The organism is Alphaproteobacteria bacterium (assembly GCA_033344895.1).
Classification (GTDB): domain Bacteria; phylum Pseudomonadota; class Alphaproteobacteria; order UBA8366; family Aestuariispiraceae; genus Pacificispira.
In genome coordinates this window covers 1,531,615-1,589,285 of record JAWPMN010000001.1, presented here as the reverse complement: position 1 = coordinate 1,589,285, position 57,671 = coordinate 1,531,615, and the positions used below count along the sequence as shown (strand labels likewise).

The window sequence follows — 57,671 nt, the reverse complement described above, 5'->3', positions numbered from 1 at the left end:
AAAACAACCTGTCCTCGACCACGGCTCTGCTGGGCCTGGGCTACGAGTTTCGGAATGACAGCCGCTGGACGCCTTTCCTGGCCGCGTATGGCGGGCTGGCCCGCAACACCTCCAGCGTCGACCGCACCAATCTGAACAACGGCACGGTCACGACGACGGAAAATGACGACGACAATCTGGCCCTGGCCGCGGCGGCGGGATTCGATTATCGCCTGACGCAGGTGCTGGATCTGGGCGCGTCCTACCGTTTCTCGTATCTGGGCGGGTTCGATACCGGCACCATGTCCGGCGGGGAGAGCATTGACGGCTCGCCCTTCACCTCCCACGATCTGGTCCTGTCGATCCAGTTCAACTTCTGATCCGTCGCGGCGGCAACGGCCCCGGGGCGGGACGCAGGTTTCATGTCCGAAGGTCCGCTTATCCGCTATCGCGCCATGGTGCGTGACGGAGCCCTCAACGCCGATTCGATGCAGGCCCTGGCAGCCGAGAAGCTGCAGGGGCTCCATGCCGCCCTGACCAAGTACCAGCCGCAGGACGGTGCCGGCGGCTGGAAGGCGAAACTGGGCCTGGCCCGGCGCCGTGAAGACCCGCCGCAGGGCCTCTACCTTTATGGCGGGGTCGGGCGCGGCAAATCCATGCTGATGGATCTGTTCTTCGAGAACGCGCCGGTCGAACGCAAGCGCCGGGTCCATTTCCACGAATTCATGATCGAGGTCCATGGCGACATCCATGCCTGGCGTCAGGCGCAGAAAACGCGCAAGACCAAGGAAACCGACCCTCTGCCCAAGATCGCGGAGCGGATCGCCGATGAGACCTGGCTTCTGTGCTTCGATGAATTTCACGTCACCGACATCGCCGATGCGATGATCCTGGGCCGCCTGTTCGCCGCCCTGTTCGATCATGGGGTCGTGGTTGTCGCGACCTCCAACTGGCCGCCGGACGACCTCTACAAGGACGGTCTGCAGCGCGAACAGTTTGTGCCCTTCATCGCGCTGATGAAAAAGAAGTTGGACATCCTGCATCTGGATTCGCCGACCGATTACCGGCTGATCAGGCTGAAATCGATCAAGACCTACCATGCCCCGCTGGGCCCCGCTGCCAGCCGCCAGCTGGCCAGGGCCTTCGACGATCTGACCGAGGGCGCGGTGGCCGAAGCCGACAGTTTGACTGTGAAAGGCCGGACCGTGCCCGTTCCGAAGGCGGCGCGCGGCGTCTGCCAGGTCATGTTCGACGATCTGTGCGGCAAGCCGCTGGGCGCGGAGGATTATCTGACCCTCGCCAGGCGCTATCACACGGTGATCCTGGACGGCGTCCCGCGCCTCAGCGAGGACCGGCGCAACGAGGCGAAACGCTTCATGACCCTGATCGACGCGCTCTACGAACGCCATTGCAACCTGATCATGGCCGCCGATGCCGCCCCGAACGACCTCTATCGCGAAGGCACCCACGCCTTCGAATTCGAACGCGCCGTCAGCCGCCTGATGGAGATGCAGTCCGCGGAATACCGCGAGAAGCCGCACCGGGATTAGGGCACCTTGCCGCTGCATAGATGTCCAAAAGGCAAATGGTCATCCATATCCACGGCCAGGCAATCGTGCCGTAAAGCGCGAACTGCCCGGCAGGGAACATCGGATCGAATACTTTGAAGGCGAGCAAGGCAAAAGCCACGCTCGATAGCATCATGAGCCACCACAGGCCCCGTCGCCGAACAGAATTCAGGTAAGTCAGAAATTGCGCAGACCGTCGGGAAAATTGTCGGATGGCGGCAAAATGGACAGGCATTAATATTAGAAAACCCGAAATTACGAAAAAGAACATCCAGCTGGGTAAACTGGCGTATGTGTCCCAAAGCACTTGGTTGAGGTCGAACAGGGCAGCTTCCTCGGCCAGCATGGCTATCGATAAAGGCACTAAACTAACATTGAACCCAGCATGTAAAGATGCGGCGATGATCAAGGTGTGTTTGGACGTAAGTTGCATAAATCAACCTATCACAAGTCGAGCGAGCCGATTCAGATTTACCAGAATTAGGTGGCAAGACTGAATCACATTGCGCCAGTACCCCTGCCTTTGCGAAGTGGCGGCGAAGATGGAAAGCAAAAAACTCGAAGGCGACTCTGGATGTCTCCGCGAACTCTGCGAGCCTCTGCGTTCAAGTTCTTTAGGCACCATTCAAGTCATTCCGGCGGAAGCCGGAATCCAGAGGTGCATGCAGGATCGTGCCCAATTCCCTGGACCCCGGCTTTCGCCGGGGTGACGAGAGTTAAGGCGGTGAGAGGAGCCTTCTCAGCCCCCGCAGACCGAACAGTTGGGGTCCTTCGGCACCGCGATCTTGCGGAAAGTCTGGTCCAGCGCGTCGAACAGCAGCAGGTGACCGGCCATGGAACTGCCGAGACCGAGCAGTTCCTTCAGCACTTCCGTCGCCTGCAGGCTGCCCATCACGCCGGCGACGGCGCCAAAGATGCCGACCGTGTCGCAGCGCGGCACCAGATCCGGGTCCGGCGGTTCGGGAAAGAGGCAGCGATAGCACGGGCCGGTCTCATAGGCCTTGAACGTCGTCAACTGGCCCTCGAACCGAACCAGGGCGGCGCTGACCAGGGGCTTCTTCAGCTTGAAGGCGGTGTCGCTGGATAGATAGCGCGCGGCGAAATTGTCGCTGCCGTCGACGATCAGATCGTAATCCGCGAACAGTTCTTCGGCATTGTTCGGACCCAGGCGCATGCGGTGCTCGATGACCTCGACATCGGGGTTCAGCAGATCGATCCGTTCGGCCGCGCTGCGCACCTTGGGCTGACCGATTTCCTCGGTGGAGTGGATGATCTGCCGCTGCAGATTGGACAGGTCGACCACATCATGATCGACGATACCCAGGGTGCCGATCCCGGCGGCGGCCAGATACATCAGCACGGGCGCACCCAACCCGCCGGCGCCGACCACGAGAACGCGCGACGACAGCAGCTTAAGCTGACCCTCCTCCCCGACCTCGTCGAGGATGACATGGCGGGCGTAGCGTTCCAGGCGTTCGTCGTCGAGTTCGTCCATGGTCGATCCTGTAAGCCGTGTTCCGATGCAAACGGGGCCTTCTGTCATCCCGGCACCATGCCGGGCCTATAGAGGTACCTGCGGTCGCGGCCGCTCGATTGCCGCCAGTTCAGAGCCCGTCGAACAGGCTGGTCGACAGGTAGCGTTCGGCGAAGCTGGCCAGGACGGTGACAATGGTTTTGCCCTGCATGTCCTTGCGCTCCGCGATTTCCAGGGAAGCCGCCAGGGCCGCGCCGGACGAAATCCCGCAGGCGACCCCTTCCAGCTTCGCTGCTTCCCGCGCCGTCGCGAAAGCCGTTTCGTTTGCGATACGAAGCACCTCGTCGATCACCTCGGTGTTCAGATTGTCCGGGATGAAGCCCGCGCCGATGCCCTGAATCTTGTGCGGGCCGGGCTTGCCCCCGGAAATCACGGGGCTGTCTTCCGGCTCGACCGCGACGATGCGGATATCCGGGTTGCGCTGCTTCAGGATTTCGCCGACGCCGGTGACCGTGCCGCCCGTGCCGACGCCCGCGACCAGCACGTCGATCTTTCCGCCGGTATCCCGCCAGATTTCCTCCGCCGTGGTGGTGCGGTGGATCTGCGGATTGGCCGGATGCGCGAATTGCTGCGGAATGACCGCATCGGGCAGGGTTTCGATCAGTTCCTCCGCCCGGGCGATCGCGCCCTTCATGCCCAGTTCGGCCGGGGTCAGGTCGATCTCCGCCCCCAGCAGCTTCAACATGCGGCGCCGTTCCAGCGACATGCTTTCCGGCATCGTCAGGATCAGGCGGTAGCCCTTGGCTGCGGCGACAAAGGCCAAGGCGATCCCGGTATTGCCGGAGGTCGGTTCGACCAGCACGGTTTTGCCCGGCGTCGCGACGCCCTGCTCTTCCAGCGACTGGATCATGGCATAGCCGATACGGTCCTTCACGCTGGACAGCGGGTTGAAGTATTCTAGCTTGCCCAGGATTTCCGCCTCGACCCCGTGCGCGGCGGTCAGGCGCGACAGCCGGACCAGCGGCGTCGCGCCGATCGTGTCGAGAATGCTGTCATAGACTTTGCCGCGGAACTCACCGGTCGTCATGTCGTATTCCACCCTTGATCCATCCTGGGGACGATTGTCGTTTTGCGGGCCCGACTTTAGCGTAGGAAACGCATGCGGCAAGCCATGCTCCGCGTCCTACCGGGGAAACTGTGATGCTCAAACTGCCGGATACCGATCCACATGCCCTGCTGGCCGACCCGGCCGCAATCGACGAGGCGGCGATCCGTGCCTATCGCCTGAACCGCGTGCGGGCGGCGCTGGCCGCGCGCGACCTGGCCGGCATCGTCCTGTGGGATCCAATCAACATCCGGTACGCAACCGGTGCCCGGAACATGCAGGTCTGGACCATGCACGCGCTGTGTCGCTATGCCTTCATCCCGGCATCCGGCCCGGTGGTGCTGTTCGAACTGGGGTCTTCGCGACATCTGAATGCCGGGCTCGAGACGATCGACGAGATCCGCCCGGCCCTGTCGTTCGATTACATGATCGTCGGTCCGCGCGGCGCGGAGTTTGCCAACCGCTGGGCGCGGGAGATCGCCGATCTGCTGCACCAGACCGGGACCGGCCGGCTGGCCCTGGATCGGGCGGACCTGCCCCTGGTTCGCGCACTGGACGCGGCGGGTGTTGACTGCGCCGACGGCAAGGGCGCGATGGAACATGCCAGATCCATCAAGTCGCGGGAGGAAATCCGCGCCTTCAAGCGGTCACTGGAAGCCTGCGAGGCTGCCGTCGGCGATATGCGCGCTGCCCTTGAGCCCGGCATGACGGAGCAGCAGGCGCTGGGACACCTGTTGCGCGGCATCGTCGATCGCGGCGGCGAATATCCGGAAACGCGTCTGCTGACCTCCGGGCCGCGCACCAATCCTTGGTTCCAGGAGACCGCGGACAGGGTCATGCGGGAGGGCGATCTGCTCAGCTTCGACACCGATCTGATCGGCCCGCACGGCTTTTACACCGACATCTCACGCAGCTGGACCGTGGGTGAGACACGCCCCAGCGACGATCAGCGGCGGCTCTACGATCTGTCCCGCCGTCAGATCGAACACAACACCGCCCTGCTCCGCCCCGGGCTGGCCTTTCTTGAGTATTCCGACATGGCCTTTCAGCTGCCGGAACCCTACCTTGCCAACCGGTATGCCGATGTCGCCCATGGCTGCGGCCTGGCGGTCGAGTATCCCCTGATCTGGTACAAGGAGGATGCCGATTGGGGTGCCTATGACGGCAGGTTCGAGGAAGACATGATCGTTTGTCTGGAAAGTTATGTCGGAGAGGTCGGTGGGGCCGAAGGTGTGAAGCTGGAGCAGCCGGTCTGGATCACCGCTGACGGGCCGATCCTGCTGTCCGATTATCCGCTGGAGGACACCTATGCCTGAGATGCGGTATGCGGGTAAAGGCATGCGCGCGAACGCATAACTGAGTCGCCAAGCGCCCGGAATTGCGCTATTTTTTGAATTGGAGAGAGAAGCTCCGCGCGGGCGCTCGACCCGGTGCCTTTGGAGAGAGGGGTGCCGGGTCTTCTGTGAGCGGACCCGACGCACACCGCGACAGAATGTCGGCTCCCGACCGGTAGAATCGCCGGTCGCCATTAGGGGCGGCGGTAAACCGTGGCTGTAACCGTTTTCGATCCGGGCAGTGTGTTCACGACACTGGCCTTCACGCCGTTTCAGCGGTCGGACCCGCTCGTGCGGGCCATCCAGTCCACGGTTGTGGAACCGGCGGGTTTCAACGTCCTCAATCAGATCGGCGACAGGACCTTCAGCGGCTTCACGTCGGACACCGCGGGCATTCAGTCGCGCCCGCTGCAGCTTGCGCTGGACAATTTCCTGATCCTGGCATCGCTGACAGCCAGCTTCGAAAGCCGCCTGCAGGACACCCGCGCCGGATTTCTGCGGGTCCAGGAAACGCTGTCCGAGGCGATCCGCAACGACAATCCCGACATTCGCAACCCGGCGGAAACGACGCTGCAGAATTCCCTGCTGGCACAGCTCATATCGGCAGCGGAACAGGCGGGGCTGCTGGAAGACACCGCGGCGGAACCGGTGGCCGTTCCCAAATTCCTCGATTTCACGAGACGGCCGTCGGAAGGCGTCGTTTTCGGCGACACGCTGTCCGGTGTGGCGCGCGAGGGCGCGCTGTCCAGCGCCTTTGTGAAGGGCGTATCCGTCGCCGCAGGGGATGAGGTGCGGCTGTCCGACCTGCTGATCGGCAACCAGAGCGCCACCGCAACCCATTACACCGTGTCGATCCGCAGCGAACTGGGCGGCACGGCCGAGGCCGGGCTGTTCGACGGCGTCGGAACCCCCATTGCCAACGGGTCGGTCTTCACGGCGGCGCAGCTGTCGGACATCCGCATATCGGCCGCGACCGGCGGCATCGGGTCGCTGGACTATCTGTCCATCGTGGAACTGCGCGATCCGGAGGGTGATCTGACCTTCGAGGGGCGCGGCGCCTATCGCACCATCGCCGTCAATTCCACCGCGGCCGTCGAGGAACGATCCGAAGGCGTCGGTGGTGCCGAGGCCATCCGGGATTACCGGTTCTATACAGAATCCGGCACCGCCTTCTCCCAGATCCGTCTGCATGTCGAGGGCGTGAACTCGCTTGGCTTCACCGATGCGCTGTCGGCCATCGAGGGCGGGGCCTTGCGCGTGAAGGTCGGCGAGGAACTGATCGACGGTTCCACCAACCGGGGCCAGATCGATCGAAGCCAATCCAGCGGCAATACGCTGGTCGTCGTCTTCCCCTTCCAGTCGGCGGAGGAAGGCCTGGCGCAGAACGGGCTGGATGTGGAGTTGCGGGCGCTGGATTCCGGCTTCGATCTGTCGACCGTCACCGCCCGGGCCGATTTTCCGTAATCAGGGCGGAACCCGCCGCCGCGACGCAGCCATATGGACACACCCCGGACGCTGGTCTAGAACCCCGCTTTGAAGTCTGAAGAATCTCCGCGGCGGGGCTGCGGAATCCGTGGGGGGATCACGGATAGCCGAGGTTTTCATCAATGAAACAGCTCAATTCCTATCGCACCGGGCCGGACGAAGCCGGACGTTTCGGCATCTATGGCGGCCGATTTGTCGCGGAAACGCTGATGCCGCTGATCCTGGACGTGCAGCAGGCCTATGAGGACGCCAAGGCCGACCCGTCCTATCAGGCGGAAATCGACTATTATGCGAAGCACTATGTCGGCCGGCCCAGCCCGCTGTATTTCGCCAAGCGCCTGACCGAGCGTCTGGGCGGCGCGAAAATCTATTTCAAGCGCGATGAGCTGAACCACACCGGCAGCCACAAGATCAACAATGTGATGGGCCAGATCCTGCTGGCGCGCCGCATGGGCAAGACGCGGATCATCGCCGAGACCGGTGCCGGTCAGCACGGCGTTGCGACCGCCACGGCCTGTGCGTTGTTCGACATGCCGTGCAAGGTCTATATGGGCTCGGTCGATGTCGCGCGTCAGGCGCCGAACGTCTTTCGCATGAAGCTTCTGGGCGCCGAGGTCGAGGCGGTGGAAAGCGGCTCCAAGACGTTGAAGGACGCGCTGAACGAGGCGATGCGCGACTGGGTCGCCAATGTCGAGAACACTTTCTACATCATCGGGACCGTCGCCGGGCCGCATCCCTATCCGGCCATGGTACGCGACTTCCAGTCGGTGATCGGCAACGAGACGAAGGAACAGATGCTGGAGGCCGAAGGGCGCCTGCCGGACACGCTGGTCGCCTGCATCGGCGGTGGGTCCAACGCGATGGGCCTGTTCCATCCCTTCCTGGATGACGAGGGCGTGAACATCGTCGGCGTCGAGGCGGCGGGCCACGGGATCGAGACGGGCGAACATGCTGCGTCGCTGACCGGCGGCCGGCCGGGTGTCCTGCACGGCAACCGCATGTATCTGATCCAGGACGAGGATGGCCAGGTCGTGGAGCCGTATTCGATCTCGGCCGGGCTGGACTATCCGGGCATCGGTCCTGAACATTCCTGGCTGAAGGATACCGGCCGCGTGAATTACGTATCCGCGACCGATGCGGACGCCGTCGAGGCGTTCCAGCTGCTGTGCCGGACCGAGGGCATCATTCCGGCGCTCGAGCCGTCGCACGCCCTGGCGCATGTCACCAAGATCGCGCCGACGCTGCCCAAGGACCATATCATCGTGATGAATCTGTGCGGTCGGGGCGACAAGGACGTCGCCACCGTGGCCAATATACTGGGGGTTGAACTGTGAGCGAGGCGGCGGTGTCGATTACGCCGGATTCCGGCCGGATTGCCGCAAAGTTTGCGGCGCTGAAACAGGAAGGCCGGGGCGGTCTTGTAACCTATGTCACGGCCGGCGATCCGAACTACGAGGTCGGGCGGGAAATTCTGCTGGGTCTGCCGGCGGCGGGCGCCGATATCGTCGAGATCGGGATGCCCTTCACGGATCCGATGGCCGACGGTCCGGCGATCCAGGCGGCCGGCCTGCGGGCGCTGAAGGCGGGCCAGACCATGGTGAAGACCCTGGCGATGGCGCGCGAATTCCGCGCCGCCCATCCGGACACGCCGCTGGTGCTGATGGGGTATTACAACCCGATCTATTCCTACGGTGTCGACCGCTTCCTTGCCGATGTGAAGGATGCGGGCGTCGACGGCCTGATCGTGGTCGATCTGCCGCCGGAGGAAGACGCGGAACTGTGCATTCCGGCAGTGAAGGCCGGGGTGAATTTCATTCGCCTGGCGACGCCGACCACCGATGACAAACGCCTGCCGACGGTGCTGCAGAACACGTCCGGCTTTGTCTATTACATCTCCATTCTGGGCATCACCGGCACGAAGGAAATCCAGGCCGACCCGGTGCGCGGCGCGGTGACGCGAATTCGTCGTCATACCGATCTGCCGATCGTCGTCGGTTTCGGCATCAAGACGCCGCAACAGGCGGGTGAGATCGCGCAGGCCGCCGATGCGGCGGTTGTCGGTTCCGCCATCGTCGACAAGGTGCGCACCAATCTGGATGCGGAAGGCGCGCCGTTGCCGGGATGTGCCAAGGCGGTGCTGGACTATGTCGCCGCCCTGGCCCAGGGTGTACGCGGTTAAGGGGAAATTTGCATGAACTGGCTGACGAACTGGGTCAAACCCAAGATCAAGGCGCTGGTCGGCGAGACCGATGTTCCGGACAATCTTTGGCACAAGTGCCAGAGTTGCGGGCAGATGATCTTTCACCGCGACCTGGAAACCCATGTCCATGTCTGTCAGCACTGCGGCCATCATCTGCGGCTGCCGCTGGAAAAGCGGCTGCAGCATCTTTTCGATGACGGCGCCTATACCAAGGTCGAGCTGCCCCGGGTCAAGATCGATCCGCTGAAGTTCCGGGACAAGAAGCGCTACACCGACCGCCTGAAAGAGGCCCAGGCCAAATCCGAAACCGGCGAGGCGATCACCGTCGCGCACGGCAAGGTCGAGGGTCGTCCGGTCGTCGTCGCGGCGTTCAACTTTGATTTCATGGGCGGGTCCATGGGCATGGCGGTCGGTGAAGGCTTCCTGACCGCCGCGCGCCTCGCCGTCATGCAGCAGGCCCCGCTGATCGCCATTCCGTCCTCCGGCGGCGCGCGCATGCAGGAAGGCTTCCTGTCGCTGATGCAGCTGCCGCGCACGACGATTGCCGTCGAGGAGGTCAAGGAAGCCGGTCTGCCCTATATCGTGCTGCTGACCGACCCGACCACGGGCGGTGTTTCCGCCAGCTTCGCGATGCTGGGCGATATCCATATTGCCGAACCGGGCACACGGATCGGTTTTGCCGGACGCGATGTCATCGAACAGACGGTGCGCGAAACCCTGCCCGAAGGCTTCCAGACCGCGGAATACCTGTTGGACCACGGCATGATCGATCTGATCGTTCCGCGTGCGAAACAACGTGAGACGCTGGCCAATCTGATCGGCCTGCTGATGGATGGCCGGAACCGCGCCGATACCAGGTCGTCCGTTGAGGACACCGACGGCGACGACGGTGATCTGGCCATTCCGAAGCCGGCGGCCGGCGCCGAAAGCAGCGACGGAAAGTCCGCCTGACCTCATCCTCCTGACGGAGTTGGCCGCCGCGCCGGACACCCCATGACCGCCGCCCCCTTCACCCTCGACGCGCCGGAGCTGGCGAGCGATGAAGTGCTCGCCCGCCTGATGCGCCTGCACCCCAAGGTCATCGACCTGTCCCTGGGCAGAACCCGGGACCTGCTGGAGCGGCTCGGCCGGCCGCAGGACAGGCTGCCGCCGGTGGTCCATGTCGCCGGGACCAATGGCAAAGGATCCACCATAGCCGCGCTGCGCGCCATTGCGGAGGCCGCCGGCTACCGCGTGCATGTCTATACCTCGCCGCATCTGGCCCGTTTCCATGAGCGCATCCGGCTGGCCGGGGACCTGATCGACGAGGCCGCGCTCACGGAGCTGCTCGAATACTGCGAGACCGTGAACGAGAACCGCCCGATCACCTTTTTCGAGATCACGACCTGCGCGGCCTTCAAGGCCTTCGCCGACAACCCGGCCGATCTGCTGCTGCTGGAGACCGGTCTCGGTGGGCGACTGGATTCGACCAATATGGTCGACCGGCCGGCGGCGACGGTCATCACGCCGATATCCATCGATCATGTACAGTTTCTGGGCGACACCCTGCGGCAGATTGCCACGGAGAAGGCGCATATCCAGAAGGCAGGCACCCCATCCGTCATCGGACCGCAGACCGATGAGGCGCTGTCCGTGGTCACCGATTATGCCCAATCGGTCGGGGCACCGCTGGCCCGGTTCGGTCTGGAATGGACGGCACAGCCGGATGCGGAGGGCGGAATCTGGTTCGACAGTGCCGCCTGGAGCGGTTCCCTGCCCGCGCCGAACCTGAAAGGTCGCCATCAACTGCTCAACACGGCGACGTCGGTTGCGGCGGCGCTGGTGCTGCGGGATCAGGGTTTCGATCTGCCGGAATCGGCATTGCGCGACGGGCTCGGCCGCATTGAATGGCAGGCGCGGCTGCAGACCCTGAGCCGCGGGCCGATTGCCGAAGCACTGCCGGGCTGGTCGATAACGCTGGATGGCGGACATAATGCCGCGGCGGGAACGATTCTGGCCGATGAGCTGGCCCGCTGGGCGTCGGAGGATCGTCGCGATTTCGGCGCGCCGCGTCCGGTCCACGCGATTTGCGGGATGATGAACAGCAAGGCCGCGACGGACTTCCTGCGACCGCTCGCCCCGTATCTTGCCGCATTCCAGTCAGTGGCGATTCCCGGGGAGGAAAATGCCTTCCCGGCGCCGGTGCTGGCCGAAATGGCGCAGGCGGCGGGCATTCAGAATGTTCACGCCGCGGCCGACATCCCTGCCGCGGTAGAGCGGCTGGCCGGCGACTCCGATCCGGCGCGCCTGCTGATTTGTGGATCGCTCTATCTCGCGGGCCGAATTCTGCGCCGCAACAGCTGATCCTTCCGTCTAGGCCAATGCTGCCGCGAAATCGCTTACATCCGGCCGGGCGGGAATGATAGACTGCCCGGCCATAACGATAACGCGCACAGGGGATCAAATGACGACAAGCGCGGAGGACGAGAGTAGACAACGCGTCTTTCTGGTCGTCGTGGACGACAGCGAGGAAATGGAGGTCGCCCTCCGTTTCGCCTGCCTCAGGGCCAAGAACACCGGGGGGCGTGTCGCCCTTCTCTATGTTCAGGAGCCGGCCGAGTTCCACCATTGGCTGGGCGTGGGCGAGCTGATCCAGCAGGAACGCCGAGAGGAAGCGGAGGCGCGGCTGAGCGACCTGTCCACGCGGGCGCAGGAGATTTCGGGTTCGATCCCGATCCTGCTGGTTCGGGAGGGCAAGCGCGGCGAGGAGCTGCTGGCCCTGCTCGACGAAGATCCGTCGATCTCGATCGTGGTTCTGGCCGCGAGCACGGACAGCGAAGGTCCGGGCCCGATCATCAGCTACATGATGAAACAGGGCGGATCGCGCATGCGGGTGCCGCTGACCATCGTGCCGGGATCGCTGTCCGTGGAACAGGTGGAACAACTTACTTGAGGATGGGTTCCAGGCTTTGGGGTTGACCTGACGGCTTCAAAGGCCATTTATCCCCCGTCGGGCGCGCGCCGCGCGCGTTGCCGGCCCCTATGGATTTGGTGAGGACGCGATGTTTATTCAGACCGAACAGACGCCGAACCCGGCCACCCTGAAGTTTCTGCCGGGGCGCGCGGTTCTGGACGGGGCGGACCCGATCGATTTTCCGGACGCCGCTTCCGCGGAAGGCGTGTCGCCTCTGGCGGACGCCCTGTTCGAGATCGAGGGCGTGACCGCGGTCTTTCTGGGTCAGGATTTCATTTCCGTCAGCAAGGCCGACGACCGCGAATGGTACGTGCTGAAACCGTCCATTCTGGGCGTCATCATGCAACACTTCACGGCGGGCCGTCCGGTACTGGCCGGGTCCGGCGAGGGGGTCGCGCAGGCGTCCGCCGAGGCCGGCACCCAGTACGATCCGGAAGACGAGGCCGTCGTGGGCCAGATTCGTGAGTTGCTGGAAACCCGTGTGCGCCCGGCGGTGGCGCAGGACGGGGGCGACATTGTTTTCCACGGCTTCAAGCAAGGCGTGGTGTTTTTGACCATGCGGGGGGCCTGTGCAGGCTGCCCCAGCTCTACCGCCACGTTGAAGATGGGGATCGAAAACATGCTGCGGCATTACATCCCCGAAGTGACGGAGGTCCGCGCCACCGCCTAAAGGCGGCGGAAAGCGGATCCGATCAGGAGCACAGACCGGACCGGGATGCCCGAAGAAACGGGACGACCCGGTCCAACTCGGTACCACATACCCTGGCACCCGACCTCGGCGGCTTTTGCCCCGGGGGGACGTTTGTGTTTGCTGCAGGGGTCTGCAGCGTGGAAAGAGGATCGGGTAGATAGATGACTGACGCTACAATGATGGGCGGCATGACGCCTCAACTTGGGCGCAATGAGCGATGGCTGCCGCTGTTCGGCCTCGGTTTCGCCGCCGGGGTTGGCGCCGTGCTGGCCGTCTCCATACTGCAGACGCCGCAATCCCTGACTGACACGCTGCGCCAGGACCGCGCCTCCATCGAGGTGCCGGCCGCGCCGCGCATTCCGGTTTCGCTGTTGCCGACGGATCTGAGTCCGCCCCCCTCGCCGGTCAACGCGTCGACTCCGGCCGAAATCAGCGTGCCGGTACCGGAACTGCCCGCCCGGGACGTCTCCGCAGCGCCGGTGCCGTCCTTCAGTGTGGCATCGCTGGAGGAAGAATTCGACGCGCTGGATTATCGGCTGTCGGACATCCGGGCGCGGGTCAGCGACGTGCCGCGCCTCGTCGCGGAATCCGTGCCGGCCGACCTTGAGGAAATCCAGGACATTCCGCGCCGCAAGGCCGTCTTCTTCAAGATGGTGCTGCCGCTGGTGCTGATTGCCAATGAGCGGCTTGAGGCCGACCGGTCGCGGATCGCGGAACTGCGCGAACTGGAGGAATCGGGCGCGACCCTGAGCGCCGAGGACAGCGACTGGCTGGCCGAGCAGTTCGAGATGTATCGCGTCGAGGAAGGCGATTGGGACATCCTGATGCGCCGGGTCGATGTGGTCCCGCCGTCGCTCGCCCTGGCCCAGGCGGCCATCGAGAGTGGCTGGGGCACGTCGCGCTTCGCCCGCGAGGGCAATGCGCTGTTCGGCCAATGGGTCTGGGGGGACGATGCCGACGGGATCGTCCCGGAACAGCGCGTCGAAGGCATGACGCACAAGATTCGCGCCTTCGACACGCCGCTTCAGGCGGTGATGGCCTATATCAAGAATCTGAACACGCATCGCGCCTATCGCGATTTCCGGGATATCCGCGCCAATCTGCGGCGCCAGGGGGCCGGTATCAACGGCATGACCCTGGCCGACGGGCTGGAATCCTATTCGGAGAAAGGGCGCGAATATATCGACTTCGTGCGCAGCATGATTTCCACAAACAAGCTGCGTCCGTTCGACCGGGCCAGGCTGCGCGACGCGCGCGCCTGACGGCCGGTCCTTTCCTGCCGTTGCGGGCTCGGATTCGCCGATACGTCAGTTGGGCGGGGCGACGTAATACTGCATGCCGAACCAGCGCCACCGCCCGTCCCGGGTCGGCATGGTGCAGTTGATCCGCGTGCGGCCCGCCGCGAAGGGGGCGTCGAAACGCACTTCGATCCGGTTGCCCAGCCGTTCGAACTGAGTGATCCGGCTCGTATCGGAATGATAGCAGTTCAGCGTTCCCAGATCCGCAGAGTCGCCGTTCACTGAAAACCCGAAGGCGGGCGGATTGCCGGGCCCGTCGGCGGGCAGCAGCGGATCCTTCGGGGTCAGGCTCGACACCCAGAGCGGGCGGGTGTTGATGAGCCGGCGGAAGCGGTCGATCCCGCCATAATTCACATTGATCGGAAAGCGCGGCAGATAATAGCGGTCGCTGGTCGTGTTCGCGACGCCGGAATGCTGCCCAAACGCCGCCTGATAACCTGCTTCCGCGGTCAGTTGCATGATCTCGGCGCTGGTTTCGCCGTAGGGATAGGCGAACAGCGTCGGCGTCGCGCCGATCTGGTCGGCAATGCGCTTCGCCGAATCCGCCAGCTCCAACCGGTTACGTGCCGTCGATTGCGTCGGCATGTGCGGATGCGTCACCGCCTGGCTGCCGATCGTCACACCGGCATCGTGCAACTGCCGGATCTGATCCCAGGACATGTAGCCGGGAATGCCGCGATCCACGGGCTCTGTCGCGACGAAAAGCGTGAAGGGCAGCTTCTCGCGCTGCAGGATCGGCCAGGCGCGCTCGAACACCGAAGAATAGGCGTCATCGATGGTGATCGCGACGGTCCGGTCCGGCAATGCGCGGCCGGCCCTCAGGGCGTCGACGATCTCGGTCAGGGGCACAACGTTGAAATCCCCATTGGTCAGTTCGGCGACATGCGCCTCGAACTGATCCATGTTGACGCTGGTGCTGGGATGTTCGCTCTCGCCGAAGCGATGATACATCAGGACAACGGCGGCGGTGCGGGCATCCGTCTGGCCGTCCGGTGCAGGGGCCGGCTGCGCATTCTGCGCCAGAGCCGGGCCGGCAAGTCCCGCGGCCAGCATCGCCGCCGCAAGCCCACGGCGCAGTGTCGATGCGCAAATCTTCCCAAACGCCATCCGTGCCTCCTGAGATTGCAAACCCTGTCCGGAAGGGCGAAAATTAACCATGCTGACCCGCTGTTAACAATCCGAATCTCCGGCATTTTGCGGGCATTGCACTTGCCTTGGCGCGTCATGCGGGGCAGGGTCGCGCGATCTGCCATACCGTGATTTTCGGGGCCTTGCCGCCATGCTGATACTGGGTCTGGATTGTGCTGGATCCGCCTGTTCCGCCGCCGTGACGGAAGGCGATGCCACCCTGGCGACCTGCCAGGAGATCATGCGGCGGGGGCAGGCGGAGCGCATCGTGCCGATGATGCAGGAGGTGCTGGAGACCGCTGGCCGAAGCGCCGAAGCACTCGACGCGATCGGGGTGACCGTCGGGCCGGGAGCCTTCACCGGCGTCCGGATCGGTATTGCCGCCGCCCAGGGCATTGGGCGGGCTGCAGGCTGCCCGGTAATCGGGGTCAGTGTGACGGAGGCGCTTGCCGCGCTGGTACCTGTCGCACCGGCATCGACGCTGGTCGTCGTCCTGGACAGCCGTCGGCCGGACCCCTTTATCGAGATTTTCAGGGCGTCGGAATCGGGGTGGCAAGGCGACGGACCGGTGGCGCTTTCCGGCGGTCTGGCGGCCCTGCCGGATGCCCTGGGTCTGTCTGACACGAAGGGCCCGTCCGGCGCGGATGCGCAGGCGGACCATCTGATCGTTGCCGGCGATCTGGCCGAGCAGGCGGTCGCCACCATGGGAGCCGGTCGTGTCGCCGCCGTGTCCGCCTATCCGGATCCCGCCCGGGTCGCTGTGCTGGCGGCGCGCATGCTGTCGGAGGGGCGGCCGGCGCCGGCCGTGCCGTTGTACCTCCGTGCGCCGGATGTCTCGGCGCCATCCCGTGATCGGGCCCGGCGCCCCGCAGGCGCATGACCGCGATTCAGGTCCGTTCGGTCGGGACGGAGGCGTTCCGGGTCATTGCCGCCCTTTATGCCCGGTCTTTCGACGACCCCTGGCCCGAGCCGTCGGTTCGCGAACTGATGGCGGCTTTCGGAACATGGGGATGCGTGGCGCTTCGCATCGACGATCCGGACAACGGCGACCCGCTGCCGGTCGGCTTTCTGTTGGCCCGTGTCATTGCCGACGAGGCGGAGGTGCTGTCCATCGGCGTTGCACCGGAATGCCGCCGGGCCGGTGTCGCGTCACAGCTGCTCGATGTGGGCATGAAAAGAATGGCTTCGGAAGGCGCCGCCAAGGTCTTCCTGGAGGTCGGCACCGACAACCCGGCCGCCATGCATCTGTATCGCGGTCTGGGATTTACCGAAGTCGGCCGCCGCAAGAATTACTATCGCCGTGCGGATGGAAGCTTCGCCGATGCATTGGTATTGCAGAAACTTCTACTTCATACGTCCTAGAATACCCCATCTACAAGTTTTCGTAACTGAGGCTTGAAACTAGTTTAGGTGCGACAAATCTTTTCTTGCGGCAACTAACCATTTCTTGCTAAGTCCCTTAGGTCCTTCAAAAAGGCTTCGAGTGAAGTACTGCCCTTTCTTGATGGATGTCAGGCGGGAAATAAAAACGTCGCCGGTTACAAATATAGGGTTCGCATCTTAGGTGTTTGCGTGAACCTGCATTGAATGAAAGGTCGCAAAATGGCGGAATCAAATGAAACGGATATCAGCTCTTCGGAATTGCTGCAGCTGACCTCCGACATCGTGGCTGCCCATGTCTCCAACAATTCCGTCCCGTCCTCCGAGCTGTCGGGCCTGATCGAGCAGGTCTACCGCACGCTGGAGCAGGTCGGAAAAGCGCCGGAGCCGGAAGCCGACAAGCCGATCCCCGCCGTTTCGATCAAGAAGTCGGTGCATCCGGACTATCTGATCTGTCTGGAAGACGGCAAGAAGTTGAAGATGCTGAAGCGGCATCTGAAGACGGCTTACGACATGACGCCGGAAGAGTATCGCGAGCGCTGGGGTCTGCCGGCCGACTATCCGATGGTCGCCCCGAACTATGCCAAGCAGCGCTCGAAGCTGGCGAAGGATATCGGGCTCGGTCGACGCAGCCGGAAATCCAAGTAAGCGGCAGGATCGATCGGTCACGCGTAAGCGGCGGATTGCCGGGCCCCGGCGGGTCGGCATGCCGTCGCTTGGCGTGTGACGCAACGCTGGCGTGCGACGGCTCCAAGACGTTTGATCCGTGGCACGCCTGCCGTTAGTGTAGACCAACTCAAATCCGAGACGGCAGGGGGCGCCATGGCTGACGGAAGCGATCCACAGCGCATTGAAAAACTTTGCGCTGAAAAGGGCCTGAAGATGACGGAGCAGCGGCGCGTCATCGCCCGTGTTCTGTCGGAAAGCGTCGACCATCCGGACGTCGAGCAATTGCACCAGCGCGCGACCGAAGTGGATACCCGGATCAGCATCGCGACGGTCTATCGGACCGTGCGCCTGCTGGAAGAGGCGGAGATCCTGACCCGGCACGATTTCGGCGATGGTCGCGCCCGCTACGAGGAAGTCTCGGACGAACATCACGATCATCTGATCGATATCGATTCCGGCGACGTGATCGAATTCCATAACGAGGCGATCGAAAAGCTTCAGGAGGACGTCGCGCGATCTCTGGGATACAGGCTGGTCGACCACCGGCTGGAGCTGTTCGGTGTGCGGCTGGACCGTAAGGACAAGAAAGCCAAAACGTGAGCGCACCCGGTACCCTGAATGCATCGCTGGCTCAGCTGACCAGCAACAATCTCGGAATCCGCCTGGCCGAAGGCGATCCAGGCTTCATCGACGCGTCGCAGGCACTGCGCTATCGCGTGTTCTACGAGGAAATGACGGCCAAGCCGACCGAGGAAATGGCGGCGCGCAAGCGCGATTTCGACGCGTTCGATGCGGTGGCCGACCATCTTCTCGTCGTGGATCGCGATCTCGGCGATGGGCCGGAATCGGTTGTCGGAACGTACCGCCTGACACGCCGGGAGGCCGCCGCCCGCCACGGCCAGTTCTATACGGTGGATGAGTATGACATCTCCGCCCTTACCGGGCAGCCGGGCGAGATCCTGGAACTGGGTCGATCCTGCGTCGACGAGGCTTACCGCACGCGCCATGTCATGGAGTTGCTGTGGCGCGGCATCGCAGCCTACGTTTTTCATTACGACATCGATCTGATGTTCGGTTGCGCCAGCATCCCCGGCACGGATCCCGATGCGCTGGCCCTGCCGCTCAGCTACCTCTATCACAATCATCTGGCGCCGCCGGAAAAGCGCCCGGTTGCGCTGGCCGAGCGCCATGTGGAGATGAACCGCCTCCCGGCGGACCAGATCGACCGGCGCCAGGGTCTGGCCGCGGTCCCGCCGCTGATCAAGGGCTATCTGCGTCTGGGCGGATATGTCGGTGACGGGGCGGTGATCGATCCGCAATTCGATACGACGGATGTTTGCATCGTGGTTGAAACCCACAATGTGACCGGTCGCTATTACAAGCACTATTCCCGCAAGGCCGGTGAAGGAAGCGGTGCCGAAGGAAGCGGAGATGAGCGCGGCTGACCCCGGCAACGGAATCCCGGCGGGCGTCACGGTCCCGCCGCCGGCGGAACGCCGGCCCGGCTGGTTCCCGGCGCTTGAAGGCTCGCTGAAACCGTCCCGCCTGCTGGGCTGGCTCCGGGCGACGGGGATTGCGCTCTGGACGGTCTGGATGACCTGCCTGAACCTGCGCAGCGCGTTCGGCACCAGGGGCATGTCCCCGGCCACCACCATGAAATGGCACCGCAACGTGTTGCGGCTGGCCGGGATCGACGTGACCGTTACGGGCACGCCGGTGCGGGACCGGCCGGTGATGGTCGTGGCCAATCACGCGTCCTATCTGGACATCATAACGCTGGGGGCGCTGCTGCCCTGCTCCTTCGTGTCGAAGGCCGAAGTCCGGCACTGGCCGATATTCGGATGGATGGCGGTCCAGCAGCGCACGATCTTCATCGAACGCGACCCGCGCAAGGCGGCGCATCATCTCGGCGAAATGAAAAAGCGGCTGGAGCAGGGCGGCTGCCTCGTCCTGTTCCCGGAGGGGACCAGCACCGATGGCGGCCGCGTGCTGCCGTTCAAGTCGACGCTGTTCCAGGCGGCGTCGATCGAGTTTCCCGACACCGGCGAGATCGAGGTCCAGCCGGTGTCGATTGCCTATTCACGGCTGGATGGAATGCCGATGGGACGGGCTTTCCGCCCCTACTTCACCTGGTTTGGCGATATGGATCTGGCGCCGCATCTGATCGACTGGCTCGGGCTCGGGACGCTGGGGATCGACGTGGTCTTTCATGAGCCCGTCCGTCTGTCGGAATCCGGCGGTCGCAAGGGGCTTGCAGTCCGTACGCAAGCGGCCTGTGCCAAGGGCGTCGAATCCGCCCTACGGGGGCGTCCGACGCCGGTCGAAACCCGGTCGGCGCTGCCGGTCGATCCTTGAAGTCGAATCAGGGTTGGGCTAGACTCCGGGCATGACCTGAACGGTCGTGATCGGCAAGAACAGGCGGTATGCAGCGCAGCGCACACCCTTCTTCGATTCGCTTATCGGCAATCCGGCATTCGCTGCCGGCGGTCGTCGGGACGACCGCCGCATGACCCGTGTTCGGCACGGCGGTGCGGGCGAATTCCGCACGGGACAGGCCGGGCCGGCATTTTCTGCGGCATTGACGGAGGGCGGCCCCGTGCCCTATCAGGCGCGCAACCGCGAATTTCCGCCCGCTAAAACTCTGCCCCTGGCAGGACGAGAGTGCCGATGACACAGACCACCGACAGCAACGCCCGCAAGGTCCATATCAAGACCTATGGCTGCCAGATGAATGTCTACGATTCCGAACGCATGCTGGAGACGCTGCGTCCGCTGGGTTTCGAGATGACGTCCGAGGCCGAAGGGGCGGACCTCGTCATTCTGAATACCTGCCATATCCGGGAGAAGGCATCGGAGAAGGTTTATTCCGAACTGGGCCGTCTGCGTGAGGCGCAGGGCCGCAAATCCGAGACCGGCGGCCGGATGATGCTGGCCGTTGCCGGGTGCGTCGCCCAGGCGGAAGGCGAGGAAATCCTCAACCGGGCGCCGCAGGTGGACATGGTTTTCGGGCCGCAGACCTATCACCGGCTGCCGGAGTTGATAGCCCGTGCCGACCGCGAGGCGGGTGCGCGCCAGATCGAGACCGACTTCCCGACGGAGGACAAGTTCGATCACCTGCCCGAGGAGCGGCAGGCGGCGGGGGTGACGGCCTTCCTGACGGTCCAGGAAGGCTGCGACAAGTTCTGCACATTCTGTGTGGTGCCCTATACGCGGGGCGCGGAACAATCACGCCCGGTCGCGGCAATCCTGCGCGAAGCCGAAGGCATGGTGGCGCAGGGCGTGCGCGAGGTCACGCTGCTGGGTCAGAATGTGAACGCCTATCACGGCATCGGGGCCGACGGGAAGGAATGGAGCCTAGGCCGGCTGACCCGGGCGCTTGCCGACATTCCCGGCCTGGATCGCATCCGCTATACCACCAGCCATCCGCGCGACATGGATGACGAACTGATCGCGGCCCATGCTGACCTGCCGGCGCTGATGCCCTATCTGCATCTGCCGGTGCAAAGCGGTTCGGACCGGATTCTGGCGGCCATGAACCGGAAGCACACCGCCGACGATTTCCGCCGCATCGTTGACCGGCTGCGCGCCGGTCGGCCGGATCTGGCGCTCAGCTCCGACTTCATCGTCGGCTTTCCGGGTGAGACGGATGCGGAATTTGCGGAGACGCTGAAACTGGTGACGGATATCGGATTCGCCTCCTCCTTCTCGTTCAAGTATTCGCCGCGTCCCGGCACACCGGCCTCCGGCATGGCCGATGCCGTGCCCGAGGAGGTGAAGTCCCATCGGCTGGCGGCGCTGAACCAGTTGCTGGAGGCGCAGCAGGAAGCGTTCAACCATGGCTGCGTCGGCAAGCGGCTGCCGGTCCTGATCGAGAAGACCGGCCGGTATCCGGGGCAGCTGGTCGGCCGCTCTCCGTATCTGCAGCCGGTTCATATCGACGGCCCGACCGATCTGATCGGCCGGATCGTCGACTGCGATATCGATTCCCTGCGGTCCTACAGCCTGTTCGGTCGGATCGCCGCTCTCACCCCCGAAGAAAGGGCCTGCGCTTGAACTCGATCCCGCAAGGCGACGTGGCCGTCGAGCCCCGCGTCATCGACTTCGACGACAACCGCCTACTGCCGGAACTGTTCGGCGAGCACGACAAGAACCTTGTCCGGATCGAGACACAGCTGGGGATCTCCCTGATCAATCGCGGCAACCAGATCGCCCTGACCGGGCCGAAGGATTCGGTCGACCTGGCCGAGGCCGGGCTGAAACGCCTCTATTCGCGACTCAAGGGCGGTGAGCGCATCGAGGATGCCGATGTCGATGCCGCCCTGCGCATGGCCGGTCAGCCGACGGACCTGTTCGGTGAGCAGGAGCCGGTTATCCGCACCCGTCGGCGCCAGATCGCGCCGCGCACCCCGACCCAGGCGGCCTATATCGACGCGATCTACGGCCACGACCTGGTCTTCGGTCTGGGTCCTGCCGGTACCGGCAAGACCTATCTGGCCGTCTGCATGGCGGTGTCGATGTATCTGGCCGGTCAGGTCGAGCGCATCATCCTGTCCCGGCCGGCGGTCGAGGCAGGCGAGCGGTTGGGCTTCCTGCCCGGCGACATGAAGGAGAAGGTCGATCCCTATCTGAGGCCGATCTATGACGCGCTGTATGACACGCTGCCCGCGGATCAGGTGTCGCGGAAGCTCGAAAACGGCGATATCGAAGTCGCACCGCTGGCCTTCATGCGTGGTCGGACACTGAAGAACGCCTTCGTGCTGCTGGACGAGGCGCAGAACACGACGGCGATGCAGATGAAGATGTTCCTGACCCGTCTGGGCGAGAACAGCCGCATGGTCATTACCGGTGACCTGTCGCAGATCGATCTGCCGCCGGGCCAGATCTCCGGCCTCGCGGAGGCGGTTCATACACTGTCCGACGTGAAGGGCATCGAGATGATACGGTTCGACGCGTCGGACGTGGTTCGTCATCCGCTGGTCGCGCGCATCGTTCAGGCCTATGATGCCCGCGATGCGGCCAAGTCGGGCGAAACGAAGCGATGAGCGACCCCGCCGACTGGGATATCGCGGTGTCCGTTCTGACCGGCGACTGGTCCGATGCGGACGAAGGCGTGGTGCGCCTTGCCGCACAGGCGGCCCTGAAAGCGGCCGGCCCGGACGGGCCGCTGGAACTGTCGGTGGCTCTGGCGGACGATGGCAAGGTGCGGGAGCTGAACCGGGACTACCGCGGGCAGGACAAGCCGACCAACGTCTTGTCCTTCGAAGCCGGTGAGGATCCGATGCCGGGTCAGCCCCTGATCCTGGGCGATGTCGTGCTGGCGCGGGAAACCTGTGCACGGGAGGCCGTGGAGGGCGACAAGAGTTTCAACGATCATCTGACGCATCTGACGGTGCACGGCGTTTTGCATCTTCTCGGCTACGACCATATCGACTCGGACGAGGCGGAGGAGATGGAGGCGCTGGAAGTGGAAATACTGGCGGAAATGGGGATCGGGAATCCCTATCTAGAGAAGCCGGAAGCGGTTTAGAGACGATTTTTCGAGAGGACCATGGCGGACCAGACTTCAACGAGCGACAGCGGCTCGGCCGAACCCGGCGCGGGAGAACCCAGTTCTAGGAAGCCGGGCGGCTTGCGTGGATTTTTACGCGCGCTGCTCGGCCGAAACGGGGATTCCCAGCTGCGCGACAGTTTCGAGGAGCTGCTGGAGCAGCACGACGATCGCGACACACCCATTGATCCCGATGAACGGGCCCTGATCGACAACATTCTGAATGTTGGCGAGGAAACGGCCTATGACGTGATGGTGCCGCGTGCGGACATCGTGTCCGTCCCGGTCGACACCAGCCTGGACGATCTGGTCGCGATCATGTCGCGCCAGCCGCATTCCCGGTACCCGGTCCATCGCGAAAGCCTGGATGACGTGCTGGGCATGGTCCACATCAAGGATGTGCTGGCCGCGACGACGGAACCACGCGAGAATTTCTCGATCCGCAAGGTCATGCGCAAGGTGCTGTTTGTGGCGCCGTCCATGCGGGTCCTGGATCTTCTGCTGCAGATGCGCATGAACCGCCTGCACATGGCGCTGGTGGTCGACGAGTATGGCGGCATTGACGGCCTTGTGACGATCGAGGACCTGGTGGAGGAGATCGTCGGCGAAATCGAGGACGAGCACGATATCGACCGCGGCCCGAAGATCGAACGCAAGCCGGACGGCACGTGGATCGCGGATGCGCGCCTGGACATCGAGGACCTGGAGGAACGTATCGGCCCGATCCTGACCGAGGAAGAGCGGGAAGAGGATATCGACACGATCGGAGGTCTGGTCTTTACCCTGGCCGGGCGGGTTCCGATACGGGGCGAACTGATACCGCATGAATCCTCCGGCCTGGAATTCGAGGTGCTGGAAGCGGATCCGCGGCGCATCAAGCGCATCCGGCTGCGCTATCGCCCGCCGGGCGCAGCGAACGATCCGGCCCCTCCCAGCCCTGCCAAGGCGGCGGAATAGGGCTTCGCGCCCCGCTGTTATCCCGGAAGGAAGCCTGACATGACCGATCGCCTCTCCGCCGGAGGTGCCGCGCCGTTTGTGACAGCCCTGCCGGGCCGGTTGGCCGCGCTCGGTCCCTGGCAGCGCCGTGGCGTGCTGTTCGGACTGGGTGCTCTGACCGTGCTCGGCCTGCCGCCGGTCGATGCCTGGCCGGTCGCTTTTCTGACCCTGCCTGCGCTGATCTGGATGCTGGAGGGCGCGCACAGCCGGAAGGCGGCGTTCGGGACCGGCTGGTGGTTCCTGTTCGGCTATTTCTTTGTTGGCTGGTACTGGATTTCCAACGCGCTGCTGGTCTTCTCCGCCAGTTTTGCCTGGATGATACCCTTTGCGCTGATCGGCCTGCCGGGCGCGATGGCGATCTATGGCGGGTTGGCGCTTCTGGTGCCGCATCTGCTTCTGGGGCCCGGGCCGCAGCGGCGCGTTGCCAGAATCCTGCTGACCGTGGCGGCACTGGGCGGTGCGGACATCCTGCGCGGGCTGCTCCTGACCGGATTTCCCTGGAACACTTTCGGATACCTCTGGTCCGGGACGGAACCGCTCAGCCAGGCGGCGGCGCTGGTCGGGCTCTACGGCCTCGGCCTAATGGTGCTTTTGTCCGGTGCGCTGCCGGCGTTGGCCGCGAATGGCGGTCGGATGGCGGCAGCCGGCCTTGCCGCCGCATTGTTGATTCCGGCGATGGTCTATGCCGGCGGTGCCGTCCGTCTGGCCGGTGCGCCGGACCCGGTCGCACAGCAGGCCGATCCGGCCCGACCCGGCATCCGGATGGTTCAGGCAAATATCCCGCAACGCGAGAAATGGCGCAGCACCTTCCGGGAGCGGAATCTGCAAATGCACCTGACGGATAGCGTCGCGGACCGTCCCGACTGGGTCCGTACGATTCTATGGCCGGAGACAGCCGCAGCCTTCCTGGTCGAGAACAGCGACGATTATCGCGCTGCGATGGCGCGCTATGCCGTGCCGGAGGGTGGTTATCTGATCACCGGCGCGCCGCGTCGGACAAAACAGCCGGAGGCACTGCACAATTCGATCGTCGCAGTGGATCATCACGCCAGCGTGGTCGCAACCTACGACAAGGCCCATCTGGTGCCCTTCGGCGAATATGTGCCGCTGGGCCGATACCTGCCGTTCGGCGGGGTTGCCTCCGGGGCACTCGACTATTCCCCGGGCCCGGGCCCGCGAACGATCCGGCTGCCGGGCCTGCCGCCCCTTTCGCCGCTGGTCTGCTATGAGGTGATCTTTCCCGGCGCGGTGACCGATCCCGCGGACCGCCCGGAATGGCTGCTGAATGCCACCAACGACGCCTGGTATGGTCGCACCGCGGGCCCGTATCAGCATCTGCAGCATGCCCGGTTGCGGGCCGTCGAGGAGGGGTTGCCGCTGGTTCGTCCGGCCAATACCGGCGTGTCGATCGCCTTCGATGCTTTCGGGCGGGAGATCGGCCGCATTCCGCTGGAGACACGCGGGGTGCTGGATTTTCGCCTGCCGCCGGCTGAGCCGCCGACCCTGTTCTCGAAGCTCGGCATGACTCTACCACTGGTTATGATTCTCGCGCTTGCGGCAACGGGTCTGGTTGTAGGTCGGCGATCGGTTTGAAAAGCCGGAAACGTTGACCGGACGGCGCACCGAGGGTACCAATTGCACAGCTGGAAGAATTCACGATAACCGTTCGCTGCGTACCGACGATTTTCGCGGAATGGTTACAGGGGAGGGTCGGTTCGGATGGCAGGCCCGGCCGAACGGAAGAACACGATGCCATGACGGATCATGCTGAAACGGCGGGGGGCGCGGGGGGCGACGACCCCCTGGCCGACCGGCGGTTTGCGGTCGATTGTCATGTCGGCCGACGCCTTCGTCAGAGGCGCATGCTGCTGGGGCTCAGCCAGGAACGACTGGCCGCCTCGCTGGGTCTGACCTTCCAGCAGATACAGAAATATGAACGCGGCGCGAACCGAATCGGGGCGGCCCGGCTGTTCGATCTTTCGCGGCGCCTGGAAGTCCCGATCGGCTATTTCTTCGACGGGCTTCAGGATCCCGGCCCGGATTCCGGGGAGGCTGAAGGCTCCGCACCGCAGGCGGACCCGCCGCCCGCCGCTGTGGCACCGCGCCGGGAAATCGCCGATCTGATTCGGGCCTATTACCGGATCAAGGATCCCCGGATGCGGGGCTGCATGCTGGAACTTTGCCGGGCAATGGCTGCCGCGCCGTTCGGAACGAGGCGCCGGGACGGCGCACTATTGACGTAGTGGCAAAACCCCCGTAACAAACCGCCCGCCCTTGCGCCCGCGGCGCAAACCTGACGACATGCCCGCGGCGCAGACCTGCCGACCATTGAGAATGACCCTAGGGGGACAACCAGTATGGCCAATTCGTTCCTGTTCACGAGTGAATCCGTTTCCGAAGGCCACCCGGACAAGGTCTGTGACCGAATTTCCGACGAAGTCGTCGATCTGTTTCTGGCTACCGATCCCGGCGCCCGCGTCGCGTGCGAAACGCTGACGACGACGAACCGGATCGTGATCGCCGGTGAAGTGCGGGGCCCGGCGGGCGTCGTCGACAATGGCGAAGTGAACAAGGACAAGATCGAAGCCCTGGCCCGTGCCGCTGTGAAGGATATCGGCTACGCGCAGGACGGGTTCCATTACGAAAACGCCGAAGTGCAGATTTATCTGCATGCCCAGTCGCAGGATATTGCGGTCGGTGTCGACGCGGCCGGCAACAAGGACGAGGGCGCGGGCGATCAGGGGCTTATGTTCGGCCATGCCCGGCGTGAGACCGATGTGCTGATGCCGGCAGCGATCCAGTATTCGCATGATATCCTGAAGAGCCTCGCCGCGTTCCGCCACAGCGACCCGAAGAGCGGCCTTGGCCCGGATTCGAAGAGCCAGGTCACGCTGAAATACGAAGACGGCAAGCCGGTCGGCGTTACCTCGGTCGTGGTCTCGACCCAGCATGACGACGGGCTGGAACAGCCGCAGGTCCGCGAAATCGTGCGACCGCATGTAGAGAAGGTCCTGCCGAAGGGCTGGTTCCCGCCGGAAGAGGAATTTTATGTCAATCCGACCGGCCGGTTCGTCATCGGCGGTCCGGACGGCGATGCCGGCCTGACCGGGCGCAAGATCATCGTCGACACCTATGGCGGTGCTGCGCCTCATGGCGGTGGTGCCTTCTCCGGCAAGGATCCGACGAAGGTCGACCGTTCCGCCGCCTATGCCGCGCGCTATGTCGCCAAGAACATCGTGGCCGCCGATCTGGCCGACAAATGCACGATCCAGGTCGCCTATGCGATCGGCGTTTCCAAGCCGCTGTCGCTGCTGGTGGATACGCACGGCACAGGCCGTGTCGCCGAAGACAAGCTCGTCGCCGCCGTGAACGAGGTCATGGACCTGTCGCCGCGCGGGATCCGAGAGCATCTCGGTCTCAGCAAGCCGATCTACGCCCCGAGCGCGGCCTATGGGCATTTCGGTCGCGAGCCGACCGCCGAAGGTCATTTCAGCTGGGAACGCACCGACCTGGTCGAGGCGCTGAAAGCTGCCCTGACCTGATCCGAAGGGAGGCCGGCCCGGCTATACCGGGCCGGACCGAGCGGTCATGACCCAAGACAGGCCCGATTCCAGCCGTCCGAAATTCTTCGGCCGCCGCAAGGGGCGTGCGCTCAACCCGACACAGCAGCGGATTCTGGACGACCGGCTGCCGGCCTTTGCGGTCGATCCGGGGGCGCTGCCGGCCGACCCGACGGCGCTGTTCGACGGCGCGATCCGGGACCTCTGGCTGGAAGTCGGCTTCGGCTCCGGCGAGCATCTGGTTTCCCAGGCGGAACGGCATCCCGATATCGGATTTCTGGGATGCGAGCCCTTCATCAACGGCGTCGCCAAGGTGGTGCGGGATGCCGACGCGGCGGGTCTGCGCAATGTGAAGGTTCTGGCCGACGATGCACGGCTGCTGCTGGATGCCCTGCCCGACGGCTGTCTCGGCCGGGCCTATATCCTGTTTCCCGACCCCTGGCCCAAGAAGCGCCATCGCCTGCGCCGTTTCGTCGGCCCGGAAAACCTGCCGCGTCTCGCCCGGCTGCTGCGCCCGGGGGCGGAGTTGCGCTGTGCGACCGACCATCCGGACTATCTGGACTGGATGCTGTATCAGGTCGGGCGCCACGATGCCTTCGACTGGCTGGCCGCCGGCCCGAAAGACTGGCGCGAACGCTGGGACGACCACATCCCGACGCGCTACGAGACCAAGGCGCTGGCCGGCCGTCCCTCCTACCTGAGGTTCCGTCGCGTCTGAGCCGGGCGGGTCTTGAATTGCCGGGCGGTTTGGCGTATTAAGCGCACCGTAACTTTCATTGTATCGCCTCATTCTATGGGAGCGATGGATGGGGGTGGGCCGTGGCCCGCCCTTTTTTGTTGGCAACGGACGGCCGAATGGCGATTGAAAAGCGCATCGCGGATATGATCGGACCCGCACTCGAAGACATGGGCTTCGGGGTGGTGCGCATCCGTCTGATGGGCAAAGAGCGGGTCACGCTGCAGATCATGGCGGATCGGCTGGACGAAAAGCCCATCACGGTAGATGATTGTGCGGATATCAGCCGCGCCGTTTCGGCCATCCTCGATGTCGAGGACCCGATTGAGCGCGCTTACAGCCTGGAAGTCAGCTCTCCCGGCATCGACCGGCCTCTGACCCGTCCGCGGGATTTCGAGCGTTTTGCCGGTTTCGAAGTGAAGATCGAGCTGGAACAGTTGATGGACGGCAGGCGCCGGTTCCGGGGAATCCTGGGCGGTATCGACGGCAATGCGGTGTCGATAGAGACCGATACGGCCGAATTCCAGATCCCTTTCGAGGCGATCCGGGATGCGAAGCTGGTTCTGACGGATGCATTGATCGAGGCGAGCCGCGCCGCGGCGGACGACTCGGAAGGAACGGCGGAAGGGTCTGCGGTCTGATCCGCGCCGGACGCATTACTGATTGACGGACTGATAGTCATAAGGACGTGAAGACGATGGAAGGCATCACGATCACCCGTACCGATATGCTCGCCGTGGCGGACGCTGTCGCACGCGAGAAGGGGATCGAGCGCGAGCTCGTGCTGGAGGCGATGGAGCAGGCCATCCAGAAGGCCGGCCGCTCCAAATACGGCATGGAGCACGATATCCGGGCGTCGATCGACCGCAAGACCGGTGAGATCGTCCTGGCCCGCTATATCGAAGTCGTCGAGGCGGACGACCTGGAGGACGAGGTCAAACAGGTCACCGTGGAGCGTGCACGCCGCAAGAAGCCGGACGCCGTCGTCGGCGACTTCCTGGTCGACCGCCTACCGCCGATCGATTTCGGACGCATCGCCGCTCAGACCGCCAAGCAGGTCATCGTCCAGAAGGTCCGTGAGGCCGAGCGCGAGCGCCAGTATGAGGAATACAAGGACCGCGCCGGCGAGATCGTGAACGGTCTGGTCAAGCGGGTGGAATACGGCAACGTCACCGTCGATCTGGGCCGCGCCGAAGCCGTGCTGCGCCGCGACGAGATCATTCCGCGCGAACATTTCAAGCGGGGCGACCGCGTGCGCGCCTTCATCTACGATGTGCGCCGCGAGCCGAAGGGGCCGCAGATCTTCCTGTCGCGTACCCGGCCGGAATTCATGGCCATGCTGTTTGCCCAGGAAGTGCCGGAAATCTATGACGGCATCATCGAGATCAAGAAGGTCGCCCGCGACCCGGGCAGCCGCGCCAAGATCGCCGTGCTGTCCAATGACGGGTCGATCGATCCGGTCGGCGCCTGCGTCGGCATGCGCGGCAGCCGCGTCCAGGCCGTGGTCGCCGAGTTGCAGGGGGAGAAGATCGACATTATCTCCTGGCGGGACGAGGACGCGGCCTTCGTGGTGAACGCCCTGGCGCCGGCCGAGGTGACCAAGGTCGTCATGGACCCCGATACCAACACGATCGAAGTCGTGGTGCCGGACGAACAGTTGTCTCTGGCCATCGGCCGCCGCGGGCAGAATGTTCGCCTGGCGTCGATGCTGACCGGCTGGAACATCGACATCATGACCGAGGAGCAGGAATCCGAGAAGCGTCAGCGAGAATTCGTCGAACGCTCCGAACTGTTCATGGAAGCGCTGGATGTCGACGACATGATCGCCCAGCTTCTGGTGACGGAAGGCTTCACCTCGGTCGAGGAAGTCGCCTATGTCCCGACCGATGAACTGGCGGCGATCGAAGGCTTCGACGAGGATGTGGCGGAAGCCCTGTCCGAGCGTGCCAACAGCCATCTGGACGAACAGAACCGCCTGCTCGACGAGAAGCGCAAGGAACTGGGTGTCGAGGATGCGCTGGCCGAGTTCACCGGCTTCACCAACAAGCAGTTGATCAAGCTGGGTGAAAACGAAATCTGCACGGTCGACGACTTCGCCGGTCTTGCGGCCGATGAACTGACCGATCCGAATGACGGCATTCTGCGCGGCGACGATCTGAGCGAGGAAGACGCGACGCAGATGGTCATGAATGCCCGCGTCGTGGCCGGCTGGATCACGCAGGAAGAGCTGGACGCCATGATGGCGGCCGAAGCGGACGCCGACGAGGAAGAGGCGGAAGGCACGGCCTGAACGGATTCAGTGGGGTAGCTGCGCGATGGCGGAACCGGAAGAGCCGGCCCTGCCGGAGCTCGCGACCGACGAGGGAACGGCATCGGCCGGTCGGGAACCGGTTCGCCGCTGCCTCGCCACCGGGGAGCGACGGTCCCGGGAAGAGCTGATCCGCTTCGTGCTGGGCCCCGACGGTGTGGTGGTCCCGGACTTGGCGGCAAAGCTGCCGGGACGTGGAATGTGGTTGAGCGCCGATGCACGAAGCATTAAGACGGCGCTGGACCGGAAACTGTTTGCCCGTGCGGCGCGCGCGGCGGTCACGGCACCGCCGGACCTGATCGACCGGGTCGCCGAGCTGCTGACGCGGCGCTGTATCGAGACGGTTTCCCTGGCGCGACGCGCCGGAGAGGCGGTCTGCGGGTTCGAAAAGACCCGCGCGGCCCTGAAGGGCGATCCCGGCGCTGCGGTCCTGCTTCAGGCCCGCGATGGCGCCGAGGACGGCCGGTCGAAGCTGGCGGCCCTGGCCCGTGATGCCGTGCCGGTTGTCGCGGTCCTGGATGCCGCGGAGCTGGGCGAGGCCTTCGGCCGGGAGACGGCCGTGCATGCGGCGCTGGCGCCGGGCGGACTGAGCCGCCGCTTCCTGACGGAGGCAGGGCGGTTGAAAGGTTTTAGAGAGACGGCGGCCGGCATGGGTCGGCCAGTCGGAAAGGACGACGGATGAGCGAAGGAACTTCTAAGAGCGGCGGCAAGCTTTCACTCGGGAAACCGGGCAAGCTGAGCCTGTCGAAGACGGTCGAAAGCGGACAGGTGCGCCAGAGCTTCAGCCATGGCCGTTCCAAGACCGTGATCGTCGAAACGAAGAGCCGGCGTTCCTTCGAACGGACCGACGGCGGCGATATGAAGGCCGTCAAGGGCGGCGCCGCGCGCCGGCCGGCCCAGGAAGGCAACAAGCTGGTCGCGGAAAACCCGCTGGACGGCTTGTCCGAAACCGAACGCCAGGCCCGCCTGCGCGCCCTGGAAGGGGCCGCGAAGGAGGAGGAGCGCCGCAAGATCGAGGCTGAGGAAGCCGAGCGCCGGGCCGAGGAAGCCCGTCGCCGCAAGGCCGAAGAGGAAGAGGCGCGCCGTCTCGCCGAGGAAGAGGAAGCCCGTCGCAAGGCCGAAGAGGCCGAAAAGCAGGCCGCCGAAGCCGAAGCCTCCGAGGTGAAGCCCGCTGCGGCGCCGGAGCCGGAAGCGCCTGCAGCCGAGGATGTGCCTCTGCCGCCGTCCGAGAAGCCGGATGCCGCGGCCCGCGCAAAGGCCAAGACCGAGGCGGACGCCGCCGCGGCCGCCGCCGCCGCGGAGAAGGACAAGAAGAACAAGGGCACGATGCGCCTGCGGGGCGAGCCGCGCCGCCGTCAGGGCAAACTGACCATTTCCCAGGCCCTGGAAGACGATGACGGTGAAAGCCGCGGTCGTTCCATGGCCGCGCTGCGCCGGGCGCGCGAGCGTGAAAAACAGCAGAACCGCGAACGTCTGTCGCGCGGGGAGAAAGTAGTGCGCGAAGTTACGATTCCGGAAGCCATTACCGTCGGTGATCTGGCCAACCGTATGGCCGAACGGGCCCCCGATGTCATCAAGGCCCTGATGAAGATGGGCGTCATGGCCGCCGTGAACCAGGCGATCGACGCGGATACCGCCGAACTGGTCGCCGAGGAATTCGGCCACCGGGTGAAGCGTGTGTCGGAAGCCGATGTCGAAGACGTACTGATCAAGCCGGAGGAGCCGGAAGGCGAGGGCGTGCCGCGCGCGCCGGTCGTCACGGTCATGGGCCATGTCGACCACGGCAAGACCTCGCTGCTGGATGCGCTGCGCGCGACCGATGTCGCGGCGGGCGAGGCCGGCGGCATCACCCAGCATATCGGTGCCTATCAGGTCACCATGAATTCCGGTGACACGATCACCTTCCTCGACACGCCCGGCCACGCGGCGTTCACCTCCATGCGTCAGCGCGGCGCCCAGGTGACCGACATTGTCGTCCTGGTCATCGCGGCCGATGACGGTATCCAGCCGCAGACGGTGGAGGCGATCAACCACGCCAAGGCGGCGGAAGTGCCGATCATCGTGGCAGTCAACAAGGTCGACAAGGAAGGCGCCGACCCGAACCGTGCCAAGACGCAGCTTCTGGAGCACGAACTGGTGCCGGAAGACATGGGCGGCGACGTGATCTGCATCGAAGTGTCGGCGCTGAAGCGCCTGAACCTGGACGCGCTGGAAGAGGCGATCCTGCTGCAGGCCGAAATGCTGGAACTGAAGGCCGTGCCCGAGGCGCCGGCCCGCGGTGCGGTGGTCGAGGCCAAGCTGGAAAAGGGCCGCGGTTCCGTCGCGACCGTGCTGGTGCAGAGCGGCACCCTGAAGGTCGGCGACATCTTCGTCGCCGGTCAGGAATGGGGCCGTGTCCGTGCGCTGCTGGACGACAAGGGCCGCCCGGTCGAACAGGCCGGTCCGTCCGTTCCGGTCGAGGTGCTGGGACTGCAGGGCACGCCGCAGGCCGGCGACGAATTCGTCGTGCTGAGCGATGAATCCAAGGCCCGCGAAATCGCCGACTACCGTCAGCGCAAGGCGCGCGAGGCGCAGTTCACCATTGCCGGACGCGGGACGCTCGAGCAGATGTTCGAGAAGGTCAAGGCCGGCGAGGCGGAGCAGCTTCCGGTCGTCGTCAAGACCGACGTCCAGGGCTCGCTGGAGGCGATCATCGCGGCGCTGGACAAACTGGCCACCGACGAGGTGAAGGTCCGCGTCCTGCACGGTGCTGTCGGCGGGATCACCGAATCCGACGTGACGCTGGCATCGTCGACGGGCGGGGTGATCCTGGGCTTTAACGTCCGCGCAAACCCGCAGGCCCGCGACCATGCGCGCCGCGACGGGGTCGATATCCGGTACTACTCCATCATCTATGACCTGATCGACGACATGAAGGCGGTCCTGTCGGGGATGCTGGCGCCGGAAGAGCGCGAGGAATTCCTGGGCTATGCCGAGATCCGCGATGTCTTCGCGATCACCAAGGTCGGCAAGGTCGCAGGCTGCATGATCACCGACGGCGAAGTCCGCCGCGGCGCCAAGGTGCGCCTGCTGCGCGACGATACGGTGATCTACGAGGGCTCGCTGAAACAGCTCAAGCGCTTCAAGGACGATGTTCGTGAGGTCAAGCAGGGCTACGAATGCGGCATGGCCTTCGAAAACTACGACGACATCAAGGTCGGCGACGTGGTCGAGTGTTTCGACGTACAGTCGGTGAAGCGCGAGCTGTAATCGCCGATCCGGACCACGGCGAGGGAGTCCGGGTTTGAGTGACAGAGAACCATCACAGCGTCAGTTGCGTGTCGGGGAACAGATCCGACACGCGCTGTCGCGTATTCTGGCCCGGGGTGAGCTGCGTGACCCGGCGCTGACCAATGTGCCGATCACGGTATCCGAGGTACGCTGCTCGCCGGATCTGAAGACGGCAACGGCCTATGTCCTGCCGCTCGGCGGTCAGAATGTCGGCGAGGTGATCTCCGCCCTGAAGCGCGCGGGGGCCTTCCTGCGCGGCCAGGTGGCCCGGGAGGTGCGCCTGAAATACACGCCGGGTCTGCGGTTCATGGCCGACGAATCCTTCGATGAGGCCAACCGGATCGATAATCTGCTGCGGCGCCCGGAAGTCGTGCGGGATCTGAAGCCCGGTGCGGCGAATGATCCGGATGAGGACGATCCGCAGGGGGGGCGGGGCGACGACCCGGCCCAGTCGGCCCGCGACGACTGATTTCCTTCCCAGGCGCCGGCATTCCGGCACCGGGTAAAAGAAAACCCCCGCACCAGGCGGGGGTTTTGCTTTGGCAGGATGCCCGTCTGCGATCAGACGTGCTGGTTGAGCCAGCTTTCCAGGTCGCTCTTCTTCGCGGCACCGACCTTGGTGCCGACGACCTGACCGTCCTTGAACAGCATCAGCGTCGGAATGCCGCGCACACCGTATTTCGACGGGGTCAGCGGGTTGCTGTCGATGTCCAGCTTGGCAACCGTCAGCTTGCCTTGCATGGAGCCGGAAATCTCGTCCAGCGCCGGGGCGATGGCCTTGCAGGGACCGCACCAGTCGGCCCAGTAGTCGACCAGGACCGGACCGTCGGCCTGCAGGACTTTCGTTTCAAATTCGTCGTCGGTGACGTTGACCGTGCTCATGGCGTAACTCCTTTGACCGTCATGGACGGTGTCTACCCCGTCGGCGGGTCATGTTGTGGTGGCTCCAATTGCCTGGGTGCCCCGTATCGCTGACCCGAATCTAGGCAGGGGAGGATTCGGAATCAAGCGTGGCTGTCCAACAGTGTGTCCGGCAGCGGCACAAGACGTGGCGTTTCCGTAAATACCAGGGCGCAACGGATCGGTCGATCCGGATATATCTGGCGCAGAATCGCCCGGTATCCGGCCATTTGGGCCAGATAGGCCGGGGGCACGCGCTCCGGGTCGGATGGGGCCGGTCGCAGTGTCTTATAGTCGAGGACAAGGATCTCATGCCCCCGGATCAAAAGCCGGTCGACCTGCCCGGAGACGGCGAAGGGTCCTTTCGATTCGCCGGACTGCTCGATCAGGCCGGCCAGTGGGACCTCCGCCCGGCTGTCGGGGCCGAACAGGGCGGCAAACCCGGGATGCTCCAGAACGCCGAAGGTCTCGTCGCGCAGCTGTGCCTGCTGATCGGCCGTCAGGTCATGGGCGGGCATCGCCAGGAAGCGGGCCGCCGCATCGTGTCGTTTCTCCATCGCCAGATCCGGCAGCGTCTGCAGCAGACGGTGCACCAGGGTGCCCCGCTTGAACCGCAGGGGATCGGCATCGTCCAGCGGTGAGCGCACGGGCGGATCTGTATTCCCCGGCCGGCTGGGTGCCAGCGGCCGCGGCGGGCTGGGCTCTGTCGGCGGTGGGGATGTCAGCCAGGCCGGGGCCGTCACGGCACCGGCGGCGGCGGGGCGGTCGGCTTCTGCTGCTGCGGCCGGATCCCCGGTTTCGTAGATCAGCGCCTCTGCCTGCCATTCCGGGACCGGTGTCAGGGTTTCGGTGCGGGTGCCGGGCAGCTTCTCAAGGCCGCCTTTTACCAGGTCGAGCCAGTTGCCTTCCGACGGTTTTCGACGGGCCAGGCGGCCGGTGACGATCAGGCGCGATTCCGCCCGGGTCATGGCGACATAGAGCAGCCGTCGATACTCCCGCTCCGCGGCGTCCTTCTCAGCCTGTTTCAGCTCGGCGGCCACGGCATCCTCATAGCGGCCGGACGGTGTCCAGATCGGCAGGGCGCCGCCCGCTTCGCGCTGCAGCCAGCGCAGCGGGGCACTGCGGGCGCCGCTCTTGGTCAGGGCGTCGGGCAGGATCACGATCGGCGCCTGCAGCCCCTTGGCGCCATGCACCGTCATGATGCGGATTTCATCCCGCGCCTCGGTTTCCAGGTCGCGCTTCAACTCGGTATTGCCGCGGGCGAACCAGGACAGGAACCCTTCCAGCGTCGGTGTCCGTTTCACGTCATGGTCCAGGGCGAGGCTGAGGAACTCCTCCAGCGGGTCCTCGACCTCCGCACCCAGCCGGGCGACCAGGGCCTGACGGCCGGTATAGGTGTCGCCGGCGGCTGCCATCCTGCCCGGTCCCGGACAGGGGGACAGAAGGGCCCGCTGAAACAGCTCATAGGGCGGCAGTCGATCCGTGGCCTGCAGCAATCCGTCGAACCAGTCTGCAGCCGCGGTCAGTCGCGGATCGTCCAGCCGCATCCTGCTGAGTTGCTGCCACAGGCTGTTTCCGCCCCGGTCCCGGGCAATCCGGAACAGATCGTCATCGTCGAATCCGACAAAGGGCGATTTCAGGACACAGGCCAGGGTCAGGTCGTCCTGCGGCAGCAGCAGCGCCCGGGCCAGGGCAAGAAGATCCATGACCGCGATCTGCTCTGTCAGCGCGATGCGGTCGACCCCGGCCACCGGAATGTCGAGCCGTTTCAACTCCCGTACCAGGGCATCGATCAACTCGGTGCGCCGTTGCACGAGAAACAGGATGTCCCCGGCGCGGATCGGGCGGCCTTCCGATTCCAGCAACTCGCCCCGGTCAAGCCAGCCCCGCACTGTTGTGGCCAGGCCCGCGGCGAGAATCTGTGTCGCATCCGTACCGCCGGTCAGCGCCGCGTCCGGGGGGGCGAAAGGGTCCGGGTCCACCGCATCGCCCGGTGCCGTCGGACTCCAGACCTCGACCCGGCCGCGCAGCCCTGCCTTCCGGGCGAAGGCATAATGGCGCAGCGGCGCCTCTTCCGGTGTGACCACGCCATCGCTCGCGGGCGGTTCGGCAAAGGTCCTGTCGACCGCGTCGAGGACGGCCTGAACCGAGCGGAAGGAGACTTCCATCGGGACCGGACGGATGTCCGTGCCGCCGGCCATCGCGGACCGGGACAGACTGTCCCGCCAGGCGCGATATCCTTCGGGATCGGCGCCCTGAAAACTGTAGATCGACTGCTTGGCGTCGCCGACGACGAACAGGGTCCGCTGCTCCGCGCTGCCGCCGGCGCCGGAAAAGAACTCCCCGATCAGGGCATCGACGATCCGGCGTTGATCGGCACTCGTATCCTGCGCCTCGTCGATCAGCAAATGGGACAGGCCGCCATCCAGCTTGAACAGGACCCAGGGCACGGTATCGCGGGTCAACAGGGCGCTGGTCTTCTGAATCAGATCGTCATAGTCAAGCCGTGCCGTGGCGCGCTTGAAGTCCTCATAGGCCTTCAGGACCGCCGCGCCCAGCCGCAGCAACGCCTCGCTGGCCCGGGCGGTGCCCTGTCGCCGGAGTCGGGCATCGACGGCCATCAGCCGCTGCTGCTCGACACCGATCACATCGATGCTGGCCGGGCTGTTCTCCGTGATCTTCTTGACCACGATCTTGCTGTTCGGCGTGCCCTCCTTCGTGATGAAGACGCCGAAATAGCGGTCGAAGGTGGCAATGCGGGTTTCCGGCCCGCCGTTCAGCCAGGCCTCGATGACCGGCCAGCGGTCCTGATTGCCCTTGCCGCCGAAATTCCGCAGCGCCTCCGCCGCCAAGCGCAGGCCCATTTCATCCGGGGCATCGGCGGCGCAGGCCTTCGCGATGATGGTTGCCTCGTCGAGACCCGGTTCGGCCTGCAGCGCATCGTAGAGGGCGGCAATCGTGCCCTCCAGCCCGCCGTGACGGCGCAGCGCCTCCGACAGCCAGCCGCGGCGCCGCGACATCTCTGCCATCAGGTCGGAAAAGCCGCTTTCAATTGCCCGGGCGGTCACCCGTTCCAGCGCCTCGCCCAGGACGCCGCCGGCCAGCGCGGCGCGCAGAACCGTCTCCTGTGCCAGGTCCATGGCCTCCGCCGCCTGCCTTTCATCCATGGCCTCGAAATTGGGGGCGACCCGGGCTTCCAGGGGAAATCGGCCCAGGACCGACTGGCAGAAGGAATGAATGGTGCGGATACGCAGCCCGCCGGGAAGATCCAGCACCTGGGCGAAGAGGCGACGGGCCCTGTTCATCTTCTCCGCCGTGACGGAACCGCCGTCCAGCCGCCGGATCGCGGTCTCAAGCTCCGCATCGCTCAGCCGCGTCCATTGCGACAGTCTGCGGTGAATGCGGTTGGCCATTTCGGAGGCCGCGGCCTTGGTGAAGGTCACGCACAGCAGGCCGTCCGGCTTCGCCCCATCGACCAGCAACGCCAGAACGCGGTCCGTCAGGACCTTGGTCTTGCCGCTGCCCGCGCTGGCGGCGACCCAGACGCTGGCCTTCGGGTCCGCAGCCCGGCGCTGGATCAGGTCCGGGTCGGGCTTCTGTGTGGTGCGCCCGGTCACGCGTCGCCCTCCCCACCTTCCGTGCCCAGCGACCATTCCTTGATCCGGGCCAGATGGGCATAGTCGTTGAAACGTGGTGCCAGCTCCGCCCGTGGGACCGCAGGATAGGGCGTCGTCTCCACCTCATAGGCCTGAATCAGGGCAGTCAGCCTTTCCGCCACCGTATCGGCCAGGGCGTCGGCGTCCAGCTTGCCGTCAGTCTGGATGCTGCCCGGTGGATCGCCGCCGCTCAGCTTCCAATAGGCCAGTTCAACCACCGGGCCCGGCGGCACGCCCGGAAATCCGCCGGCCTTCAGAATTGCGGCTTCCAGCGGCAATTGCGGCGCGGTTAACTCGGCCACCGCCCGCTTGGTCGGAACGAAACCCGTCTTGTAATCCAGAATGGCATAACCGCCGTCGCGGAACCGGTCGATCCGATCCGCCTCCGCCGACAGGGTGAAGCCCCCGCGCGGCGTGGGAATGGTCATCTTGCCCTTGATTTCGGTATGGCTGGCCGTCAAGCGGGTCCGGCGCGCCGCTTCCTGGGCCAGGAACCAGTGCGCGATGCGGACGAAACGCGGCCACCAGAAGGCCTTCACCGCCGGGTTGGCCAGGACCTGGCTGCCGAAGGCCTCTTCCCCGAATTGCAGGAGGCGATCCGCCGCGTCGGGCGGCAGGGCGTCGGGATGGGCGCGGGTGAAGGCGTCCAGCGCCTGATGGATGATGGTCCCCTTGTCCGCTGCGCCCAGATCGGCTTCCAGCGGGTCCAGGGCGCTGAGGCCCAGGACATACTGGGCATAGATCGAATAGGGGTCGCGCATCAGCACTTCGATGCGGGTCGCCGACAGCCGGTCGGGCCGCGTGTCCACCGGGGGTGTCGGGGCCGGACGGGTCAGGGCCGGCAGGCGGTCGCGCCGATCCAGCATGCGCTGCCAGACCAGACGCGCGGTGGAGTGCCCGTTGTTCTTCGGCAGGTGGACATCCAGGCCCAGCCGTTCGGTCAAGGTGGCTAGCCGCTCCAGCCAGCGGGCGGGCACGGTCTGCTGACCGCCGCTCTTTTCCGCCCGCAGCAGAACGACTTCCGGCGCACCGCAGGCCTGGGCGAAATCGTGGGCCGCCAGGCCGATGCGCCGTTCATGGGCCGGCAGCCCGAAATCCCGGCGCATGGCGCGGGACATCCAGGGGTCGTCACCCGGTTCCGGCGGCCAGATACCCTCGTTGAGGCCCGCCAGGACAAACCGGTCGGCATGTTGCAGTCGGGCCTCCAGCGGGCCCAGTATGGCGACGCGCGGATGCGCCCCATGGCGCGGGCGTACCGTCTTGCCCTGCATCAACGCATCAATCAGTGCCACATAATCGCCCGGGCCGACCGGACCCAGCAGCGCACCATGGGGAATCAGGTCCAGGGTGAAATCGGCCAACGCCTCGCCATCATCGTCGCGCCACAGCGAATCCGCGCCGGGACGGTCCTCCCGCGCTGCCAGGTTCTCCGATGCCCGGATATGGGCCTTCAGCACGGAATCGAACGGCGCGCGGCCGGCCTCCAGCAGGTCGGTCAGCGGGCTCAGGGCGGCCTCGATGGCATGGGTCAGGCGCAGCGCATCGTCCAGCACGGCGTCGCCCGGGCCGCGGGGATCCGCACGGCGCGCCTCGATGGCACGGCGCAGTCCTTCGGTCCCGCCGACGGGTTTCGGGCCGCGCAGGCAGGCGATCTCGAGATTGCGCACGGCGCGACGCAGATCGTTCGGGCGCCCGCCCAGCGCCGCCATCGGATGTTTCAGCAATGCCAGCAGCGCGACCGGACTCAGACGCGCGGCCACCGCCTCCGCGGTCAGACGGAAAAACCGCCCGGCTTCGGTCTGGGACAGCGGTCGGCCCGCGGAATCATCGATGCGGATGCCCCACCGGTCCATCTGTGCCGCGACCCGCCGCGCCAGCATCCGGTCCGGCGTGACCAGGGCCGCGGTCTTGCCCGGCGTTTCCAGGACCTCGCGCAGGCATTGCGCGGCCAGTTCCGCCTCGGCCGCGGGAGACGGCGCGGCAAGCCATTCGACGCCTTCGAACCCTCCGGCATCCAGGTCGTCCAGACTGCGCCAGCGTTCGGTCGTCTCGGCCGGGCGCAGTGCCTCGGCGATCAGGCGGGCGCGGGCGATCCGGGGCTCCGCGGGCGGTTCGTCATCGTCCGGCCAGTCGACGACATCGGCACGTCCTGCCCCCAGCTGGTCCAGCAACTGAGCCAGGCCGAATTGCGGATGGGTCGGGTCCTCCCGAACCGCTGGCCAGTCCTCTTCGGCCAGAACCCGGTCCAGGCCCGGCAGAACGACGGTGCCCAAGGGAAGTTGCGATACCGAAACAATCAGCTCCGCCGTGGCGGGGATGGAGCCGGTCGACCCTGCGACGACGATCGGATGCCGTGGCGGTGCCTCGCGCCAGGCCCGCGCCTGGGCTCGCATCAGGCGGCTGCGCCGCTCCGCCGGGTCGATCTCGCCCGATGCCGCCAGATAGGCCGGCCATTCACTGCGCAGAATGTTCAGGAAGACAACGGTCTGGGCCCAGTGCTCGGCATATTCCTCCGGCACAAGCGCTTCCAGATTGTCGAGTGTCAGGCCTTCGGTCTGTACCTGATCCAGCAGGCGCGCCAGTTCCCGGGCCAGCAACAGCGCCTGGTCCGGGCCGATCTCGTCCAGGGCCGGATCGGCCTTGGCCTGGGCGTTGCGCAGCGCCTTCACCAGTTCGGTCAGGCGCAACAGCCGCTCGGTCGTGGAAATGGCGGGCGGCAGGTCCAGCAGATCGGCGATCGCGCCGGATTCGTCCCCGGGGGCGGTCAGGACCAGTTCCTCTTCATCGACCTCGCCGATCGGGCGCATCCGGGGCAGCAGCATGGCCCGGCCGCCGCTTCGGCGCAGAAATGCTTCGCGCAGGGATCGGCACGCCCGGCGTGTCGGCAGCAGTACCAGGATGTCTGACAGGGCAAGCGGGTCCGCCGCCGTCCGGGCCAGCAGCCCCTCGGCCAGCGCATCGACGAAAGGCCGCCAGGTCGGGATCGAGTAGAGGTTGGTCACGGGCACGACACTAACGGCAATTGGCGCGTGCCGCCAAGTGGCGGTTTCGACGTCACCGGGTATTGCTGGCGGTGTGCCCCAGCTCGATCACGGTCTGGGTTTCCGCCAGGGCTTCCGGCGTGCCGACATGATACCATTCGCCGTCATGGACCAGCGCATGAAGCCGCCCGGCCGCCGCGGCCTTGTCGAAGAGCGCGACCAGGGAAAACGCTCCGTCCGGCGCGTCCGCGAACAGGTCCGGCGTCAGAACGGACAGCCCGGCGAAGAGATAGGGCGCGACCTCGTGCTCGACACGGCGCCGGGCGAGACCGGTCGGGTCGAGATGGAAATCCCCGGGCCCGGCATAATCGCCGCCGGCCGTCGCGATCGGATGCAGCAGCAGAAGCGCGTCCATCCGGTCGGGATCGAAGGCGGCGCGCATCCGCTCCGCGGCGGGCCGAGGGCCGTCGAGCCAGACCGTGTCGGCATTGGCCACCATGAACGGTTTGTCGCCCAGCAGCGGCAGGGCATTGGCGACACCGCCGCCGGTGTCGAGAATCTCCGCCTCCGGCGACAGGATGACGTCTTCGCTGGTCTTGAAATGGGCGGTGATCTGATCGCCGAGATAATGGCTGTTCACGACGAAGCGGGTCAGGCCGGCGCTGCGCAGCCGCTCGAAGGTCCAGTCGATCAGCGGTTTGCCGCACAGTCGGACCAGCGGTTTCGGCGTCGTCTCCGTCAGCGGCCGCATCCGTTTGCCGAAGCCGGCGGCCAGCACCATGGCGGTATCGATTTCGGTCATTGACGCGCAACAGCCTCTTTCGCTTCGTCCGACCCGGCCGGGGCCCTGCGCAGGGACGGCGGGAAATTCATGTCATACCATTCCTTCAGATCGCGCAGCAGCGGATGGTTCAATCCGCCTTCCAGCCAGCGCCAGGTGCGCGGGATATGGTGCAGGTATCGAGGCTTCCCGTCGCGCCGGTCCAGCCGGGTGAAGATTCCGATGATCTTGGTCGCGCGCTGGACGCCCAGTACTGCATAGGACAGGGCAAAGGCGTCGCGCGGCATGGCCGGGAAGGCGTTCAGGTAGCGCCGCATCAGACCGTTCGCCAAGGCATGGGGGACGTCGCGGCGGGCATCTTCGAACAGTGAGACCAGATCATAGGTCACCGGGCCGATGACCGCGTCCTGGAAATCCAGCAGGCCGCAGGCCGCCTCGGCCTCGCGGTCGGGCAGGTGGATCAGGTTGTCGACATGATAGTCGCGCAACACCAGGCTCGACGGTACGGCGAAGGCATGATCCAGCGCATTGCGCCAGAGGCCGCGGAACACCGCACGGTCCGGCTCGGGACAGGGAGCGCCCTTGACCGCCGGCCAGTACCAGTCGATCAACAGGTCGGCTTCTTTGGCAAGCAGGTCCCTGGTGTAGTCGGGCACCTGCTCGGCCGGTCTGAAGTCGCGCTGCAACCGGATCAGGGTATCGGTCGCCAATCCGTAGATCTCGTATTCGTCGCCGCCCCGCGCGAGGACGCGGGTATAGGTATCGTCCCCCAGATCCTCCAGCAGCAGGTATCCGTTAACCTCGTCCGTGGCCAGGATTTCCGGGGCGCTGAGCCCCAGGCTGCGCAAAAGTTGCGCTACCGTAACGAAAGGCCGGACATCTTCCTTCTCGGGCGGTGCATCCATCAGGACGGCCTGCTTTCCGTCCCGCTCCACTCTTTCGTAGCGGCGGAAGGACGCATCGTCGGCCAGCAGGCGGCGCGTTGCGCCGGACCAGCCGGCCTCGGCCAGAAAGCGGTCGATATCCGCGCTGCGATCAGTCGGCATCTCGTATCACCTCGTCGATCCGGTTGTGCCATTCCGCCGGGGCGGTGATCCGGGCCTGCCGCCCTTCGCCGTCGTGGACGATCTCGATCCGCAGCGCCTGTGCCGGCAGATCCGTGCCCAGACGGTCCGGCCATTCGATCAGGCTCGCGGCCTCCGCGAAGGCTTCGTCGAGACCCAGTTCGATCGCATCGGCGCGGTCGTCCAGCCGGTAAAGGTCGACATGCCAGATTTCCAGGTCCGCCGCTTCATAGGTCTGCACCAGGGTGAAGGTCGGGCTCGGCACCTCCGCCTCGGGGTCCCCCAGCCGGGCCCGGATGGCGGCGCGGGACAATGCGCTCTTGCCGGCGCCCAGATCGCCGGTCAATGCCACCACGTCCCCGGTCCGCAGCACAAGCCCCAGCGCCGCGCCGAGGCGTGCCGTCGCTGCCGGGTCGGGCAGTAACACGGTCAGGTTCTGATCGGTCGGGGTTGTATCCGGTTCGGATGGCGGCACGGGCGGCTCGAAAATGGCAGTTTTGCGAAGATTTCCGGCATCCGGCGCTTGACGCTCCGGTCCGGTGCCTCTTCATATCACTGCGATTCGACAAACCCAACCGTTCACAATTCCGGGGTGACATCCATGACCGAGACCGCCGCTGCGCCGATCGAAACCGACGTCGTCATCGTCGGGGCCGGCCCCGTGGGCCTGTTCGCGATCTTCGAACTGGGCATGCTGAAAATCCGCGCCCATATCGTGGATTCGCTGGAAGAGGTCGGCGGTCAGTGCACGGCGCTCTATCCTGAGAAGCCGATTTTCGACATTCCGGCCCATCCGCGAATCGACGGGGCGGCGCTGATCGAAAAGCTTGAAGAACAGGCGGCCCCCTTCGATCCGGTCTATCACCTGAATCAGCAGGTGACGGCGCTGGCGCCGCAGCCGGATGGCGGCTTCGTGCTGGAAACCTCAAAGGGTACGGCTTTCCGATGCAAGGCGGTCGTCATCGCCGCGGGCGGCGGGGCCTTCGGACCGAACCGTCCGCCGCTGGACGGGCTGGAGAGCTATGAGGGCAAGTCGGTCTTCTACATGGTCAAGCGGCGCGAGGATTTTCGCGACAAGACGGTCGTCATCGCGGGCGGCGGCGATTCCGCGGTCGATTGGGCAATGTCCCTGCCAGAGGTGGCCAGGAAGGTCTATGTCGTCCATCGCCGGGACAAGTTCCGCGCCGCGCCGGAATCGGTCGACCGGATGATGTCCTGGGCGGAAAAGGGCAAGCTGGAACTGGTCACACCCTGCCAGTTGAGCGGCCTGGAAGGCAGCGACGGGGCGCTTTCCGGCGTGAAGGTGAAGGATTTCGACGGCAACGAGCGCGTACTGGAAGCGGATGTGCTGCTGCCCTTCTTCGGGTTGGCTGCCAAGCTGGGGCCGATCGCGGAATGGGGATTTGCGGTGGACCGGAACACGATTCCGGTGGATCGGGCGACGTGCGAGACGCCGCTGCCGGGCATCTTCGCGATCGGCGACGTGGCGACCTATGACGGCAAGCTGAAGCTGATCCTTCAGGGGTTCTCCGACGCCGCGGCGGCCGCGCACCGAATTCATGGCATCGTCTATCCGGGCGAGGCCCTGCATTTCGAATATTCGACGACCAAGGGGGTCCCCGGCTGACACCCGATCCGGTCAGGCCAGCTCGCTGGCAGCGTCCTCGAAGGCACAGATCAGCGTTACCTCGTCCTCCGCGACATCCAGTGTGCCGCGCTGGGCATGGATCAGGGAGCGGGCAAGGCTGATCCCGATATCGGCGCCGGTCGCCAGGGCATGTTCGACGATATCCAGATCGGGATTTCCCGATGCCCGTCGCGCCCAGGCGGAATCGTCCGCCAGAGTCATCGGCACGGTCAGCCGGATCTGATGGCGTCCGTCTTGCGTGATCAGGGAAATCCCGGCCTCGGGGCCGGTCGGCGCGTGCCGGGCAGCGTCGGCGATCAGGTAACGCAGGGCCTGGAACAGGCGGCGCCTGTCCGCGGAAACCAGACATTCTCCCTGGGGTGGGGTCAGGGTGAGACGCGCGGTCGCCGGCCGATCGGCCATCACGAGAACGCAGACTTCCTGCAGCATGGCCGCCAGATCGATCTTGACGCTTTCCAGTTGCATGAACCCGGCCTGGACCGCCGCCAAGTCCAGAATGTCCCCAATCAGATCCGACAGGTCCGATGCGGCGATCAGGATGTCGTTGACATAGGCCGTCTGCCGCTCCGTCAGCGTTCCGAAATTCTCCAGGCGCAGCAGTTCGGCAAATCCCATGATCGCATTCAGCGGCGTGCGCAATTCGTAGGAGACATTGGACACGAAACGGCTCTTCAAGAGATCCGCATTCTCCAGGGCTCGATTGCGCTCGCGCAGGGCGCGCTCGACCTGGGTCGAATCGGTGATGTCGAGATACAGGACAAGGCACTGCCCGTCAGGCAGGGGAACATAGGCGTAATCCAGCACTCGGCCGTCCAGCAGGGTCATCCGCCCCTGTCGCGCCGCCGGTTCCGAGACCGAGGTGATCAGTCGCCGTCGCAGGGTTTCCCAGTCGCCCTCGTTCCGGATCACACCCTTTGCGAAATTGGCGACTTCGGAAATATGCGGCTCCGTCGCCAGCCAGTCCGGATCCAGATCGAACAGGCTGGCATAGACGTTGTTGAACAGCTTCATCCGACCGTCCCGCCCGAAGACGCAGACCCCTTCGAACAGGGAGTTCAGGGTGGACCTCTGTACGGCCGTCAGGGTGTTGTGCGAACTTTCCAGCGCCAGCCGGTCGGTCACATCCTCGTACTGAAAGATCAGGCCGCCCAGCGGATGCGGCGAGGCGACGGCACGGATCGTTCGGCCGTCCGGAAGGTGAAGCAGGTCCTCCCGTGGCTCGATCAAGGTGGTGAACAACTGCTCCATCTGTCGCTTGAAAGCCGGGAAGTCGGACAGTTCCGGAAGCTGACGGTTCTCGCGCAGCAGTTCCAGCAAGGTGCCGATGATCGGCTGATCGTCCAGCACGTCCGGGGAAAGCTGCCACATACCCGCATAGGGGTCGTTGAAGAATTTCAGCCGACGGTCCGGACCGAAGATCGCAATCGCCGTGGTCAGCTTCTCAAGCACCTGATCCTGAACGGCAATATGTTCCGCCAGGGACATCTGGAGGTTTTCCAGCGCGGTCATGTCCTGGCCGATGCCGGCGACCACGCCCTGGTGCCCGGGAACCGGAGATTCGATGATATCCATGGCGTGGCGGTCGCCGCCCAGGACGATATGGCGGCTCTCGCTCTGCGGCAGGCCCGTTCGCTGCGCCAGCCGTGCCAGGTCGAGCGCCCGGCCCGGTGCGCCGACCGCCCGGGATTTCTCATCGCCCCCGAAAGTATCGCGGAAGGCTTTGTTATGGCCGGCGATCTGCAGGCCGTCGCGGTCGCGCCACCAGATCGGGTGCGGCACGGTATCCAGCACGCCGCGCAGCAACTCCATCTCGTCTTCGCGTTCGGTATACTGTTCCGCCAGCCAGGCCGACGCGCTGTCGTCGCGCAGCCAGATCGCCGTTTCGCCCTCGACGATGCGCCCGCACAGGGTCAGCACCAGCCCGTCCTCGTCCGTGTCCACCGTCATCTCGAACGGGCGCCCGTCGTCCAGCATGGCGGCCAGGGATTCGTCGATCGCTCCGCGGTGGCGGTCGCTGAAACGCGCCAGCAGGTCCGTCAGGTCTACGGGCGCCTCCGCCGGCAGTTTCAGGATTGCCGCCGCCGCCGGGTTGGGACGCCAGCCGTCGGGCCGGCGGCGAATGACGCCATAGGGGGATTCGTTCAACACGGATTGAAACCGGTCGGCGCGTCGCTCCGCCATACGGGCCGCCTGGCGGGCACGCCACCAAAGGACCGCCTGCGCTGCGGCCGCCGCCGCACCGGTCAACGCAACTGCCGGCCATACCATGTCGGGCCAAACCATTTGGACGCACTTCCCCCGAACTGGATCGGGGGCAGTCTAGTGCGGTTCGCCCGCCTGCCGAAAGGGGGCATGAAAAAGGGCGGCGCATCGGCGATGCACCGCCCTGTTTTCTGTCGCTCGGATCCGCTGGATCAGTAGCGGTAGGCGTCCGGCTTGTGCGGGCCTTCGACGGAGACGCCGATATAGGATGCCTGCTTCTCCGACAGTGTCGTCAGCTGCGCGCCGACCTTCTCGAGATGCAGCGCCGCGACCTTCTCGTCGAGATGCTTCGGCAGGACATAGACCTGATTGTCATACTTGTCCGCGTGGTTCCAAAGCTCGATCTGGGCCAGGACCTGGTTCGCGAAGGACGCGCTCATCACGAAGCTGGGGTGGCCGGTGGCGCAACCCAGATTCACCAGGCGACCTTCCGCCAGCAGGATCAACTTCTTGCCGTCGGGGAACTCGATCTGGTCGACCTGCGGCTTGATGTTGTCCCACTTGAAGTTCTTCAGGCCCTCGACCTGAATTTCACTGTCGAAATGGCCGATATTGCAGACGATGGCACGGTCTTTCATGTCGCGCATATGGTCGACCGTGATCACGTCGACATTGCCCGTGGCGGTGACGAAGATGTCGCCGCGCGGGGCCGCGTTTTCCATCGTTACGACTTCATAGCCTTCCATCGCGGCCTGCAGCGCACAGATCGGATCGGCTTCGGTGACCATCACGCGGCAGCCGGCGTTGCGCAGGCTTTCAGCCGAGCCCTTGCCGACATCGCCATAGCCCGCGACGACGGCGACCTTGCCGGCCATCATCACGTCGGTGGCGCGGCGGATCGCATCCACCAGGCTTTCGCGGCAGCCGTACTTGTTGTCGAACTTCGACTTGGTGACGCTGTCGTTCACGTTGATGGCCGGAACCTTCAGCGTGCCCTTCTTCGCCATTTCATACAGGCGGTGGACACCGGTCGTGGTCTCTTCCGACAGACCCTTCACATCGTCCAGCAGCGCCGGGAAGTTCTCATGCATGCGGACGGTCAGGTCGCCGCCGTCATCCAGGATCATGTTCGGAACCCAGCCGTTCGGCCCTTCGATCGTCTTGTCGATGGCCCACCAGAATTCCTCTTCATTCATGCCTTTCCAGGCGAAGACCGGAACACCGGAAGCCGCGATGGCGGCAGCCGCGTGATCCTGGGTCGAGAAGATGTTGCAGGACGACCAGCGGACTTCCGCACCCAGCGCCGTCAGCGTCTCGATCAGGACCGCGGTCTGGATCGTCATGTGCAGGCAGCCGGCGATGCGGGCGCCTTTCAGGGGTTGCGACTTGCCGTACTCGTCGCGCAGCGCCATCAGGCCCGGCATCTCGATTTCGGCCAGTTCAATTTCCTTACGGCCCCAATCGGCCAGCGAGATGTCCTTGACTTTGTAGTCCTCGGCCATGGTCTTCACCCTTTCACGTTTCGGAACGGACACTGGGATGACGCGTCCGCTATTGCGCGGAATCCGCAATCCGCGGGCATATAGCAGCGCAAGTGCAGCCGGGCAAGGCGCGCCGGGCTCGGCAGGCGATTCCCCGCAAACCGGGGCCAGATGGCAAATCTTCGCACCACCCCTAGTATTTAAAGGAAATTTGATGTCGACATACTGGGCAAATCACTACAGAAAGTATGAATAGGAGAGAAAGGGCATATCTTGTCAGTATCTGGTATGCCCATCGAAATAACTGGAACAACGTGAGGCGGACATGAATCGCCTGATCCTCATTTCCGCCGCGACGGCCTCGGCGACCGCGCTGGGCATTGGCGCGGCCACGGCGCGCGACGACGGGTACTACATCGGCATCGGTGCGGGATACAACATTCCGCACGAACAGGATCTGGATGTCCCGAACACCAACCAGTCGATCGAACATTCCGGCGGTCCGGGTGCGCTGGGCACGATCGGGTTCAAATACGAAGAGGGTTGGCGGTCCGAGCTGGAAATCGGCTATCGCACCAGCCAGGTGGAAAACATCAGCGCGGGCAATGCGACGGGTGACGTCGATGCCTGGACGATGATCATCAACGGCCTTTACGACTTCGAAGCCGACGGATTCTCGCCCTATCTCGGGGTCGGGGCCGGGGTGGCCTATCTCAATTACAAGAACGTCTCGCCGGTCACGACCGCCGGCGGAACGTCGTCGATCGACGATTACGCCGATCCGAACCTCGCCTTGCAGGCCATTGCGGGCGTGTCCTTCGACCTGCACGACAATGTCGAACTGACCGGCCAGTACAATTTCCTGGCCGTGCCGGAGGTCGAGGTCAACACGGCGAACGGTGTCCGTTCCCGGTCGGAATACTACAACCACCTCTTCACGGTCGGTCTGCGCTACACCTTCCCGGTCGGAAAGTCGCGTCCCGAACCGGAGCCGGAGCCCGTCCCGATGCAGTCGGCGGTCGAACCCGCGCCAGCGCCTGAACCGGAAATCGCTGCTGCTCCGCCGCCACCGCCTCCACCGCCGCCTCCCCCTCCGCCGCCGGCCCCGCCGCCCGCGCCGGAACCGGAGATCACGCGGAACTTCATCGTCTATTTCGATTGGGACAAGGCGGAACTGACCCCGGCGACGGAAGCGATCCTGCGCCAGGCGGCCGGTTATGCCAGCGAAGGCAAGGTCGCGCGCATCATCCTGACCGGCCACGCAGACACTTCGGGCACCCAGAAATACAATATGGGACTGTCCGAGCGGCGGGCTGACCGGGTCCGGTCCATGCTGGTCGAACTGGGGCTGCCCGCGACGGGCATCGTGACCTTTGCCCGCGGGGAGGAAGAGCCGATGGTCGCCACGGCCGACGGCGTGCGGGAGCCCAAGAACCGACGGGTCGAAATCCTGCTCGAATGATCGGGTTGGTCCCGGAAATTCTCTGTTCGGTATCGCGCATGGCGCTTGACGGGCCACTGGTTCGCGCCGCATGGAAAGCGTCATGGCAATACTCACGGCGCATCGGCTGACCTGTCTGCGCGGCCAGAAACTGGTCTTTGAAGACCTGTCCTTCTCGCTGCATCCCGGCGGTGCCCTCCTCCTGACCGGCCCGAACGGCAGTGGAAAGTCCAGCCTGCTGCGTGTGCTGGCGGGGTTGCTCGAGCCGTTCGATGGCGACCTTCTCCTGGATGGCCGCGCGGCATCGGAAGACCCGGATTCCCATCGGAGCCGAATAGCCTATATCGGCCATGCAGACCCGGTGAAACCGACTCTGACCGTGCGGGAGAGCCTGCGGTTCTGGGCCGATCTTGCCGGGACTGACCGGACTTCCCGGCTGGAAGAGGCCCTGGCGGCGCTCGACCTGACCCATCTGGCCGATACGCGGGGCGCCGTTCTGTCGTCGGGACAACGCCGCCGTCTGTCGCTGGCCCGGCTTCTGGTCACGGATGCGGATGTCTGGTTGCTGGACGAGCCGACCGTCGGACTGGATACCGTGTCGGTCCGCGCCGTGGAGGCACTGGTCGGGGCGCACCGTCGAAAGGGCGGCGCGGTGGTCCTGTCGACGCATATCGAATTCATTCTGCCTGACGGCGAGACCCTCGACCTTGGTGATTATGCGCCGCGCGGCGCGGCGGTGCCGGCATGACGGGATTCCGGGCGGTTCTGGTCCGCGACCTGCTGCTGGCGGTGCGTCAGAGTGCCGATCTGGCGCTGGTTCTGGGTTTCTTCGTCATTGCCGCGTCGCTGTTTCCCTTCGGCGTCGGCCCGGCACCGGAAACCCTGGCCCGGATCGCGCCCGGCGTGATCTGGGTTCTGGCGCTGCTGTCCGTCATGCTGTCGCTGGACCGCCTGTTCCAGCAGGATCTGGCCGATGGCAGCCTGGAACAGATGGCCCTGTCCCCGACGCCCCTGACGCTGGTCGTTCTGGCCAAGACCCTGGCCCACTGGCTGACGACGGGATTGCCGCTGATTGCCGTTGCGCCGTTGATCGGCATCCTGCTCAACCTGCCGCCGCAGGGCTATCCGGTCCTGCTCGCCGGGCTGGCCATCGGCACGCCGAGCCTCAGCCTGATCGGTGCCGTCGGCGCGGCGCTCAGCCTCGGTGCGCGCCGGGCCGGTCTGCTGATCGCCCTGCTGGTCCTGCCCCTCTACATTCCGATCCTGATTTTCGGTGTGACCGCCGTCGACGCGGTTCTGACCAGCGTCTCGCCGCAGCCGCATTTCCTCTATCTCGCGGCGATCCTGGCGGCAGCGATCCCTCTGGCCCCGCTCGCCGCCGCCGCGGCGGTTCGTCACGGGGTCGAGGGATAGCGGGTGCGGCACTGGTCAAAGGCAAATCTTTGAGCCAAATCAACGTGCACGAAACGGCCATAGCGTGTAGGAAATGGCCGGATGACCCCGTCCGGCGGGGTTGAGACAGGCGTGACGGGATCGAACAGGATGCATCGGTTCGCGAATCCGGGCCAGTTCATGCGCGTGGCGGACAGGGCGCTGCCCTGGATCGTCGCCCTGTGCCTGCCTGCGCTGGCCGCCGGGCTGTATTTCGGCCTCTACGCGTCGCCGCCGGATTTCCAGCAGGGCGAAACCGTCCGGATCATGTATATCCATGTTCCCACCGCGTTCCTGGCGCAGGCAGCCTATGTCGTCATGGCGCTGGGCAGTGCCAGTTTCCTGATCTGGAAACACCCGCTGGGCGACCTGCTCGCCCGATCTGCGGCGCCGATCGGCTGTGTCTTCTGCATCATCTGTCTGGTGACGGGATCTCTGTGGGGCCGTCCGACATGGGGCACCTACTGGGTCTGGGACGCCCGCCTGACATCGATGCTGATCCTGCTGTTCCTGTATTTCGGCTATCTGGCATTGGCCAATGCCTTCGACGATCCGGCGCGCGGCGACAAACCGGCGGCGATCCTGGCCCTGGTGGGCGTGGTGAACATTCCGCTGATCAAGTTTTCAGTCTATTTCTTCAATACGCTGCATCAGAAATCGACCCTGGCGGGCGACCTCATGGGTGCCATCTTCGGGGAGCCGGAAGCCGTGGTGCAGGCGGAAAACCTGCCGGCCGATCTGGCGGCGGCGGCGGCGCAGCAGGGCGGCGACCTGCCACCGGAAATGCTGCTGCCGCTGATGTTGATGCTGGCCGGGTTTACCCTGGCCTTCCTTGCGTTGCTGATCCTTCGGCTGCGTGGCGAATTCGCGGTGGTGCGGCTGCGGGCCTTGCGCGCTGGCCTGCGTGCCGAGCTGCGCGGCACTTGAGGCGGATGAAAGACGATGTTCGAGACGCTGTCTGAATTCTGGCAAATGGACGGAACGGGCCTCTATGTTTGGGGGTCCTATGGTGTCTGTTTTGCGCTGATGCTGGGGCTGGCAGTCCAGACCCTGCGCCGTCTGCGGGCGCGGCAGCGCGATCTGGATCTGCTGCAGGGCAGCCGCACGCGGCGCGGTGCACCGGGGGATAGATGAGCGATATCGGTGCAAGACGGCGGTCTCCGGCCGCACAGCGCAAGCGGATGCGCCTGATCCTGGTGATTTGCGGCGTGGCCTTCCTCGGTGCGGCGACCGCCCTGACGCTGACTGCGCTGCAAAGCAACGTGAACCTGTTCTTCGGCCCGACGGAGGTCGTCGAGGGCAAGGTGCCTGAAGGCGCGACCTTCCGGATCGGGGGGCTGGTCGAAATCGGCAGCTGCCGGATCCGCGACGACGGCGTAACCCGGGAATTTGTCGTGACGGATGGCGCCAACAGCGTCACCGTTACCTATCAGGGTCTGCTGCCCAGCTTGTTCCGGGACGGGCAGGGCGTTGTCGCCCTGGGTCAGCTGGACGGCGCCGGCCGGGCGTTTCGGGCGCAGGAGGTTCTGGCCAAACATGACGAGACCTACATGCCGGCCGAAGCTGTCGAGGCGATGAAGCGGGCCGGCACCTGGCAGGAGGGTGAAACCCAGGCCGTGACGTCATCCGATGCGGCGTCGGGCGCCAATCCCTGCAAGGGCTGAGGACAGAGGGGAGCGAGACAGATGATCGCGGAACTGGGCCATTATGTATTGACCCTCGCGCTCGGCGTGGCGCTGATCCAGTCGACTGTTCCGATGCTGGGCGCGGCCCGGGGGGATGGACGCCTGATGGCGGTGGCGGGCCCGGCGTCGCTGGCCCAGTTCGGCCTGCTGCTCTTCGCCTTTCTCGCCCTGATCCATGCCTATGTGACATCCGATTTCTCGGTCCTGAACGTCGTCCAGAACTCCCATTCGCTGAAACCGCTGCTCTACAAGGTGTCCGGAGCCTGGGGAAATCACGAAGGCTCGCTGCTGCTCTGGGTTGCGGTGATGGCGCTGTTCGGGGCGCTGGTCTCAGTCTTCGGCGGCAATCTGCCGCCGGGCCTGAAGGCACGGACCCTGTCGATCCAGGCCCTGATCACGGTCGGTTTCCTGCTGTTCATGCTGCTGACCTCCAACCCGTTCGAACGCATCTTTCCCGCGCCGCTGGAAGGGCGCGACCTAAATCCTCTGCTGCAGGATCCCGGCCTCGCCTTCCACCCGCCGATGCTCTACATCGGCTATGTCGGGCTTTCGATCGTGTTTTCCTTTGCCTGTGCCGCCCTGATCGAAGGCAAGGTCGATGCGGCCTGGGCGCGTTGGGTCCGGCCCTGGACATTGCTGGCCTGGGCCTTCCTGACCGGCGGCATCGCCCTGGGCAGCTGGTGGGCCTATTACGAGCTGGGCTGGGGCGGCTTCTGGTTCTGGGACCCGGTCGAAAATGCAAGTTTCATGCCCTGGCTGGTCGCGACCGCGCTGCTGCATTCGGCCATTGTCGTGGAGAAGCGCGACACGCTGAAGAGCTGGACCATCCTTCTGGCGATCATAGGATTCTCGCTCAGCCTGATCGGCACCTTCCTGGTGCGTTCGGGGGTGCTGACATCGGTTCACGCCTTTGCCAGCGATCCGGAACGCGGCGTCTTCATCCTCGCCCTGCTGGCGGTCGCCATCGGCGGCTCCTTCACGCTCTACGCCTGGCGCGCGCCGATGCTGACGGGCGGCGGCCTGTTCCGCCCGATCAGCCGGGAAGGGGCCCTGGTACTGAACAACCTGCTGCTGACGACGGCGGCCGCGACGGTGCTTCTGGGCACACTCTACCCGCTGTTTCTGGAGCTGGCGACGGATGACAAGATTTCCGTCGGGCCGCCGTTCTTCAACGCGACCTTCGTGCCGATCATGGCGCCGCTCTTCGTGGCGCTGGGCGTCGGGCCCCTGCTGCCCTGGAAGCGGGCGGATCTGGCGCCCGCCCTGAGGATACTTCGCGTCGCCTTCGTCTTCACCGTTGCGGTGACCGTCGTCGCGGGCATCGTGGTCTGGGGTCAGGCGGCAATCGCCCTTCTGGGCCTTGCACTTTCCGCCTGGCTGATCGCCGCCGTGATGACCGAGCTGTACCGGAAATGCCGCCCGACCCGCGCCGTGAAACCGGGGCAGGCCCTGCGCCGCCTGGGCAGCCTGAGCCGGGCCGCATGGGGCATGACCGCGGCCCATCTGGGCGTGGCCGTGGTGATCGCCGGTGCAACCGGTGCGTCGCTCCTGACGCAGGAGAAAATCGAGGCGGTTACCATCGGTCAGACGGTGGAGGTCGGCGGTTTCGATTTCACCCTGACTTCCGTCCGCGATGTGCCGGGACCGAACTACAATGCCGAGCGCGGGACTTTTTCCGTCGTTCCGGCGGGGTCGAAGGGGGCGGAACCGGTCGTTCTGCAATCCGAAAACCGGCAATATGTGTCGAACGGGCAGGTCACGACCGAAGCCGCCATTCGCTCGACCTTCTGGTACGATCTCTATGCGGTCCTGGGCGATCCGGCGGGACAGGGCCGGTTTACCGTGCGGCTCTATTTCAAGCCGCTGGTGCCCTGGCTCTGGATCGGGTCGACACTGATGGTGCTGGGCGGGTTCCTGTCGCTCAGCGACCGACGGCTGCGCGTGGGCGCGCCGAAACGCAGCGCCGCCCCGTCGGACGGCACCGCGCAGCCGGCAGAATGAGGGGTTCGCGATGAGCGATGAGATGAACGTATCGGAAAGCGCGCGCCCGAAACGGCGTTGGTGGCTGGGACTGCTGCCGCTACTGGTCTTTTCAGGCCTGCTGGCGGTCTTTGCCTATCAGCTGATCGGCGGCCGGGATCCCAGCATCGTTCCCTCCGCACTGATCGGCGAGCCGGTCCCGGCGGTAGAACTGCCGCCGCTGAAGGGGGACAAGCCCGGTTTCGGTCCGCAGAATTTCGGCGGGGAACCGATCCTGGTCAATGTCTTCGCCTCCTGGTGCGTACCCTGTCGCGTCGAACATCCGCTGATCACCGCGCTGGCCCGGGACCACGGCGTTCCGGTATATGGCCTGAACAGCAAGGATCGCCGGGATGCGGCGATTGCCTGGCTGGAGGAACTGGGCGATCCCTATGCCCGGATCGGTTATGACCCGGAGGGACGGGCCGGGATCGAATGGGGGGTTTACGGGTATCCGGAAACCTTTCTGATCAGTCCGAAAGGGGAAGTGGTCTACAAATATGTCGGACCGGTCACGCCACGCCTTCTGGAGGAAGAATTCCTGCCCCGGATCAACGCGATGAGGGCTCAATGAAGCGCCGCCACACGCTGATTCTCGCCCTGTCCGGTTTGCTGGCACTTGGCCTGCTGGCCGCAACGCCCGGTACGGCAGTGCTGCCGGACGAGATGCTGGACGATCCGGGGCTGGAAGCACGCGCCAGGGAGATATCGAAGGATATTCGCTGCCTGGTCTGCCAGAACGAGTCGATCGACGATTCCAATGCCGATCTGGCGCGCGATCTGCGCATCATCGTGCGTGAGCGGCTGGTCGCCGGCGACAGCAATGCCGAGGTCAAACAGTATCTGGTCGACCGTTACGGCGAATATGTGCTGCTGACCCCGCCGCTCAAGCTTGGGACCGTGTTGCTCTGGGGCGGGCCCTTCCTGTTCGTGGCGATTGGCGCGGTCGCGGTGCTGGTCTGGTTCCGCGGTCGAACGCCAGTTGCACCGGCCGGCGCGGATACCGCCCGGGCGGGTGGCTTGAGCGCGGAAGAGCGCCGACGGATCGATGCGCTTCTGGCCGATGACGACGAGACCGGGGGAACGCGGGCATGATCTTCTGGGTTTTTGCCGCCCTGGCCACCTGTGCGGCCGGATACGCGATTCTGCGCCCGCTGCTGCGCGACCTCCCTCAGGATACGGAGGCCGATGCCGCCGCCTATGATGTGACCGTCTACAAATCCCAATTGCGGGAGATCGAGCGCGATTTGGAGCGCGGCCGGATCACTGCCGAGGAAGCCGAGGCCAGCCGGGTCGAGATCGGCCGGCGGCTGCTGGCGGCGGATAAACGCGCCGGCTCCGGCGCGACTGCGGCCAAGGCCACCGGGTCCGGTGTCCAGACGGTCGCGGCCGCGCTGATCGCGGGCGCGCTTGCGCTGACGGTGCTGCTGTATCTGCGCAATGGCGATCCGGCCAATCCGGACATGCCGCTCGCCCTGCGCCAGGCCGAACGGCAACTGGCCCAGTCGGTGCCCGGACGGGACAACGCCATGACGGGTGTACAGGCCGGGCAGGCGGAAACCGAAGCCGGCAGCCTGGACGAAATGGCGGCGCGGCTGACGGAACGCCTGGAATCCGGCGACGGAGCGCCGGAGGACTGGTCGCTTCTGGGCCGAACGGAGATGATGCGCGGCAACTACGCCAGGGCCGCTGCCGCCTATCAGGAGGCGTTGAAGAGTTTCCCGGACGATGCCGCGCTGAACTCCGCCTATGGCGAGGCGCTGGTTTTCTGGTCCGATGGCGATGTCAGCGATACCGCCGCGAAGACCTTCTACAAGGTGCTGGACCTGACGCCGGACGATCCGCGGGCGCATTTCTATGTCGGCGAATATGACCGTCAGCAGGGCCGGTTGAAGGATGCGTTGAACCGCTGGGTCGGCCTATTGAACCGTGCCGGGCCGGATGCGACCTGGGCCGGCGTCGTGCGTCAGCGCGCCGAGGAACTGGCGGCCGACATGGGGGTGGACCTGGAAGAGCTGCTGCTGGCGGGCGCGGCGACCAATCCGTCCCTGGCCGATACGGTTGCCCGTAACTCCGGGGGACCGACCCCGGAGGACATGGCGGCCGCGGCCGACATGACCGAGGGCGAACGCCGGGAGATGATCCAGGGCATGGTCGATGGCCTGGCTGTACGGCTGGCGGATGATCCATCCGACTTCGACGGCTGGCTGCGCCTCGTGCGGTCGCGCGTCGTACTGGGGGATCGCGACGGGGCGCAGGAGGCCCTGAACCAGGCGGCGAGGACGTTTGCCGCGGCTCCCTTCCCGATGCGTCAACTGATGGCGCTGGCGGATGAGCTGGGCCTTGAGGCGCCGAGCACCGCGCGAGCGTCCGGTTCGGAACCCCGCGGGCCGAGCGCGGACGATATTGCCGCTGCCGAGGAAATGTCCGCGGAGGACCGGCGTGCGATGATCGAAGGCATGGTCGGCAGTCTGGCCGCGCGTCTGGAGGACAACCCGGACGACCTGCAGGGCTGGATCATGTTGGGGCGGTCCTACACGGTGCTTGGACGGCTGGACGAGGCCGGTGCCGCGCTGTCGCGGGCGTCGGAACTGGCGCCCAACGATACCGATATCCTGATCGACCGGGCCCGGATCCTGCGGGCCCAGGCCGGTGAGCAGCAGACCCCGGAAAGCGTCGCCCTGATGCGGCGTGTCGAGC

The 57,671-nt window shown here is 65.2% G+C and carries 53 protein-coding genes (2 of these 53 only partly in view); 41 read left to right on the top strand and 12 right to left on the bottom strand.

From position 1 onward, the window contains the following. Both R8L07_07770 and zapE read left to right on the top strand, forming a co-directional pair. Nucleotides 1–359: the 3' portion of an outer membrane beta-barrel protein gene (locus R8L07_07770; GenBank protein ID MDW3205430.1), read on the top strand. The gene continues 322 nt to the left of window position 1, outside the view; only the last 359 of its 681 coding nucleotides appear in the window; its start codon lies beyond the left edge, outside the window; the stop codon is at nt 357–359. A gap of 42 nt (nt 360–401) precedes the next feature. Further along, nucleotides 402–1,529, top strand: coding sequence for a cell division protein ZapE (gene zapE / locus R8L07_07765; GenBank protein ID MDW3205429.1), 1,128 nt, complete (start codon nt 402–404; stop codon nt 1,527–1,529). Here the strand turns inward: zapE and R8L07_07760 are convergent. The 3 genes from R8L07_07760 to cysK form a co-directional block, all read right to left on the bottom strand. Then, entirely contained in the window at nt 1,471–1,980 is a 510-nt protein-coding gene (locus R8L07_07760) for a hypothetical protein (GenBank protein MDW3205428.1), read from the bottom strand. The genes zapE and R8L07_07760 overlap by 59 nt on opposite strands. 306 nt (nt 1,981–2,286) lie before the next feature. After that, complete coding sequence (gene moeB, locus R8L07_07755; protein MDW3205427.1) at nt 2,287–3,042, bottom strand: molybdopterin-synthase adenylyltransferase MoeB; 756 nt, start codon at nt 3,040–3,042, stop codon at nt 2,287–2,289. A 109-nt stretch (nt 3,043–3,151) separates the two neighbouring features. Continuing rightward, nucleotides 3,152–4,108 carry a cysteine synthase A gene (cysK, locus tag R8L07_07750; GenBank protein ID MDW3205426.1) on the bottom strand — a complete coding sequence of 319 codons (957 nt, stop codon included), beginning with the start codon at nt 4,106–4,108 and terminating at the stop codon, nt 3,152–3,154. A 113-nt stretch (nt 4,109–4,221) separates the two neighbouring features. Here cysK and R8L07_07745 point away from each other — a divergent pair, with 113 nt between their 5' ends. The 9 genes from R8L07_07745 (at nt 4,222) to R8L07_07705 (ending at nt 14,051) form a co-directional block, all read left to right on the top strand. Further along, nucleotides 4,222–5,442: a Xaa-Pro peptidase family protein gene (locus tag R8L07_07745; GenBank protein ID MDW3205425.1), complete on the top strand. Its 1,221-nt coding sequence runs from the start codon at nt 4,222–4,224 to the stop codon at nt 5,440–5,442. A gap of 231 nt (nt 5,443–5,673) precedes the next feature. Further along, nucleotides 5,674–6,924, top strand: coding sequence for a hypothetical protein (locus R8L07_07740; GenBank protein MDW3205424.1), 1,251 nt, complete (start codon nt 5,674–5,676; stop codon nt 6,922–6,924). Nucleotides 6,925–7,067: 143 nt separating this feature from the next. After that, nucleotides 7,068–8,279, top strand: a complete 1,212-nt coding sequence (gene trpB, locus R8L07_07735) for a tryptophan synthase subunit beta (protein ID MDW3205423.1) — start codon at nt 7,068–7,070, stop codon at nt 8,277–8,279. 17 nt (nt 8,280–8,296) lie between these two features. Next, complete coding sequence (gene trpA / locus R8L07_07730; protein MDW3205422.1) at nt 8,297–9,124, top strand: tryptophan synthase subunit alpha; 828 nt, start codon at nt 8,297–8,299, stop codon at nt 9,122–9,124. Nucleotides 9,125–9,136: 12 nt separating this feature from the next. After that, nucleotides 9,137–10,096: an acetyl-CoA carboxylase, carboxyltransferase subunit beta gene (gene accD, locus R8L07_07725; GenBank protein ID MDW3205421.1), complete on the top strand. Its 960-nt coding sequence runs from the start codon at nt 9,137–9,139 to the stop codon at nt 10,094–10,096. 42 nt (nt 10,097–10,138) lie between these two features. Further along, nucleotides 10,139–11,488 carry a Mur ligase family protein gene (locus R8L07_07720; protein MDW3205420.1) on the top strand — a complete coding sequence of 450 codons (1,350 nt, stop codon included), beginning with the start codon at nt 10,139–10,141 and terminating at the stop codon, nt 11,486–11,488. 100 nt (nt 11,489–11,588) lie between these two features. Further along, the gene (locus tag R8L07_07715) at nt 11,589–12,077 is read left to right on the top strand and encodes a universal stress protein (protein ID MDW3205419.1); all 489 of its coding nucleotides are present in this window, start codon (nt 11,589–11,591) and stop codon (nt 12,075–12,077) included. 109 nt (nt 12,078–12,186) lie between these two features. Further along, complete coding sequence (locus R8L07_07710; protein ID MDW3205418.1) at nt 12,187–12,768, top strand: NifU family protein; 582 nt, start codon at nt 12,187–12,189, stop codon at nt 12,766–12,768. Between the two features lie 182 nt (nt 12,769–12,950). After that, nucleotides 12,951–14,051 carry a glucosaminidase domain-containing protein gene (locus R8L07_07705; GenBank protein ID MDW3205417.1) on the top strand — a complete coding sequence of 367 codons (1,101 nt, stop codon included), beginning with the start codon at nt 12,951–12,953 and terminating at the stop codon, nt 14,049–14,051. Nucleotides 14,052–14,096: 45 nt separating this feature from the next. Here R8L07_07705 and R8L07_07700 read toward each other — a convergent pair whose 3' ends face one another. After that, nucleotides 14,097–15,194 carry a polysaccharide deacetylase family protein gene (locus R8L07_07700; protein MDW3205416.1) on the bottom strand — a complete coding sequence of 366 codons (1,098 nt, stop codon included), beginning with the start codon at nt 15,192–15,194 and terminating at the stop codon, nt 14,097–14,099. A gap of 172 nt (nt 15,195–15,366) precedes the next feature. On the opposite strand from R8L07_07700, the gene tsaB reads away from it, so the two are divergent. The 19 genes from tsaB to rbfA all read left to right on the top strand — a co-directional run bounded on the left by tsaB (nt 15,367) and on the right by rbfA (nt 34,151). Next, nucleotides 15,367–16,095: a tRNA (adenosine(37)-N6)-threonylcarbamoyltransferase complex dimerization subunit type 1 TsaB gene (gene tsaB, locus R8L07_07695; protein ID MDW3205415.1), complete on the top strand. Its 729-nt coding sequence runs from the start codon at nt 15,367–15,369 to the stop codon at nt 16,093–16,095. Beyond that, nucleotides 16,092–16,577 (top strand): GNAT family N-acetyltransferase, encoded by a 486-nt coding sequence (locus tag R8L07_07690; GenBank protein ID MDW3205414.1) that lies wholly within the window; start codon nt 16,092–16,094, stop codon nt 16,575–16,577. The genes tsaB and R8L07_07690 overlap by 4 nt, the downstream gene beginning before the upstream one ends. Before the next feature lie 240 nt (nt 16,578–16,817). After that, entirely contained in the window at nt 16,818–17,243 is a 426-nt protein-coding gene (locus R8L07_07685) for a MucR family transcriptional regulator (GenBank protein MDW3205413.1), read from the top strand. 174 nt (nt 17,244–17,417) lie between these two features. Continuing rightward, nucleotides 17,418–17,864 carry a Fur family transcriptional regulator gene (locus R8L07_07680; protein ID MDW3205412.1) on the top strand — a complete coding sequence of 149 codons (447 nt, stop codon included), beginning with the start codon at nt 17,418–17,420 and terminating at the stop codon, nt 17,862–17,864. Then, nucleotides 17,861–18,709 carry a GNAT family N-acyltransferase gene (locus tag R8L07_07675; protein ID MDW3205411.1) on the top strand — a complete coding sequence of 283 codons (849 nt, stop codon included), beginning with the start codon at nt 17,861–17,863 and terminating at the stop codon, nt 18,707–18,709. The genes R8L07_07680 and R8L07_07675 overlap by 4 nt, the downstream gene beginning before the upstream one ends. Further along, nucleotides 18,696–19,619 carry a lysophospholipid acyltransferase family protein gene (locus R8L07_07670; GenBank protein MDW3205410.1) on the top strand — a complete coding sequence of 308 codons (924 nt, stop codon included), beginning with the start codon at nt 18,696–18,698 and terminating at the stop codon, nt 19,617–19,619. The genes R8L07_07675 and R8L07_07670 overlap by 14 nt, the downstream gene beginning before the upstream one ends. 312 nt (nt 19,620–19,931) lie before the next feature. After that, complete coding sequence (miaB, locus tag R8L07_07665; protein MDW3205409.1) at nt 19,932–21,317, top strand: tRNA (N6-isopentenyl adenosine(37)-C2)-methylthiotransferase MiaB; 1,386 nt, start codon at nt 19,932–19,934, stop codon at nt 21,315–21,317. After that, entirely contained in the window at nt 21,314–22,306 is a 993-nt protein-coding gene (locus R8L07_07660) for a PhoH family protein (protein ID MDW3205408.1), read from the top strand. The genes miaB and R8L07_07660 overlap by 4 nt, the downstream gene beginning before the upstream one ends. Further along, on the top strand, nt 22,303–22,791 hold the full coding sequence (ybeY, locus tag R8L07_07655) for an rRNA maturation RNase YbeY (GenBank protein ID MDW3205407.1): 489 nt from the start codon (nt 22,303–22,305) through the stop codon (nt 22,789–22,791). The genes R8L07_07660 and ybeY overlap by 4 nt, the downstream gene beginning before the upstream one ends. 21 nt (nt 22,792–22,812) lie before the next feature. Further along, nucleotides 22,813–23,769 (top strand): hemolysin family protein, encoded by a 957-nt coding sequence (locus R8L07_07650; GenBank protein ID MDW3205406.1) that lies wholly within the window; start codon nt 22,813–22,815, stop codon nt 23,767–23,769. 39 nt (nt 23,770–23,808) lie between these two features. After that, a complete protein-coding gene (gene lnt / locus R8L07_07645; protein MDW3205405.1) occupies nt 23,809–25,401 on the top strand; it encodes an apolipoprotein N-acyltransferase in 1,593 nt (530 codons plus the stop codon). A 161-nt stretch (nt 25,402–25,562) separates the two neighbouring features. Next, nucleotides 25,563–26,051, top strand: a complete 489-nt coding sequence (locus R8L07_07640; protein ID MDW3205404.1) for a helix-turn-helix domain-containing protein — start codon at nt 25,563–25,565, stop codon at nt 26,049–26,051. A gap of 114 nt (nt 26,052–26,165) precedes the next feature. Further along, the gene (gene metK, locus R8L07_07635; protein ID MDW3205403.1) at nt 26,166–27,350 is read left to right on the top strand and encodes a methionine adenosyltransferase; all 1,185 of its coding nucleotides are present in this window, start codon (nt 26,166–26,168) and stop codon (nt 27,348–27,350) included. A gap of 46 nt (nt 27,351–27,396) precedes the next feature. Then, entirely contained in the window at nt 27,397–28,086 is a 690-nt protein-coding gene (locus R8L07_07630; protein MDW3205402.1) for a tRNA (guanine(46)-N(7))-methyltransferase TrmB, read from the top strand. A gap of 137 nt (nt 28,087–28,223) precedes the next feature. Then, nucleotides 28,224–28,745 carry a ribosome maturation factor RimP gene (gene rimP / locus R8L07_07625; GenBank protein ID MDW3205401.1) on the top strand — a complete coding sequence of 174 codons (522 nt, stop codon included), beginning with the start codon at nt 28,224–28,226 and terminating at the stop codon, nt 28,743–28,745. 56 nt (nt 28,746–28,801) lie between these two features. Next, nucleotides 28,802–30,394: a transcription termination factor NusA gene (gene nusA, locus R8L07_07620; GenBank protein MDW3205400.1), complete on the top strand. Its 1,593-nt coding sequence runs from the start codon at nt 28,802–28,804 to the stop codon at nt 30,392–30,394. Nucleotides 30,395–30,419: 25 nt separating this feature from the next. Further along, entirely contained in the window at nt 30,420–31,094 is a 675-nt protein-coding gene (locus tag R8L07_07615) for an RNA-binding protein (GenBank protein MDW3205399.1), read from the top strand. Continuing rightward, nucleotides 31,091–33,661 (top strand): translation initiation factor IF-2, encoded by a 2,571-nt coding sequence (gene infB / locus R8L07_07610; protein ID MDW3205398.1) that lies wholly within the window; start codon nt 31,091–31,093, stop codon nt 33,659–33,661. Before R8L07_07615 ends, infB begins: the two co-directional genes overlap by 4 nt. A gap of 34 nt (nt 33,662–33,695) precedes the next feature. Further along, on the top strand, nt 33,696–34,151 hold the full coding sequence (gene rbfA / locus R8L07_07605) for a 30S ribosome-binding factor RbfA (protein ID MDW3205397.1): 456 nt from the start codon (nt 33,696–33,698) through the stop codon (nt 34,149–34,151). A gap of 92 nt (nt 34,152–34,243) precedes the next feature. Here the strand turns inward: rbfA and trxA are convergent, their stop codons facing one another. The 6 genes from trxA to tsaE form a co-directional block, all read right to left on the bottom strand. Next, nucleotides 34,244–34,564, bottom strand: a complete 321-nt coding sequence (trxA, locus tag R8L07_07600) for a thioredoxin TrxA (protein MDW3205396.1) — start codon at nt 34,562–34,564, stop codon at nt 34,244–34,246. Between the two features lie 122 nt (nt 34,565–34,686). Next, a complete protein-coding gene (gene addA / locus R8L07_07595; protein ID MDW3205395.1) occupies nt 34,687–38,199 on the bottom strand; it encodes a double-strand break repair helicase AddA in 3,513 nt (1,170 codons plus the stop codon). Continuing rightward, nucleotides 38,196–41,240: a double-strand break repair protein AddB gene (addB, locus tag R8L07_07590; protein MDW3205394.1), complete on the bottom strand. Its 3,045-nt coding sequence runs from the start codon at nt 41,238–41,240 to the stop codon at nt 38,196–38,198. Before addB ends, addA begins: the two co-directional genes overlap by 4 nt. A 52-nt stretch (nt 41,241–41,292) precedes the next feature. Continuing rightward, nucleotides 41,293–42,021 carry a nucleotidyltransferase family protein gene (locus R8L07_07585; protein MDW3205393.1) on the bottom strand — a complete coding sequence of 243 codons (729 nt, stop codon included), beginning with the start codon at nt 42,019–42,021 and terminating at the stop codon, nt 41,293–41,295. Further along, nucleotides 42,018–43,046 carry a phosphotransferase gene (locus R8L07_07580; GenBank protein ID MDW3205392.1) on the bottom strand — a complete coding sequence of 343 codons (1,029 nt, stop codon included), beginning with the start codon at nt 43,044–43,046 and terminating at the stop codon, nt 42,018–42,020. Before R8L07_07580 ends, R8L07_07585 begins: the two co-directional genes overlap by 4 nt. Continuing rightward, nucleotides 43,036–43,497: a tRNA (adenosine(37)-N6)-threonylcarbamoyltransferase complex ATPase subunit type 1 TsaE gene (gene tsaE / locus R8L07_07575; protein ID MDW3205391.1), complete on the bottom strand. Its 462-nt coding sequence runs from the start codon at nt 43,495–43,497 to the stop codon at nt 43,036–43,038. The genes R8L07_07580 and tsaE overlap by 11 nt, the downstream gene beginning before the upstream one ends. A gap of 168 nt (nt 43,498–43,665) precedes the next feature. Here tsaE and R8L07_07570 point away from each other — a divergent pair, with 168 nt between their 5' ends. Next, nucleotides 43,666–44,691 carry an NAD(P)/FAD-dependent oxidoreductase gene (locus R8L07_07570; protein ID MDW3205390.1) on the top strand — a complete coding sequence of 342 codons (1,026 nt, stop codon included), beginning with the start codon at nt 43,666–43,668 and terminating at the stop codon, nt 44,689–44,691. A 12-nt stretch (nt 44,692–44,703) separates the two neighbouring features. On the opposite strand, the gene R8L07_07565 is transcribed toward R8L07_07570, so the two are convergent. Next, the gene (locus R8L07_07565) at nt 44,704–46,995 is read right to left on the bottom strand and encodes a PAS-domain containing protein (GenBank protein MDW3205389.1); all 2,292 of its coding nucleotides are present in this window, start codon (nt 46,993–46,995) and stop codon (nt 44,704–44,706) included. Between the two features lie 131 nt (nt 46,996–47,126). Next, nucleotides 47,127–48,416: an adenosylhomocysteinase gene (gene ahcY / locus R8L07_07560; protein ID MDW3205388.1), complete on the bottom strand. Its 1,290-nt coding sequence runs from the start codon at nt 48,414–48,416 to the stop codon at nt 47,127–47,129. Between the two features lie 304 nt (nt 48,417–48,720). Here ahcY and R8L07_07555 point away from each other — a divergent pair, with 304 nt between their 5' ends. The 10 genes from R8L07_07555 to ccmI form a co-directional block, all read left to right on the top strand. Beyond that, entirely contained in the window at nt 48,721–49,857 is a 1,137-nt protein-coding gene (locus tag R8L07_07555) for an OmpA family protein (protein ID MDW3205387.1), read from the top strand. An 82-nt stretch (nt 49,858–49,939) separates the two neighbouring features. Further along, the gene (gene ccmA, locus R8L07_07550; protein ID MDW3205386.1) at nt 49,940–50,584 is read left to right on the top strand and encodes a heme ABC exporter ATP-binding protein CcmA; all 645 of its coding nucleotides are present in this window, start codon (nt 49,940–49,942) and stop codon (nt 50,582–50,584) included. Then, on the top strand, nt 50,581–51,249 hold the full coding sequence (gene ccmB / locus R8L07_07545; protein MDW3205385.1) for a heme exporter protein CcmB: 669 nt from the start codon (nt 50,581–50,583) through the stop codon (nt 51,247–51,249). The genes ccmA and ccmB overlap by 4 nt, the downstream gene beginning before the upstream one ends. An 81-nt stretch (nt 51,250–51,330) precedes the next feature. Next, nucleotides 51,331–52,194 (top strand): heme ABC transporter permease, encoded by an 864-nt coding sequence (locus R8L07_07540; GenBank protein MDW3205384.1) that lies wholly within the window; start codon nt 51,331–51,333, stop codon nt 52,192–52,194. Between the two features lie 15 nt (nt 52,195–52,209). After that, entirely contained in the window at nt 52,210–52,401 is a 192-nt protein-coding gene (gene ccmD, locus R8L07_07535; protein ID MDW3205383.1) for a heme exporter protein CcmD, read from the top strand. After that, on the top strand, nt 52,398–52,931 hold the full coding sequence (gene ccmE, locus R8L07_07530; GenBank protein MDW3205382.1) for a cytochrome c maturation protein CcmE: 534 nt from the start codon (nt 52,398–52,400) through the stop codon (nt 52,929–52,931). Before ccmD ends, ccmE begins: the two co-directional genes overlap by 4 nt. A 21-nt stretch (nt 52,932–52,952) precedes the next feature. Next, the gene (locus R8L07_07525; GenBank protein MDW3205381.1) at nt 52,953–54,953 is read left to right on the top strand and encodes a heme lyase CcmF/NrfE family subunit; all 2,001 of its coding nucleotides are present in this window, start codon (nt 52,953–52,955) and stop codon (nt 54,951–54,953) included. 10 nt (nt 54,954–54,963) lie between these two features. Continuing rightward, on the top strand, nt 54,964–55,545 hold the full coding sequence (locus tag R8L07_07520; protein ID MDW3205380.1) for a DsbE family thiol:disulfide interchange protein: 582 nt from the start codon (nt 54,964–54,966) through the stop codon (nt 55,543–55,545). Then, nucleotides 55,542–56,066, top strand: coding sequence for a cytochrome c-type biogenesis protein (locus R8L07_07515; GenBank protein ID MDW3205379.1), 525 nt, complete (start codon nt 55,542–55,544; stop codon nt 56,064–56,066). Before R8L07_07520 ends, R8L07_07515 begins: the two co-directional genes overlap by 4 nt. Beyond that, a protein-coding gene (ccmI, locus tag R8L07_07510) for a c-type cytochrome biogenesis protein CcmI (GenBank protein MDW3205378.1) crosses the window boundary here: on the top strand, nt 56,063–57,671 show its 5' portion. Its footprint extends 185 nt past the window's final position; 1,609 of the gene's 1,794 nt are visible here — the first part of the coding sequence; it begins with the start codon at nt 56,063–56,065; its stop codon lies beyond the right edge, outside the window. The genes R8L07_07515 and ccmI overlap by 4 nt, the downstream gene beginning before the upstream one ends.

Coding starts and splice junctions, on each gene's coding strand:
- miaB (MDW3205409.1), top strand. CDS start 19,932: ATGACACAGACCACCGACAGCAACGCCCGCAAGGTCCATATCAAGACC.
- R8L07_07710 (MDW3205418.1), top strand. CDS start 12,187: ATGTTTATTCAGACCGAACAGACGCCGAACCCGGCCACCCTGAAGTTT.
- trpB (MDW3205423.1), top strand. CDS start 7,068: ATGAAACAGCTCAATTCCTATCGCACCGGGCCGGACGAAGCCGGACGT.
- R8L07_07705 (MDW3205417.1), top strand. CDS start 12,951: ATGACTGACGCTACAATGATGGGCGGCATGACGCCTCAACTTGGGCGC.
- zapE (MDW3205429.1), top strand. CDS start 402: ATGTCCGAAGGTCCGCTTATCCGCTATCGCGCCATGGTGCGTGACGGA.
- R8L07_07525 (MDW3205381.1), top strand. CDS start 52,953: ATGATCGCGGAACTGGGCCATTATGTATTGACCCTCGCGCTCGGCGTG.
- R8L07_07720 (MDW3205420.1), top strand. CDS start 10,139: ATGACCGCCGCCCCCTTCACCCTCGACGCGCCGGAGCTGGCGAGCGAT.
- R8L07_07680 (MDW3205412.1), top strand. CDS start 17,418: ATGGCTGACGGAAGCGATCCACAGCGCATTGAAAAACTTTGCGCTGAA.
- R8L07_07540 (MDW3205384.1), top strand. CDS start 51,331: ATGACCCCGTCCGGCGGGGTTGAGACAGGCGTGACGGGATCGAACAGG.
- accD (MDW3205421.1), top strand. CDS start 9,137: ATGAACTGGCTGACGAACTGGGTCAAACCCAAGATCAAGGCGCTGGTC.
- ccmE (MDW3205382.1), top strand. CDS start 52,398: ATGAGCGATATCGGTGCAAGACGGCGGTCTCCGGCCGCACAGCGCAAG.
- ybeY (MDW3205407.1), top strand. CDS start 22,303: ATGAGCGACCCCGCCGACTGGGATATCGCGGTGTCCGTTCTGACCGGC.
- R8L07_07515 (MDW3205379.1), top strand. CDS start 55,542: ATGAAGCGCCGCCACACGCTGATTCTCGCCCTGTCCGGTTTGCTGGCA.
- infB (MDW3205398.1), top strand. CDS start 31,091: ATGAGCGAAGGAACTTCTAAGAGCGGCGGCAAGCTTTCACTCGGGAAA.
- ccmD (MDW3205383.1), top strand. CDS start 52,210: ATGTTCGAGACGCTGTCTGAATTCTGGCAAATGGACGGAACGGGCCTC.
- nusA (MDW3205400.1), top strand. CDS start 28,802: ATGGAAGGCATCACGATCACCCGTACCGATATGCTCGCCGTGGCGGAC.
- R8L07_07570 (MDW3205390.1), top strand. CDS start 43,666: ATGACCGAGACCGCCGCTGCGCCGATCGAAACCGACGTCGTCATCGTC.
- R8L07_07715 (MDW3205419.1), top strand. CDS start 11,589: ATGACGACAAGCGCGGAGGACGAGAGTAGACAACGCGTCTTTCTGGTC.
- ahcY (MDW3205388.1), bottom strand. CDS start 48,416: ATGGCCGAGGACTACAAAGTCAAGGACATCTCGCTGGCCGATTGGGGC.
- ccmB (MDW3205385.1), top strand. CDS start 50,581: ATGACGGGATTCCGGGCGGTTCTGGTCCGCGACCTGCTGCTGGCGGTG.
- ccmA (MDW3205386.1), top strand. CDS start 49,940: ATGGCAATACTCACGGCGCATCGGCTGACCTGTCTGCGCGGCCAGAAA.
- R8L07_07580 (MDW3205392.1), bottom strand. CDS start 43,046: ATGCCGACTGATCGCAGCGCGGATATCGACCGCTTTCTGGCCGAGGCC.
- tsaB (MDW3205415.1), top strand. CDS start 15,367: ATGCTGATACTGGGTCTGGATTGTGCTGGATCCGCCTGTTCCGCCGCC.
- R8L07_07690 (MDW3205414.1), top strand. CDS start 16,092: ATGACCGCGATTCAGGTCCGTTCGGTCGGGACGGAGGCGTTCCGGGTC.
- R8L07_07615 (MDW3205399.1), top strand. CDS start 30,420: ATGGCGGAACCGGAAGAGCCGGCCCTGCCGGAGCTCGCGACCGACGAG.
- R8L07_07760 (MDW3205428.1), bottom strand. CDS start 1,980: ATGCAACTTACGTCCAAACACACCTTGATCATCGCCGCATCTTTACAT.
- R8L07_07630 (MDW3205402.1), top strand. CDS start 27,397: ATGACCCAAGACAGGCCCGATTCCAGCCGTCCGAAATTCTTCGGCCGC.
- R8L07_07585 (MDW3205393.1), bottom strand. CDS start 42,021: ATGACCGAAATCGATACCGCCATGGTGCTGGCCGCCGGCTTCGGCAAA.
- cysK (MDW3205426.1), bottom strand. CDS start 4,108: ATGACGACCGGTGAGTTCCGCGGCAAAGTCTATGACAGCATTCTCGAC.
- R8L07_07700 (MDW3205416.1), bottom strand. CDS start 15,194: ATGGCGTTTGGGAAGATTTGCGCATCGACACTGCGCCGTGGGCTTGCG.
- lnt (MDW3205405.1), top strand. CDS start 23,809: ATGACCGATCGCCTCTCCGCCGGAGGTGCCGCGCCGTTTGTGACAGCC.
- R8L07_07640 (MDW3205404.1), top strand. CDS start 25,563: ATGACGGATCATGCTGAAACGGCGGGGGGCGCGGGGGGCGACGACCCC.
- R8L07_07555 (MDW3205387.1), top strand. CDS start 48,721: ATGAATCGCCTGATCCTCATTTCCGCCGCGACGGCCTCGGCGACCGCG.
- rimP (MDW3205401.1), top strand. CDS start 28,224: ATGGCGATTGAAAAGCGCATCGCGGATATGATCGGACCCGCACTCGAA.
- R8L07_07650 (MDW3205406.1), top strand. CDS start 22,813: ATGGCGGACCAGACTTCAACGAGCGACAGCGGCTCGGCCGAACCCGGC.
- R8L07_07565 (MDW3205389.1), bottom strand. CDS start 46,995: ATGGTTTGGCCCGACATGGTATGGCCGGCAGTTGCGTTGACCGGTGCG.
- R8L07_07685 (MDW3205413.1), top strand. CDS start 16,818: ATGGCGGAATCAAATGAAACGGATATCAGCTCTTCGGAATTGCTGCAG.
- metK (MDW3205403.1), top strand. CDS start 26,166: ATGGCCAATTCGTTCCTGTTCACGAGTGAATCCGTTTCCGAAGGCCAC.
- R8L07_07670 (MDW3205410.1), top strand. CDS start 18,696: ATGAGCGCGGCTGACCCCGGCAACGGAATCCCGGCGGGCGTCACGGTC.
- moeB (MDW3205427.1), bottom strand. CDS start 3,042: ATGGACGAACTCGACGACGAACGCCTGGAACGCTACGCCCGCCATGTC.
- R8L07_07745 (MDW3205425.1), top strand. CDS start 4,222: ATGCTCAAACTGCCGGATACCGATCCACATGCCCTGCTGGCCGACCCG.
- trxA (MDW3205396.1), bottom strand. CDS start 34,564: ATGAGCACGGTCAACGTCACCGACGACGAATTTGAAACGAAAGTCCTG.
- R8L07_07520 (MDW3205380.1), top strand. CDS start 54,964: ATGAGCGATGAGATGAACGTATCGGAAAGCGCGCGCCCGAAACGGCGT.